55 protein-coding genes and 3 tRNA genes (2 of these 58 running past the window's edge) are annotated in these 56,459 nt (G+C 67.3%); 26 read left to right on the top strand and 32 right to left on the bottom strand.

Annotated elements, in window-relative coordinates; all coding sequences use genetic code 11:
• The 3 genes in view from LQZ85_RS09135 to LQZ85_RS09145 are tightly spaced (at most 5 nt apart) and all read right to left on the bottom strand, a layout consistent with a single transcriptional unit that may run on beyond the window.
• On the bottom strand, positions 1-66 hold the 5' portion of the coding sequence (locus LQZ85_RS09135) for an acyl-CoA dehydrogenase family protein (RefSeq protein ID WP_230100808.1). The gene continues 1,083 nt to the left of window position 1, outside the view; 66 of the gene's 1,149 nt are visible here — the first part of the coding sequence; its start codon is at positions 64-66; its stop codon lies beyond the left edge, outside the window.
• 2 nt (positions 67-68) lie between these two features.
• Complete coding sequence (locus tag LQZ85_RS09140; RefSeq protein ID WP_230100809.1) at positions 69-1,991, bottom strand: biotin carboxylase N-terminal domain-containing protein; 1,923 nt, start codon at positions 1,989-1,991, stop codon at positions 69-71.
• Between the two features lie 5 nt (positions 1,992-1,996).
• Entirely contained in the window at positions 1,997-3,550 is a 1,554-nt protein-coding gene (locus LQZ85_RS09145) for a carboxyl transferase domain-containing protein (RefSeq protein ID WP_230100810.1), read from the bottom strand.
• A 112-nt stretch (positions 3,551-3,662) separates the two neighbouring features.
• On the opposite strand from LQZ85_RS09145, the gene LQZ85_RS09150 reads away from it, so the two are divergent.
• Positions 3,663-4,256, top strand: coding sequence for a TetR/AcrR family transcriptional regulator (locus LQZ85_RS09150; protein ID WP_230100811.1), 594 nt, complete (start codon positions 3,663-3,665; stop codon positions 4,254-4,256).
• Here the strand turns inward: LQZ85_RS09150 and LQZ85_RS09155 are convergent.
• The 3 genes from LQZ85_RS09155 to pdhA are packed head-to-tail and all read right to left on the bottom strand — an operon-like array spanning position 4,249 to position 7,738.
• A complete protein-coding gene (locus tag LQZ85_RS09155) occupies positions 4,249-5,613 on the bottom strand; it encodes a dihydrolipoamide acetyltransferase family protein (protein WP_056278709.1) in 1,365 nt (454 codons plus the stop codon). The two genes, LQZ85_RS09150 and LQZ85_RS09155, sit on opposite strands and share 8 nt — an antisense overlap.
• Positions 5,610-6,620 carry an alpha-ketoacid dehydrogenase subunit beta gene (locus tag LQZ85_RS09160; RefSeq protein WP_056278708.1) on the bottom strand — a complete coding sequence of 337 codons (1,011 nt, stop codon included), beginning with the start codon at positions 6,618-6,620 and terminating at the stop codon, positions 5,610-5,612. The genes LQZ85_RS09155 and LQZ85_RS09160 overlap by 4 nt, the downstream gene beginning before the upstream one ends.
• Before the next feature lie 2 nt (positions 6,621-6,622).
• Positions 6,623-7,738, bottom strand: a complete 1,116-nt coding sequence (gene pdhA, locus LQZ85_RS09165; protein ID WP_230100812.1) for a pyruvate dehydrogenase (acetyl-transferring) E1 component subunit alpha — start codon at positions 7,736-7,738, stop codon at positions 6,623-6,625.
• Positions 7,739-7,906: 168 nt separating this feature from the next.
• On the opposite strand from pdhA, the gene LQZ85_RS09170 reads away from it, so the two are divergent.
• A complete protein-coding gene (locus tag LQZ85_RS09170; RefSeq protein ID WP_053096043.1) occupies positions 7,907-8,380 on the top strand; it encodes an Lrp/AsnC family transcriptional regulator in 474 nt (157 codons plus the stop codon).
• Here LQZ85_RS09170 and LQZ85_RS09175 read toward each other — a convergent pair.
• Positions 8,352-9,251 carry an alpha/beta hydrolase gene (locus LQZ85_RS09175; RefSeq protein ID WP_053096042.1) on the bottom strand — a complete coding sequence of 300 codons (900 nt, stop codon included), beginning with the start codon at positions 9,249-9,251 and terminating at the stop codon, positions 8,352-8,354. The two genes, LQZ85_RS09170 and LQZ85_RS09175, sit on opposite strands and share 29 nt — an antisense overlap.
• An 80-nt stretch (positions 9,252-9,331) precedes the next feature.
• Between LQZ85_RS09175 and LQZ85_RS09180 the strand changes: the two genes are divergently transcribed.
• From LQZ85_RS09180 to LQZ85_RS09205, 6 genes are all read left to right on the top strand, one after another.
• Entirely contained in the window at positions 9,332-10,084 is a 753-nt protein-coding gene (locus LQZ85_RS09180; RefSeq protein WP_230100813.1) for an exonuclease domain-containing protein, read from the top strand.
• Positions 10,065-11,003, top strand: coding sequence for an AraC family transcriptional regulator (locus tag LQZ85_RS09185; protein WP_230100814.1), 939 nt, complete (start codon positions 10,065-10,067; stop codon positions 11,001-11,003). Before LQZ85_RS09180 ends, LQZ85_RS09185 begins: the two co-directional genes overlap by 20 nt.
• Before the next feature lie 86 nt (positions 11,004-11,089).
• The gene (locus LQZ85_RS09190) at positions 11,090-11,422 is read left to right on the top strand and encodes a hypothetical protein (RefSeq protein WP_056278704.1); all 333 of its coding nucleotides are present in this window, start codon (positions 11,090-11,092) and stop codon (positions 11,420-11,422) included.
• 77 nt (positions 11,423-11,499) lie between these two features.
• A complete protein-coding gene (locus LQZ85_RS09195) occupies positions 11,500-12,330 on the top strand; it encodes a glycosyltransferase family 2 protein (protein WP_230100815.1) in 831 nt (276 codons plus the stop codon).
• Positions 12,327-13,160: an endonuclease/exonuclease/phosphatase family protein gene (locus tag LQZ85_RS09200; RefSeq protein WP_230100816.1), complete on the top strand. Its 834-nt coding sequence runs from the start codon at positions 12,327-12,329 to the stop codon at positions 13,158-13,160. Before LQZ85_RS09195 ends, LQZ85_RS09200 begins: the two co-directional genes overlap by 4 nt.
• On the top strand, positions 13,157-13,783 hold the full coding sequence (locus tag LQZ85_RS09205; RefSeq protein WP_230100817.1) for a hypothetical protein: 627 nt from the start codon (positions 13,157-13,159) through the stop codon (positions 13,781-13,783). The genes LQZ85_RS09200 and LQZ85_RS09205 overlap by 4 nt, the downstream gene beginning before the upstream one ends.
• Here LQZ85_RS09205 and LQZ85_RS09210 read toward each other — a convergent pair.
• Both LQZ85_RS09210 and LQZ85_RS09215 read right to left on the bottom strand, forming a co-directional pair.
• Positions 13,765-13,838 (bottom strand) — tRNA-Ile (locus tag LQZ85_RS09210). The two genes, LQZ85_RS09205 and LQZ85_RS09210, sit on opposite strands and share 19 nt — an antisense overlap.
• Positions 13,839-13,867: 29 nt before the next feature.
• Entirely contained in the window at positions 13,868-14,404 is a 537-nt protein-coding gene (locus tag LQZ85_RS09215; RefSeq protein WP_230100818.1) for a gamma carbonic anhydrase family protein, read from the bottom strand.
• Positions 14,405-14,544: 140 nt separating this feature from the next.
• Here LQZ85_RS09215 and LQZ85_RS09220 point away from each other — a divergent pair, with 140 nt between their 5' ends.
• Positions 14,545-15,030 carry a DNA starvation/stationary phase protection protein gene (locus LQZ85_RS09220; protein WP_053096038.1) on the top strand — a complete coding sequence of 162 codons (486 nt, stop codon included), beginning with the start codon at positions 14,545-14,547 and terminating at the stop codon, positions 15,028-15,030.
• Positions 15,031-15,087: 57 nt separating this feature from the next.
• Here LQZ85_RS09220 and LQZ85_RS09225 read toward each other — a convergent pair whose 3' ends face one another.
• The 5 genes from LQZ85_RS09225 to LQZ85_RS09245 are packed head-to-tail and all read right to left on the bottom strand — an operon-like array spanning position 15,088 to position 19,953.
• Positions 15,088-16,584, bottom strand: coding sequence for an amidohydrolase family protein (locus LQZ85_RS09225; protein ID WP_056278702.1), 1,497 nt, complete (start codon positions 16,582-16,584; stop codon positions 15,088-15,090).
• The gene (locus LQZ85_RS09230; RefSeq protein ID WP_053096036.1) at positions 16,581-17,222 is read right to left on the bottom strand and encodes an FMN-binding negative transcriptional regulator; all 642 of its coding nucleotides are present in this window, start codon (positions 17,220-17,222) and stop codon (positions 16,581-16,583) included. The genes LQZ85_RS09225 and LQZ85_RS09230 overlap by 4 nt, the downstream gene beginning before the upstream one ends.
• Before the next feature lie 23 nt (positions 17,223-17,245).
• The gene (locus LQZ85_RS09235; RefSeq protein ID WP_056278701.1) at positions 17,246-18,244 is read right to left on the bottom strand and encodes a DNA-formamidopyrimidine glycosylase family protein; all 999 of its coding nucleotides are present in this window, start codon (positions 18,242-18,244) and stop codon (positions 17,246-17,248) included.
• A 1-nt stretch (position 18,245) separates the two neighbouring features.
• On the bottom strand, positions 18,246-18,731 hold the full coding sequence (locus tag LQZ85_RS09240) for a ribose-5-phosphate isomerase (protein ID WP_053096034.1): 486 nt from the start codon (positions 18,729-18,731) through the stop codon (positions 18,246-18,248).
• 37 nt (positions 18,732-18,768) lie between these two features.
• The gene (locus LQZ85_RS09245) at positions 18,769-19,953 is read right to left on the bottom strand and encodes a ferrochelatase (RefSeq protein ID WP_056278700.1); all 1,185 of its coding nucleotides are present in this window, start codon (positions 19,951-19,953) and stop codon (positions 18,769-18,771) included.
• A 124-nt stretch (positions 19,954-20,077) separates the two neighbouring features.
• Here LQZ85_RS09245 and pepN point away from each other — a divergent pair, with 124 nt between their 5' ends.
• From pepN to LQZ85_RS09265, 4 genes are all read left to right on the top strand, one after another.
• A complete protein-coding gene (gene pepN, locus LQZ85_RS09250; protein ID WP_056278699.1) occupies positions 20,078-22,630 on the top strand; it encodes an aminopeptidase N in 2,553 nt (850 codons plus the stop codon).
• Positions 22,631-22,703: 73 nt separating this feature from the next.
• Positions 22,704-23,777 carry a mechanosensitive ion channel domain-containing protein gene (locus LQZ85_RS09255; RefSeq protein WP_056278698.1) on the top strand — a complete coding sequence of 358 codons (1,074 nt, stop codon included), beginning with the start codon at positions 22,704-22,706 and terminating at the stop codon, positions 23,775-23,777.
• Entirely contained in the window at positions 23,732-24,223 is a 492-nt protein-coding gene (locus LQZ85_RS09260) for a globin (RefSeq protein ID WP_222839269.1), read from the top strand. Before LQZ85_RS09255 ends, LQZ85_RS09260 begins: the two co-directional genes overlap by 46 nt.
• A complete protein-coding gene (locus LQZ85_RS09265; protein WP_056278697.1) occupies positions 24,220-25,878 on the top strand; it encodes an FAD-binding dehydrogenase in 1,659 nt (552 codons plus the stop codon). The genes LQZ85_RS09260 and LQZ85_RS09265 overlap by 4 nt, the downstream gene beginning before the upstream one ends.
• Before the next feature lie 12 nt (positions 25,879-25,890).
• On the opposite strand, the gene LQZ85_RS09270 is transcribed toward LQZ85_RS09265, so the two are convergent.
• Positions 25,891-26,556, bottom strand: coding sequence for a hypothetical protein (locus LQZ85_RS09270; RefSeq protein WP_056278696.1), 666 nt, complete (start codon positions 26,554-26,556; stop codon positions 25,891-25,893).
• A gap of 51 nt (positions 26,557-26,607) precedes the next feature.
• Between LQZ85_RS09270 and LQZ85_RS09275 the strand changes: the two genes are divergently transcribed.
• Positions 26,608-27,495 carry an acyl-CoA thioesterase II gene (locus LQZ85_RS09275; protein ID WP_056278695.1) on the top strand — a complete coding sequence of 296 codons (888 nt, stop codon included), beginning with the start codon at positions 26,608-26,610 and terminating at the stop codon, positions 27,493-27,495.
• A 29-nt stretch (positions 27,496-27,524) separates the two neighbouring features.
• Here the strand turns inward: LQZ85_RS09275 and LQZ85_RS09280 are convergent, their stop codons facing one another.
• From LQZ85_RS09280 to ssb, 4 genes are all read right to left on the bottom strand, one after another.
• On the bottom strand, positions 27,525-28,013 hold the full coding sequence (locus LQZ85_RS09280; protein ID WP_056278694.1) for a thioesterase family protein: 489 nt from the start codon (positions 28,011-28,013) through the stop codon (positions 27,525-27,527).
• 7 nt (positions 28,014-28,020) lie between these two features.
• Positions 28,021-29,700 (bottom strand): energy-dependent translational throttle protein EttA, encoded by a 1,680-nt coding sequence (ettA, locus tag LQZ85_RS09285; RefSeq protein WP_053096025.1) that lies wholly within the window; start codon positions 29,698-29,700, stop codon positions 28,021-28,023.
• Positions 29,701-29,783: 83 nt separating this feature from the next.
• Positions 29,784-30,287, bottom strand: a complete 504-nt coding sequence (locus tag LQZ85_RS09290; RefSeq protein ID WP_072591251.1) for a hypothetical protein — start codon at positions 30,285-30,287, stop codon at positions 29,784-29,786.
• Between the two features lie 81 nt (positions 30,288-30,368).
• Positions 30,369-30,914 carry a single-stranded DNA-binding protein gene (gene ssb / locus LQZ85_RS09295; RefSeq protein ID WP_053096024.1) on the bottom strand — a complete coding sequence of 182 codons (546 nt, stop codon included), beginning with the start codon at positions 30,912-30,914 and terminating at the stop codon, positions 30,369-30,371.
• Between the two features lie 202 nt (positions 30,915-31,116).
• On the opposite strand from ssb, the gene LQZ85_RS09300 reads away from it, so the two are divergent.
• On the top strand, positions 31,117-31,386 hold the full coding sequence (locus tag LQZ85_RS09300) for a hypothetical protein (RefSeq protein WP_053096023.1): 270 nt from the start codon (positions 31,117-31,119) through the stop codon (positions 31,384-31,386).
• A gap of 24 nt (positions 31,387-31,410) precedes the next feature.
• Here the strand turns inward: LQZ85_RS09300 and LQZ85_RS09305 are convergent.
• Positions 31,411-31,486: transfer RNA gene (locus LQZ85_RS09305), tRNA-Arg, on the bottom strand.
• A gap of 59 nt (positions 31,487-31,545) precedes the next feature.
• Between LQZ85_RS09305 and orn the strand changes: the two genes are divergently transcribed.
• From orn to LQZ85_RS09335, 6 genes are all read left to right on the top strand, one after another.
• A complete protein-coding gene (orn, locus tag LQZ85_RS09310) occupies positions 31,546-32,172 on the top strand; it encodes an oligoribonuclease (protein ID WP_053096022.1) in 627 nt (208 codons plus the stop codon).
• A gap of 36 nt (positions 32,173-32,208) precedes the next feature.
• Positions 32,209-32,284: transfer RNA gene (locus tag LQZ85_RS09315), tRNA-His, on the top strand.
• Positions 32,285-32,409: 125 nt separating this feature from the next.
• A complete protein-coding gene (locus LQZ85_RS09320; protein WP_056278693.1) occupies positions 32,410-33,039 on the top strand; it encodes a LysE family transporter in 630 nt (209 codons plus the stop codon).
• A gap of 36 nt (positions 33,040-33,075) precedes the next feature.
• Positions 33,076-33,423 carry a metallopeptidase family protein gene (locus LQZ85_RS09325; RefSeq protein ID WP_230100819.1) on the top strand — a complete coding sequence of 116 codons (348 nt, stop codon included), beginning with the start codon at positions 33,076-33,078 and terminating at the stop codon, positions 33,421-33,423.
• Positions 33,420-33,713, top strand: a complete 294-nt coding sequence (clpS, locus tag LQZ85_RS09330; RefSeq protein WP_053096019.1) for an ATP-dependent Clp protease adapter ClpS — start codon at positions 33,420-33,422, stop codon at positions 33,711-33,713. Before LQZ85_RS09325 ends, clpS begins: the two co-directional genes overlap by 4 nt.
• Positions 33,710-34,201 carry a DUF2017 family protein gene (locus LQZ85_RS09335; protein WP_056278691.1) on the top strand — a complete coding sequence of 164 codons (492 nt, stop codon included), beginning with the start codon at positions 33,710-33,712 and terminating at the stop codon, positions 34,199-34,201. Before clpS ends, LQZ85_RS09335 begins: the two co-directional genes overlap by 4 nt.
• A 1-nt stretch (position 34,202) precedes the next feature.
• Here LQZ85_RS09335 and LQZ85_RS09340 read toward each other — a convergent pair whose 3' ends face one another.
• Genes LQZ85_RS09340 through gatC form a run of 6 tightly spaced genes read right to left on the bottom strand, consistent with a single transcriptional unit; the run spans position 34,203 to position 39,754 of the window.
• Positions 34,203-34,784, bottom strand: coding sequence for a hypothetical protein (locus LQZ85_RS09340; RefSeq protein WP_157538167.1), 582 nt, complete (start codon positions 34,782-34,784; stop codon positions 34,203-34,205).
• Positions 34,768-35,085: a hypothetical protein gene (locus tag LQZ85_RS09345; protein WP_053096016.1), complete on the bottom strand. Its 318-nt coding sequence runs from the start codon at positions 35,083-35,085 to the stop codon at positions 34,768-34,770. The genes LQZ85_RS09340 and LQZ85_RS09345 overlap by 17 nt, the downstream gene beginning before the upstream one ends.
• Positions 35,086-35,122: 37 nt before the next feature.
• Positions 35,123-36,379 (bottom strand): DNA polymerase IV, encoded by a 1,257-nt coding sequence (dinB, locus tag LQZ85_RS09350; protein WP_056278689.1) that lies wholly within the window; start codon positions 36,377-36,379, stop codon positions 35,123-35,125.
• A gap of 47 nt (positions 36,380-36,426) precedes the next feature.
• Positions 36,427-37,941 carry an Asp-tRNA(Asn)/Glu-tRNA(Gln) amidotransferase subunit GatB gene (gene gatB / locus LQZ85_RS09355; protein ID WP_056278688.1) on the bottom strand — a complete coding sequence of 505 codons (1,515 nt, stop codon included), beginning with the start codon at positions 37,939-37,941 and terminating at the stop codon, positions 36,427-36,429.
• Entirely contained in the window at positions 37,941-39,458 is a 1,518-nt protein-coding gene (gene gatA, locus LQZ85_RS09360; protein WP_053096013.1) for an Asp-tRNA(Asn)/Glu-tRNA(Gln) amidotransferase subunit GatA, read from the bottom strand. The genes gatB and gatA overlap by 1 nt, the downstream gene beginning before the upstream one ends.
• A complete protein-coding gene (gatC, locus tag LQZ85_RS09365) occupies positions 39,455-39,754 on the bottom strand; it encodes an Asp-tRNA(Asn)/Glu-tRNA(Gln) amidotransferase subunit GatC (protein WP_056278687.1) in 300 nt (99 codons plus the stop codon). The genes gatA and gatC overlap by 4 nt, the downstream gene beginning before the upstream one ends.
• Before the next feature lie 67 nt (positions 39,755-39,821).
• Between gatC and LQZ85_RS09370 the strand changes: the two genes are divergently transcribed.
• Entirely contained in the window at positions 39,822-41,522 is a 1,701-nt protein-coding gene (locus LQZ85_RS09370; RefSeq protein ID WP_056278686.1) for a long-chain-fatty-acid--CoA ligase, read from the top strand.
• A gap of 47 nt (positions 41,523-41,569) precedes the next feature.
• Positions 41,570-43,414, top strand: a complete 1,845-nt coding sequence (locus LQZ85_RS09375) for a DEAD/DEAH box helicase (protein WP_056278685.1) — start codon at positions 41,570-41,572, stop codon at positions 43,412-43,414.
• A 103-nt stretch (positions 43,415-43,517) separates the two neighbouring features.
• Here LQZ85_RS09375 and LQZ85_RS09380 read toward each other — a convergent pair whose 3' ends face one another.
• Genes LQZ85_RS09380 through LQZ85_RS09395 form a run of 4 tightly spaced genes read right to left on the bottom strand, consistent with a single transcriptional unit; the run spans position 43,518 to position 48,631 of the window.
• A complete protein-coding gene (locus LQZ85_RS09380; RefSeq protein WP_056278684.1) occupies positions 43,518-43,994 on the bottom strand; it encodes a hypothetical protein in 477 nt (158 codons plus the stop codon).
• Positions 43,991-46,306, bottom strand: coding sequence for an NAD-dependent DNA ligase LigA (ligA, locus tag LQZ85_RS09385; protein WP_056278683.1), 2,316 nt, complete (start codon positions 46,304-46,306; stop codon positions 43,991-43,993). Before ligA ends, LQZ85_RS09380 begins: the two co-directional genes overlap by 4 nt.
• Before the next feature lie 42 nt (positions 46,307-46,348).
• The gene (gene mnmA, locus LQZ85_RS09390; protein WP_082297806.1) at positions 46,349-47,446 is read right to left on the bottom strand and encodes a tRNA 2-thiouridine(34) synthase MnmA; all 1,098 of its coding nucleotides are present in this window, start codon (positions 47,444-47,446) and stop codon (positions 46,349-46,351) included.
• Between the two features lie 9 nt (positions 47,447-47,455).
• The gene (locus LQZ85_RS09395; protein WP_056278682.1) at positions 47,456-48,631 is read right to left on the bottom strand and encodes a cysteine desulfurase family protein; all 1,176 of its coding nucleotides are present in this window, start codon (positions 48,629-48,631) and stop codon (positions 47,456-47,458) included.
• A 95-nt stretch (positions 48,632-48,726) separates the two neighbouring features.
• On the opposite strand from LQZ85_RS09395, the gene glgX reads away from it, so the two are divergent.
• From glgX to glgB, 3 genes are all read left to right on the top strand, one after another.
• Positions 48,727-50,799: a glycogen debranching protein GlgX gene (gene glgX / locus LQZ85_RS09400; RefSeq protein ID WP_053096005.1), complete on the top strand. Its 2,073-nt coding sequence runs from the start codon at positions 48,727-48,729 to the stop codon at positions 50,797-50,799.
• A 76-nt stretch (positions 50,800-50,875) separates the two neighbouring features.
• Entirely contained in the window at positions 50,876-52,939 is a 2,064-nt protein-coding gene (locus LQZ85_RS09405; protein ID WP_082586580.1) for an alpha-1,4-glucan--maltose-1-phosphate maltosyltransferase, read from the top strand.
• The gene (gene glgB / locus LQZ85_RS09410; protein ID WP_056278681.1) at positions 52,936-55,140 is read left to right on the top strand and encodes a 1,4-alpha-glucan branching protein GlgB; all 2,205 of its coding nucleotides are present in this window, start codon (positions 52,936-52,938) and stop codon (positions 55,138-55,140) included. The genes LQZ85_RS09405 and glgB overlap by 4 nt, the downstream gene beginning before the upstream one ends.
• A gap of 68 nt (positions 55,141-55,208) precedes the next feature.
• Here glgB and LQZ85_RS09415 read toward each other — a convergent pair whose 3' ends face one another.
• A complete protein-coding gene (locus tag LQZ85_RS09415) occupies positions 55,209-56,138 on the bottom strand; it encodes a tetratricopeptide repeat protein (protein WP_056278680.1) in 930 nt (309 codons plus the stop codon).
• A protein-coding gene (locus LQZ85_RS09420) for a hypothetical protein (protein ID WP_056278679.1) crosses the window boundary here: on the bottom strand, positions 56,135-56,459 show its 3' portion. It continues 1,694 nt past the right edge of the window; only the last 325 of its 2,019 coding nucleotides appear in the window; its start codon lies off the right edge, out of view; its stop codon occupies positions 56,135-56,137. The genes LQZ85_RS09415 and LQZ85_RS09420 overlap by 4 nt, the downstream gene beginning before the upstream one ends.

The following is a 56,459-nucleotide window of genomic DNA, read 5'->3' on the forward strand; positions in this document are numbered from 1 at the left end:
CACCGTCTCGGCGAACTCGCGCACCATCGCCGCGAGTTCGCGCTCTTCATCGGTCAGCTCATGCATCGTCACTTCTCCTCCGTCGTCATGTGCGCGACCGGCTGGTCGCGTCGAACCTGATCGCCGACGGCGACCATGAGGCGCACCGTCCCGTCCTGGGGCGCCAGCACCGGGTGCTCCATCTTCATCGCCTCGATCGAGACGAGCGGCGTGCCGGCGGTCACGACGTCGCCGTCGCGGACATGCACGGCCACCACGCTTCCCGGCATCGGGGCTCTCGCATCCGGACCGTTCGCGGACTCGCTCTGCTCCCTCTGCTGCAGACGGTGCAGCAACAGGGCTCGGCGATCGAGAGGCTCCAGGCGCACGGTGCGTCCGTCCTCGCTGACCCAGACCGCACCGTCGTCGTCCACCGCAGCGATGGCGCGCGACCGCGAGCCGCTGGATGCAGGCGCGGGGATGACCTCGCCGCGTTCGGTCCGGAAGGAGATCTCGCGCCGATCGTCCTGCGTGAGGTCCTGCCACACCGCGCCCGCTCGCTGACTCGCCCTGGTCGCGCCGACCGCGTCATCCGTGCCTGAGACGGTTCGCCGTGCGGCGGCCAGCATCGTCGGCGATGGCGGCTCCTCGACGAGCGGCAGAAGCGTCTCGATGAGTCCCGTGTCGAGGTCCCCGGCCGTGACCCGCTCATCGCGGCAGAGTGTGCGCAAGAACCCGATGTTCGTGTCCACACCCAGCACGACGGTCCTGCTCAGAGCCTCATCGAGCAGGCGGAGCGCGGTGGTCCGGTCGTCAGCGAACGCGATGATCTTCGCGATCATCGGGTCGTAGAATCCGGTCACGTCGTTGCCCGTCTCCACGGCCGCATCGACCCTCACGCCGCGCGGCGGATCGAACAGCAGCACGCGTCCGGTCGAGGGCAGGAATCCGCGCTCCGGCGATTCCGCGTACACGCGCGCCTCGACGGCGTGACCGTGCAGACCCGGCGCAGGGTCGAGACGTCCGCCTGCCGCGACGTGGATCTGCAGGGCGACGAGGTCGAGGCCGGTGACCTCCTCGGTGACGGGGTGCTCGACCTGCAGACGGGTGTTCATCTCGATGAAGAAGACCTGGTCCGGAAGATCGGCGTCGATGAGGAACTCCACGGTTCCGGCGCCGACGTACGAGACGCTCTGTGCGGCCTGCGTGGCGGCTTCGAGGAGTCGGTCCCTCGTCGACTCGGGGATCCCCGCAGAGGGAGCCTCCTCGATCACCTTCTGGTGACGTCGCTGCAGCGTGCACTCGCGCTCGCCGAGGGTGATCACCGTTCCGTGAGCGTCGCCGAACACCTGCACCTCGATGTGCCGGGGGCGTCGGATGAGCCGCTCCAGGATCAGGGAGTCGTCACCGAACGCCGAACGCGCCACCCGTCGAGCGGACGCCAGTGCGGCGCTGAGCCCGGATGCCGCCTCGACGACCTCCATACCCTTGCCGCCGCCGCCCGCACTCGGCTTGACGAGCAGCGGGTAGCCGACAGCGTCGGCCTCGTCAGCGATCTCCGCGTCCGACAGTCCTCTCGCATCGAAACCCGGCACCACCGGGACCCCGGATCGCACGACATGGTCGCGGGCCTTCGCCTTGTCTCCCATGATCTGGAGTGCGTCGACCGACGGACCGATGAAGACGATGCCGCTCTCCGCGCATGCCTCGGCCAGCCCGACGCTCTCCGAGAGGAATCCGTAGCCCGGATGGATGGCCTGCGCTCCGGTCGCGCGGGCTGCGGCGATGACGCCATCGATGTCGAGGTACGACTCGGCGACCGGCGCCGGGCCGATCCGCACGGCTTGATCGGCCTCGCGCACATGGGGGGCGTCGGCATCCGCATCGCTGTAGACGGCGACGCTGCGGATGCCCATCGCACTGAGAGTGCGGATGACCCGGCGTGCGATCTCGCCTCGATTGGCGACGAGGACGCTGTCGAAACGATGGGAGGTGGGGACACTGTTCGTCATTGCGGTCACATCCGGAAGAGGCCGAAACGCGGCTCGGGCAGAGGGCTTCGCGCGACCACATCGAGGGCGAGCCCCAGCAGGTCACGGGTCTGGGCGGGGTCGATGATGCCGTCGTCCCACAGGCGCGCGGTGGCGTAGTACGGCTCACCCTGGGTCTCGTACTGCTCCCGGATGGGCTGTTCGAACGCGAGCCTCTCGTCGGTACTCCACGCCTGTCCGCGAGCCGTCAGCTGGTCGTCCTTCACCGTCCCGAGAACGGAGGCCGCCTGGGCGCCGCCCATCACCGAGATACGGCTGGCCGGCCACGTCCACAGGAAGCGAGGCGAGTACGCACGTCCGCACATGGAGTAGTTGCCGGCCCCGAAGGATCCGCCGATGATGACGGTGAGCTTCGGCACGCGGGTGCTGGCGACAGCGGTGACCATCTTCGCTCCGTCCTTCGCGATGCCGCCCGCTTCGGCTTCCGATCCGACCATGAAGCCGGAGATGTTCTGCAGGAACACCAGAGGGATGCCGCGTTGGTCGCAGAGCTCGATGAAGTGCGCGCCCTTGAGGGCGGATTCGCTGAAGAGCACTCCGTTGTTCGCGACGATCCCGACCGGGTGCCCGTGCAGGTGCCCGAAGCCGGTGACGAGAGTCGTGCCGTACTCCTTCTTGAACTCGCGGAACGTGCCGCCGTCGATCAGCCGATCGATCACCTCGTGCACGTCGTACGGGGTGTTGACGTCGACCGGGACGACGTCATAGAGCGAGCCGGGTTCGGACGGCCGACGCGACTCGACCACGTCCCAGACCGGAGCGAGGGGCGACGGCAGGGTGGCGACGATGTCGCGCAGGATCTCGAGTGCGTGCTCGTCATCCTCGGCGAGATGGTCGACCACCCCGCTGCGCCGGGCGTGCAGTTCGCCGCCGCCGAGCTCCTCCGCCGACACGATCTCACCGATCGCCGCTTTCACGAGCGGAGGGCCGCCGAGGAAGATCGTCCCCTGGCCGCGCACGATGACGGTCTCGTCACTCATCGCGGGGACATAGGCTCCGCCCGCCGTGCACGAACCGAGCACGGCGGCGAGCTGCGGGATCCCCTCCGCGGACATCCTGGCCTGGTTGAAGAAGATGCGTCCGAAGTGCTCGCGGTCCGGGAACACCTCGTCCTGCTTGGGGAGGAAGGCGCCGCCGGAGTCGACGAGGTAGAGACACGGAAGTCGATTCTCGAGCGCTATCTCCTGTGCGCGCAGGTGCTTCTTGACCGTGAGCGGATAGTAGGTTCCGCCCTTGACTGTCGCGTCGTTGCACACGACCATCACGTGCCTGCCGTGGACGAGGCCGATCCCCGCGATGACTCCTGCGGCTGGCGCCTCTCCCCCGTACAGTCCGTCGGCCGCCAACGGGGCGATCTCGACGAAGGGGCTGCCCTCGTCGAGGAGTCTGGTCACGCGATCACGCGGGAGGAGCTTGCCGCGCGCGATGTGCCGTTCCCGGGACGCCTGCGGCCCCCCTTGAGCGGCGACGGCCAGTCGTTCGTGCAGCTCGGCAGCGAGAGACTGCTGGGTTGCGGGCATCGTGACGTCCTCCTCGACCACATCGCGCCGGCGTCATCGCCCTGGCGCATTCGATGCTTTCTCGGTTAGTGTTCACTAACCGATCGCATCAGGTTAGCGAGGATTAACTGAGATGACAAGCCCTCCCACTGCGCGAGACCGCGCCAAGGCGGAGCGGTCTGACGCCATCCTCCGAGAAGCCGCACGGCTCTTCGCCGAGAGCGGATACAACGGTGTGAGCCTCGAAGACATCGGCGCCGCCGTAGGCGTCTCCGGACCGGCGGTCTACCGCCACTTCGCCGGCAAGCAGGCGCTGCTCGGCGCCGTGCTCGTCCAGGTGAGCGATGACCTGGTCTCGGGCGGCACGAGTGTCGCGGCGGGCGGGTCCACACCCGAGGGGCGCATCCGCGCGCTCGTCGCCTTCCACGTGGAGTTCGCGCTGGGTCACGCGGATGTGATCCGAGTGCATGACCGGGACGTCGCGCATCTCGCCGCTCAGGATCATGCCGAGGTCCGCCGGCTGCAGCGCGCATACATCGAGCTCTGGATCGAGACCCTGAGCCCTCTGGTCGATGCCGACGCCGACGAGCTTCGTCTGCGGGTGCAAGCGTGCTTCGGGCTCATCAACTCGACACCGCACAGCACGCGCGCGGCGTCCCGGCAGCGCTCCGCCACCGCGACAGTGCTCGCCGCGATGGCGGAATCAGCGCTCCGAGCGACTACCTGAGCAGCATCGCCCTCCCAGGTTCCTCCAACACGTCCGCGACGTCCTTGAGGAACCTCGCTCCCTCCGCCCCGTCGACGATGCGGTGGTCGAACGACAGGCTGAGAGTCATCACCTGGCGAAGGGCGATCTCACCGCGGTACTCCCACGGAAGGCGCCGGACGGCGCCGACGGCGAGGATTCCCGACTGCCCCGGAGGCAGGATGGGGGTGCCCGAGTCGATGCCGAACACACCGATGTTCGAGATGGAGAAGGTGCCGCCCGCCAGCTCGACAGGAGACGTGCGTCCTTCCCGCGCGGTGACGGCGAGAGATGCCACCGCATCGGCGAGCTCCGTGAGTGTCAGAGACTCGGCGTCGCGGATGTGAGGCACGATGAGTCCCCGCTCGGTCGCTGCGGCGATCCCGAGGTCCACGTATCCGAACTGCACGATCTCGCCCGCGGACTCGTCCCATCGGGCATTGAGCCCGGGCGTGCGACTCAAGGCGAGACAGGCCGCTTTCGCCACCACCGCAAGCGGACCGATCCGATGCTCCGAGAGTGAGCGGTCGCCCCGCAGCGAGGCGATGAGGTCCATCGTCGCCGTGACATCCACCGTGTGGAAGACCGTGACGTGCGGTGCGGTGAACGCGCTCTCGACCATCGCCGCAGCCGTGTGCTTGCGAACTCCGCGGATGGGGATCCGCGTCTCCCGAGAGCCATCACGGAGGCTCGCGGCATCGTCCGGAACCCGCGGTCGGGGAGGCGCGGGATCGACCTGTTCTGCGGTCGTCGCCGTGCGAGACGCGTAGTCGTCGACATCCCCGCGGGTGATCACGCGATCCCCCACCGTCGCCGCCACCAGCACGAGATCGATCCCGAGACGCTTGGCATACGCACGCACGGGCGGAGTGGAGCGCGGCCGCTCGGCGACGACCTCGACGCTCACGGTCGGCGACGCGTCGTGCGGCGCCGCTTCGAGCACGGCCGTGTCGGTCGCCGCCCGTCCGCCGACCGCACGTCTGGCACGTCGGGCCGGTCGCCCGGATGCTGATGGCGCAGCTCCGTAGCCCACGAGGTTGGGTTGCGCCTTCTCCTCAGCACCTCCGCCATCCGAGGCGGCAGACGAAGCGTCGTCGGCTCCCTCGACATCGAACTCGATCAGCGGCGCGCCCACTGCGACGGTCTCCCCCGCCGCAGCATGCAGGGCTGTGACGACGCCTGCGTGCGGAGAAGGCAACTCGACGATCGCCTTGGCGGTCTCGACCTCGGCGAGAGTCTGATTGAGCGCGACGACATCGCCGGGAGCGACGAGCCACTGGACGACCTCCGCCTCTGTGAGTCCTTCTCCGAGGTCGGGCAGTCTGAACTCCGCGTTCACGCGTCTGCTCCCGTCAGGCTGTTCGGACGGTCGAGCACCCGGTCGACGGCGTCCAGCAGTCGGTCGAGATCCGGCAGATGGTATTTCTCGAGCTTCGCCGGCGGGTACGGGACGTCGTGTCCGGTCACGCGCAACGGCGCCGATTCGAGGTACTCGAAGCAGCGCTCCGTGACGCTCGCGATCACCTCAGCCGCCATACCGGCCTCTCGCGACGCCTCGTGCGCGACGACGACACGGCCGGTCTTGCGGACCGACGTCGCCACGGTGTCGTAGTCGACCGGCGACAGCGAACGCAGATCGATGACCTCGAGCGAGATGCCATCGTCTTCGGCGGCCTCGGCGGCCTGCAGCGCGGTCGTCACCATCGCCCCGTAGGTGATGAGCGTCGCATCATCGCCTGTGCGGACGACTCGCGCGAGTCCCATGGGGGCGGCATCCGCGAGCGGGGCGTCGAGATCGACATCGCCCTTGTGGTGGTAGAGCCGCTTCGGCTCGAAGAAGATCACCGGGTCGTCCGACGCGATCGCCTGGCGAAGACTCCGGTAGGCGTCTTCCGGATTGGAGACCGCGATCACACGGAGCCCTGCGGTGTGCACGAAGTACGCCTCAGGCGATTCCGAGTGATGCTCGGCAGCACCGATGCCTCCCGCCCAGGGGATGCGGATCGTTATCGGCATCTTCACTCGGCCCTGCGTCCGGTAGTGCAGCTTCGCCACCTGCGCGACGATCTGGTCGAAGGCCGGATAGACGAAACCGTCGAACTGGATCTCGACCACAGGCCGATAGCCGCGGAACGCCAACCCGACCGCCATGCCGACGATGCCGGATTCAGCGAGGGGCGTGTCGATGACACGCTGGGGCCCGAACTCGTCGAGGAGTCCATCCGTGATGCGGAAGACGCCTCCGAGCTTGCCGATGTCCTCGCCCAGCAGCACGACCTTGTCGTCGTCGCGCATCGCCCGTCGTAGACCTGCTCCGAGCGCCTTTCCGAGAGTGATCTGAGTCATGCTCACGCCTCGCCGTCGAACGACGCGAGGTACGCGGCGTACTCGTCGCGCTGCCGCTCGAGGCCGGAGTGCGGCTCTGCGTAGACGCCGTCGAACACCGCGAGCGGAGGACGCGTCACCATGCCCAGGCACTCGGCGCGCATGTCTCGAGCCGCGGCGTCCGCCGCTCTCTGCGTGTCCGCGAGCTGCTCGTCGTCGAGCTCGCCGATCGATCGCAGGTGTGCCTCCAGCCGGGCGATCGGGTCACGCTCACGCCACGCCTCGAGTTCGTCGTCGCTGCGGTAGCGGGTCGGGTCGTCGGCTGTCGTGTGCGGACCCATGCGATATGTGACGGCCTCGATGTAGGCGGGGCCCTGTCCGGACCGCGCGTGCGCGAGAGCCCAGCGCATCGCGGCCATGCAGGCCAGCACGTCGTTGCCGTCCACGCGCAGGCTCGGGATGCCGAAGCCGGGCGCGCGTCCGGCGATCGGATACTGCGATTGCACCGACACCGGCTCCGAGATGGCCCAGTGGTTGTTCTGGCAGACGAACACCACCGGAGCCTGATACGAGGACGCGAAGATCATCGCCTCGTTCACATCTCCCTGGCTCGTGGCACCGTCGCCGAAGTAGGTGACGGCGACCTCGTCCGCATCTTCGTGACGGATGCCGAGCGCATACCCGACCGCGTGGAGCGTCTGCGCTCCGATGATGATCTGCAACGGAGCGACGCGGAGTGCTGCGGGGTCGTGACCCGCGCCCTCTTCACCACGCCACATACGGACGAAGTCGCCCGGCTGCGCGCCCCGTGTATAGATGACACCCGTCTCGCGGTAGCTCGGGAAGACGTAGTCCTGCGGTGCGAGCGCCCTCGCGGTTCCGATCTGGGTCGCCTCCTGCCCCTGGCATGGCGCCCAGAGCCCCAGCTGGCCCTGGCGCTGGAGGGCCACCCCCTCCGCGTCGATGCGCCGGAGGATGACCATGTCGCGGTGGAGCGCGCGCAGTCCGGCACCGTCGACGTCGGCGACGAACCCGTCGAGACGAGTGTTCGGGACGCGCTCGCCGTCCGGCGCGAGGATGCGCTCCGCGAGTTCGAGATCCTGCGCCATGTCGGCGATCGGAGTGATCTGGGGTGACATCGTCGTCCTCCTCGTTCGTGGCCGTCGTCACGGGTTCTACGCGCGGCCCCGGCCTCAGCGCCGGTTCACTTGAGAGTACGTCCGCTCATCACCTCGCTCAAGCAATCGAGAGCGGCTTGAGCATGTTGCCAAATCTGGGGTACATCGTGCCTGCTATCGTTTGGCACTATGGCCGGACTTGACCGCATTGATCTGGAACTTCTCGCCGCACTCGCCGATGACCCTCGCGTGACGATCGTGGCGCTGGCAGAGAATCTCGGACTCTCCCGCAACACGATCCAGGCGCGCATGGCGCGACTCGAGCAGACAGGGATCTTCCAGTCGTACGAGCGGTCGTTCTCGACCGACGTGCTGGGGTTCCCCCTTCAGGCGTTCGTGAGCATCGGCGTGCGTCAGACCGAATTGCCGCGGATCATCAACGAACTGGCGCGCATTCCCGAGGTCGTGCAGGCGCACGGACTCAGCGGATCGATCGATCTGCTTGCACGCGTCGCGTGCAGGGACGCCCGCCACCTGTTCGACACCGATGCGCGCATCCTGTCGATCGACGGAGTCGAGCGGACTGAGACCTCCCTGGCCATGGGCGAGGTCATCCCCTTCCGGGTTGCCGGCCTCATCGGGCTCGCGAGACGGGAATCCTGAGGAATCGTCGTACGGCGCCTGCAGCCTCGGCAGGCGTCTCGTAATGGATCAGGTGTCCGACCTCGGCGATCTCCACGAGGGTCGCGTCATCGAATCTGGTGGCGAGCTCCCGCTCGACCTCGATCGGTGTGATGTCGTCGCGCTGAGCGGCGATGAGCAGAGTCGGCGTCGGGATCGAGCGGGCGAATTCGCTCACATCATGCGACACGCTCGTCACGAACGCGTCCCGCAGGACATCGCGGTCGGCGAAGCGCGAGAAGTAGGTGTCGTGCTGATCGTGGATGAAACGTCGCAGCTGCGGGTCCGACGTCTTCGCCATCGTGATGCTCATGACTCTGACGATCAGTCGATTCCGCAGCAGAGCAGTGCCCAGCCGCTCGGGCAGCCGCGCCCCGAGCGAGTAGTACAGCACGGCCAGCCGCGTCATGATGCCCTTGGGGCCCTCGAGGGCGGGTGCGCCGATCGGATTGATGAGGATCAGCCGCGGAGTCTCGAGCCCTGCCGCCACGGCCGCGGAGGCGACGATCGATCCGAAGGAGTGCCCGAGGATCACCGCCCCGGGGGCCACCGCAGCGGCGAACTCGGTCAGCCACGCGACATACTCATCGAGATCGTACGAGCGCCCGGCGACGGGCGCCGTCTCTCCGAAGCCGGGAAGGTCGGGAGAGATCACCCGGACCTCGGGAAGGAACGCGAGAACCGGCTCGAGACCGTGGTGCTCGCCTCGGAATCCATGCACGGCGACGACTGTCACATCTGCGTCGGAGGGACCGTACTCCCAGTACACGGTCGTCCCGCCTCTGACCTCGACCTCATGACGCACGACCGGCAGTCGGCTCAGACGGTCGGCATACGGAGAGGGCGCGGGCATGGATCAAGTCTAGGGTCGTCGCATGCGGGATCCCCGTGTGCCTCCGCCCCGATGTCGGAGCCCGGTTCTACGGTGAGATCATGCCCCCGGCACCCTCGCTCCCGCACTGGATCACTCGCGTAGGCGTGTTCGACCTCGAGACGACCGGTGTGGACGTGGAGCACGACCGCATCGTCAGCGCACACGTCGGGCTCCTCGACGCCGGCGGCCGCGAGATCGCCGCACGGGACTGGCTCGCGAATCCCGGCGTGCCGATTCCGGACGGCGCCACCGCCGTGCACGGGATCACGACCGAGCACGCGCGCCGCCACGGACGGCAGGGCGCCGAGGTGGTCCGAGAGGTCACGGCGGCCCTGCGATCCCTGCTTTCTCAGGGTGTGCCGATCGTGGCCTACAACGCCGCATACGATTTCTCCCTCCTGGCACACGAGGCGCACCGCCACGGCATCCCGCCGCTGGAGGACCCTTCACCGATCATCGACCCGCTCGTGATCGACAAGGCCTATGACCGCTATCGTCCAGGCAAGCGCACGCTCGAGGTGGTCGCAGCCCTGTATGCGGTGCGCCTCGAGGACGCCCACGAAGCGGCGGCGGATGCCGTGGCCGCAGGCCGGGTCGCGCAGGCTCTGGCCCGCCAGTTCGTGCTTCCGGATACGCTGGAAGAGCTGCACACACGCCAGATCGGGTGGGCCCGCTCTCAGGCGGCGAGCCTCACGGAGTACTTCATCCGGATGGGCCGCATCGAACCTGATGAGCGCCTCGACGGAACCTGGCCGGTCCGTGCACGTCGAACCGTTCAGGAGGTGCCCCGCGATGCGATTCCGTACCAGTGACGTCTCGCGTGTCGAGAGCACCTGGAAGCAGTTCGTCCCGTCCGCCGTACTGCACGACGTCGACCCGCAACGCTTCCGCTTCGACTGGCACTCTGCCGATCTCGGTGCCGTGAGTCTCGTGCGCTACGACCTCGCCGCCGAGGTGCGCTCGACAGCCGAACCACAGGACCAGGTGCTGGTCTGCCGTGTCGATGGGCCCGATGCCCGGGTGTACTCCGATCGAGGAGATCTCGATGCGAGTCTCCCCTGGATCTCCGATGGTCCGAGAGTGCGCGCCCGCTGGGATGCGGGAGCGAGGGTCACGGCACTCGTCTTCGAGCGGGACACCCTGACCCGCCTCGCGAAGAGGATCAGTGGCGACGACCGCGTATCCGTCCGCGTGGGCGATCTCGCTCCGCGCTCCGCGCACGCTGGGGCCGCCTGGGATCGCATGTTCGCGTATCTCGAGATGAGCGCCGCGGATCTCGTCGACGATACGGACGATGACGATCTCGTGCGCAGCGAACTGGCTCGCCATGCCGCGGCGACGACGCTCGCGGCCTTCGCGACGACGAGTCGCCTGCAACGGCATCGGCCGGCGCAGAGCATGCCGGCGCCGGCGACGGTGCGTCGCGCCCTCGCCTTCATCGCCGAGAATTCGCACCGGCCGATCACGGTCGACGACGTCGCCGCTGCCGTCCACATCTCGACGCGAGGCCTTCAATACGCCTTTCGGCGCGCACTCGACACGACGCCGGCGGAGTCGCTGAGGCAGGCGCGCCTCGATGGAGCGCACCGCGATCTGCGTTCGGGCTCACCGACGACGGTCGCCGCGGTGGCCCGACGGTGGGGTTTCTCGCATCCGTCTCGCTTCGCCGCGGCGTATCGCGAGAGCTTCGGCGTGCTTCCTTCTGTGACGGCGGCGAAGCACCGTCGATGACACTATGCGAACAGATTGTTCGCACGTGTCGCGCGCCGCGACCAGCACGCCGAGAGCGGCGCCGACTGAGACATATATTCCGAGATATGGGTTCTCTCTATTACGGCGGCTCGGAGCCGATCCATATCGAAGATCGGGCGCTCGCGCACCTCAAGGTCGTCGTCGCGACGAAGTTGCGTCGCAACGAGAGCTTCACACTCACGTGGAAGCATCCCGACGGGGACACCGAAGGCCGTTCGACGGTCTGGCTGCATCCGTCGATCCCGCTGCGGTTCGTCTTCGACGAGAGCGAGACGCCCGAGCTCAGCCGCCGATGGATCGAGGATCTCGCTCATTCGGCCAACTCGAGCGGGGGCATCACGCTCGTCGACGAGGTCATCGACCCCTCGCCCGACCTCGACGCCGCGGGCACTCGCTGACGTCCACAGGCATCGGCACGCACCCGCCGGTGTCAAGTCCCTCGCGCCCGACGTCGGGTGATGCCACGATCGAACCGATGACGGCACACACCGAGGGGCACACGATGGAGGCGGTCGATGGCCTTCCGTCGACGGCGAATCAGGGCACACGGCTCACCACGTCAGTGGTCATCCCGGTCAAGGACGATGCCGAGCTGCTGGCGCGCTGCCTGAGCGCTCTGCACGCCCAGGACCAGCCGGCCGACGAGATCATCGTCGTCGACAACGGCTCATCCGACTCGTCGGCCTCCGTCGCCCTCGCCTGGGGTGCGCGCGTGCTGACGTGTCTCGATCCCGGCATTCCCGCTGCAGCGTCGACCGGGTATGACGCGGCTCTCGGCGAACTGATCCTGCGCCTCGACGCGGACTGCGAACCGGATGCTCAGTGGATCACGGCCATCGTCTCGGCCTTCGACGACGACGAGCACCTCGGGGCGATCACTGGGCCCGCGCGCTTCACGGACGGGCCGGCAGCCCTGCGCACGCCACTCTCGCGGCTCTATCTCGGCGCCTATATGACCCTCTTGAGCGTCACTCTCGGACATCTGCCCCTCTTCGGATCCAATCTCGCGTTCCGCAGGGAGGCCTGGCAGGCCGTGCGGTCCGACGTGCACCGAGGAGACCCCGACATCCACGACGACCTCGACCTCGCCTTCCACCTCGGCGAGAACCACCGCATCGCCCGGCTCCCGCACACCACGATGGGGATGTCGATGAGGCCGCTCACCGCAGGACAGTTCGGTCGACGCGTGCACCGAGGCGTCCGTAGCGTGCTCGTGCACTGGCCCCGCGACTTCCCACCCCTGCGTTGGGGACGGCTCATCGTCCGCCGCCGCCTGTTCAGCACCGCGGGACGGAGCGCCCGGTGACGGTCGTGCCGCTGATCGGTCCCGTTGCTGCACCGGACCTGCACGTGATGTCGTTCAACATCCGTCGCGCGATGGAAGGCGCCCTGCGTCGGAAGCGTGACCGCTGGAGCCATCGCGAGCCTGCGGTCGCCGAGATGGTCCGCTCGGAGCGGCCGACCGTCCTCGGACTGCAGGAAGTGCTCCCCCGATCGCTGAAGGCCGTCACCGACGCCCTCGGGCGGGACCATCGGTTCGTCGGCAGAGGGAGGAACCGCGATGGCACGGGTGAGGGAACACCCATCCTCTACGACGCATCGCGGCTGGAACTGCGCGGGTGGGACCAACACGCTCTCTCGACACGGATCGACGAGCCGGGCAGCCTGTCATGGGGAGCGCTCTTTCCTCGCATCGTCGTCTCCGCGGAGTTCAGGGACAGGTCGACAGGGGTCGCGTTCCTGGTCGTCAACACCCATCTCGATCATCTCTCGCGTCGGTCTCGGCGACGTTCTGCCGAGGTCATCGCCGCACTGGTTCGCGCGCGCTCCCTTCCGACGGTCGTGATGGGAGACCTGAATGCGGGCCCCGGCTCCCAGGCCCTGCGCACACTCGTCTCGCGCACCGATCTGAGCGACTCCTGGGGCGCGGCAGATGATCGGCTGACGCCCCTGTGGAGCACCCTCAGCGGATATCGGCGTCCGAAGGTCGGCGGTCGACGCATCGATTGGCTGCTCGTCAGTCCGGATGTCCGAGTCCGTGCCGCTGCAGTGAACGCACACGTCTTCGACGGGATCGCGCCCTCGGATCATCGCCCGGTGCAGGCGCTCCTGCGCCTGACGGGGAGGACACCGTGAAAGAGGACTTCCTGCGACCGCCGCGCACCGTCACGGAGTGGTCGGCCGACGTCGTGCGGGCGGTGGGCATCATCGGGGTCGCCGTCGCGCTGATATGGCTCGCCCCGACCGACGCCGGCATCGCGGCGCTTGCGCTTCCCGCTCTGATGCTGCCGCGAGTTCTGGGCATGCGCGGGTGGTTCGACCTCACTGTATGCGCCACCGTGCTCGTGGCGGCGTGGAGCAATGTGCTCGACCTGTACCGGTCGATCCCCGGATGGGACCTGCTCCTGCACCTGATCTGCACGGGGGTTCTCACGGTCGTCGCCGCACTGATCCTCACCCGGGCAGATGTCGTGCCCCTGACTCGCGACTCGGGCGCCAGCCGACGCACCTCGCTGATCCTCGCGCCCGTCCTGGCGCTGGCGCTGAGCGCGGTGTGGGAGATGATCGAGTGGCTCGGCTGGGCCTACCTCAGTGACGAGATCTTCGTCACCTACCAGGACACGATCGGCGACATGGTCTTCGGCGCCTTGGGCGGGATCGCCGCCGGAACAGTCCTCGCGACGTCGTCCCTCGATCGACAGCGGTCGACCGATGACGTCGCTGCGAAGCGGAGCAGGAGTAGGGCGGGCGGGACTTGAACCCGCGATCGTTGGGTTATGAGCCCACTGCCTTAACCAGCTTGGCCACCGCCCCGTGAGGACCAGCCTATCGGTCGATTCCGATCAGATCGGTGTCGCCGCGGCGTGGGTCCGGACGTGCGCGAGGTAGACGTCGGCGTTCGCGATCAGGTCAGCACGCTCCTGGTCGCTGAGCGCTCGGCGCACCTTCGCGGGCACCCCGGCCACCAGTGATCCGTCTGGCACCTCTGTGCCTCCGAGCACGACGGCTCCACCGGCGATGAGACAGCCGGCGCCGATGACGGCCCCGCTGAGCACGACGGCTCCCATGCCGATGAGCGAACCGTCTCCGATCGTGCACCCATGGACGACCGCGTTGTGACCGATCGACACCTTCGCGCCGATGACGACCGGATGCGCCGCGTCGACATGGACCGAGACGTTGTCCTGGACGTTGCTGTCGCGTCCGACCGCGATGGAGGCAGAGTCGCCTCGAAGGACCGCGTTGTACCAGACACTCGCACCCTCGGCCAGCGACACGTCTCCCACGATGCGTGCGCCCTCGGCGATGAAAGCGTCGGCGGCGATCCGCGGGGACTTCCCCGGCAGGGCGAGGACGGAGGCTCCGGCAGCGATGCTCATAAGGTGAGACTATCCTCCCAAGCCCGGATTTCCGCGTGATTCCGGGCCACTAAGCCGAGCCTTCGCTTGCTTGCGGAATGATTTCAGACGAGTAGCGTTGTCCTCATCAGGCACGAAGAGACAACTCCGGAGGAGTCACAATGAGCAAGGTACAGACCGTTTCCACCACCGCCAGCGACCCGACCGTGGCCGCTGCAGCGTCTCAGTTCCTCTCCCCCGTCGTGCTCGGTCTCCAGGCGCTGACGATCGACGGCAAGCAGGCGCACTGGCATGTCCGCGGCGCCAACTTCGTCGGAGTTCATGAGCTTCTCGACACCATCGTCGCGCACGCCGGCGACTTCGCCGACACGGCCGCCGAGCGGATCGTCGCCCTCGGTCTCCCGATCGACGCGCGCATCAGCGCCGTCGCCGCCAAGGGCGGTGCGACGTCGGTTCCGGCTGGCTTCACCCAGTCCGATGAGCTCGTGCGCGCCGTCATCTCCGACATCGACGCGATCCTCGTCGACGTGAAGGCAGCGATCGACGGGCTCGACGAGGTCGACCTCACGAGCCAGGACGTCGCGATCGAGATCATGCGCGGGCTCGAGAAGGACCGCTGGTTCCTCGTGTCGCACATCGCAGCCTGAGCACCCACGCGACGAAGAAGGGCACCGGGCTTCCGGTGCCCTTCTTCGTTCTCGCGCTCATCCGCCGTAGGTCAGCCGCCCGGCGACCATCGTCGCCATGACCGGCATCCCTCGCAGATCCGCACCTGATGCGGAGAGCGGGTCGTAGCCGCACAGGGCGATGTCTGCGGCCTCCCCCGGACGCAGAGCCGTGCGGACGCTCGCCTGGATCGCCTGTTCCCTCGTCAGTCGCTCTTCGGGGTGCCAGGGGTCGCGATCATCGTCCGTGCGGGTGACCGCCGCGGCGATCGCCTGCCAGGGATCGAGGGGAGCCACGGGAGCGTCGGATCCGAAGCGGATCTCCACACCGGCGTCTCGGAGGGCACTGAGCGGATAGCCGATCGACGTCTGCCCGGCCCAGTGCCGGCCGACCAGATCCCTGTCATCGAGCGCGTGCTGCGGTTGCACACTCGCGATGACGCCGAGCCTGCCGAACCGCGCGAGGTCGGAGTGCCGCACCAGCTGAGCGTGCTCGATGGTTCCGACGGCACCCGACACCGTGAAGGCGTCCAGCGCCCCGGTGACGGCGCGATCACCGATCGCATGCACCGCGACCGAGAGCCCTGCGCCGGTGGCGGTCGTGAGCAGCTCGGCGAGCTCGGCGGTCGGTACATTGAGCACCCCGAAGTTCTCGGGATCGCCAGGATACGAATGCGAGCAGGCCGCGGTGCGCGTGCCCAGCGAGCCGTCGCTGATGATCTTCAGCGGCCCGATCCGGATCAGGCCGCGCCCGGCTTCCGGTGCGTCCGCCGCCTCGTGCAGCTCGCCCGACCGGAGCCCGGCGCGGATCGCACGTCCGAGGTCGAAAGGGTAGATGGCGAACTCGACACGATGGGCAGCGAACCCGGCACGGATACGCCGCGGCCAGGCATCGGCGTTCCAGGCCATGTCGAAGTCCACCAGGCCGGTGATGCCTCGAGAGGCGGCCCTCTCCCCCGCGTCGCGGACCGCTCTGTCGCCGCGTTCCGGGTCGACGGCGTTCAGGCGACGGGAGATCTCGAAGGCTTGCTCCTCTCTGAGCATCCCGTCCGGACTGTCGAAGCCCTCGAGCCGCAACGCCGCCGAGTTGAGCCACGTGCTGTGCACATCCGCGTTGATGAGATAGGTGGGCACTTCTCCCGTGGCGCTGTCGAGAAGTGCGAGCGAGGGCTGATCGGGCCACATCGCATCACGGAACCCGCTGCCGACCTTCCGCCCGTCCGGGAGGGGCGCCGCGGAGGACATGATCGCAGCCGCCTCCGACGCGGAGCCCGCGCCACCGAGAGCGACGCGTTCGGCGGCCAGAGCCCACTGCACCGTGTGCACGTGGTTGTCCCAGAGGCCCGGCACGGCCCACGCTCCGTTGCCGTCGAGGATGCGCCCCTGTGGCGGCAGCGCTCCGGCGGGGGCGATGTCGCTGATCCGGCCGTCTTCGATGAAGATGTCGACGGGCTCGTCGTCGATCAGGAACTCCTTGCCCGGTCCTGAGACCCGGACGCCCGACAGGGTGGCCACGCTGTCTGCGGCTCCGGTCACGAGCGGGCTCCGACGCGCGCCTGCTGGGCGCGACGCATCTCGGCGGCGAGGGCGGGCTGTGCGTACGGCCCATCGGCCTCGAGTTCGGCGATGATGGTCTCCACTGTCTCGGCCGGCTTGTTCTGACTCAGTTTGCGTTTGGCGACGACGCGTGTCGGGGTGAGCCTGAATCCCACCGTCCCTGCGGCCAGCCGTGTGATGAACGCGGGGTCGTTCGGCCGTTCCCACATCTGCCGTGGCTCCGGCATCCGCCCCTCGAAACGGTCGACGAGTCGATCGAGAACGGCGAGATTCTCTTCGTCGCTGAGTATCTCGGGAACTCCGGCAAGATGAACGGCCGTGTAGTTCCACGTCGGGACGGACGGGACATCGCCATACCAGCCCGGTGAGATGTAGCCGTGCGGCCCCTGGAACACGATGAGCAGTTCCCTCTCGCCCAGGCCGTGGATCAGGTCGTCGGGCCGGCCGACGTGACCGACGACCGTGAGATCATCGCGATCCTGGTCGAGCAGCACGACGTAGTGAGAGGAGACGAGGCCCTCCGGTCCGTCGCTCACTATGGTCGCCCACGGATCGGCATCGATGACCCGACGGATCTCGGCCACATCAGCGAGCGTGAAACTGGGGTTCTGACGCATCCTCTCAGCCTACGGCTGACCGGTCAGGCCTGGCAGCGCGGGCACCAGTACAGCTTGCGGGCGCCGATCTCCTCGAGGGCGATCTCGGTGCCGCAGATACGACACGGCAGACCGGCACGATGGTAGACCCAGTGGCGATCGTCGCGGCTCGCCATCGCCGCCCGATAGGCGTCGGGCGACAGATCATCCATGGTCATCATCTGGCCGGTCTCCACACCGACGGCCAGCAGCCGCACCCAGTCGCGCCACAGTGCTCGCACGACCTCCTCGGGCACCTCGCGGCCGGGCGTGTGGGGGTTCAGCCGCTGTCGAAACAGCATCTCCGCCCGATACACGTTTCCGATGCCGCTGACCACGGCCTGATCCATCAGCAGAAGTGCGATCACCGTCTGCTTCTTACGGACCGCCTGCACGAAGCGCTCCTCGTTCTGCGCGGGATCCCCCACGAGGGGATCCGGGCCGAGCTTGGCGACGCTTGCGAGCATCTCCTCCGGACTCTGGAGCACGCAGGCCGTGGGGCCGCGCAGATCGGCAGCCGTGATGTCGGTCATCAGACGCAGTCGAACCTGACCGACGACCGGCGGCGGCCATTCGAGTCCCTCGTCGGCGAGCCCCTTCGTCTGCTCCGACATGCGCACGTGCACCCGAGTCCGGCGAGGTGCGCCGATCGAGGCGAGCGAGTTCTCTCCGGCATCGTCGAGGATCTCCTCGTCGACCACAGTTCCGCGCTGGTTCGTCTGGCCCATGCGGCCGTTCGCAGAGGCGATCGTCGGGTCGACCAGGATGTCGCCGGCGAAGTCCCAAGCGCCGTACAGGCCGAGGTGCACCCGAAGCCACACATCGCCTTCGGCCTCGAGGAACATCTGCTTCCCCACCGCCTGCACGCTGATCGCCTCACGACCGTTCAGGACGGCCGCCCCCTCGGCGAATCGTCCCTGGGGGCTCGAGGCGAGCATCTGCTTGCCGACGAAGTTACGGTCGAACTGGCGCGCGATGCGGTGGACCGAATGTCCCTCGGGCATCTCAGGCTCTCGGATCCGGGAGCAGCGAGCCGTTGCGCTCGAAGTCCGCGATCTGACCGATTCGGCGGATGTGGCGCTCGTCCTCCGAGAACGGCGTCGCGATGAAGGTGTCGATGAACGAGGTGACCTCGTCGAAGGAATGCTGCCGCGCCCCGATCGAGATCACGTTCGCGTCATTGTGCTGGCGGGCCAGCTCGGCGGTCGACGTGTTCCACACCAGCGCGGCACGGACGCCCTCGACCTTGTTCGCGGCGATCTGCTCGCCGTTGCCGGAGCCGCCGAACACCACACCGAGCGTCTCGACACCGGCCGCCTGATCCGCGACGACGGCCTGCGCCGCACGGATGCAGAATGCGGGGTAATCGTCGAGCGCGTCGTACTCGATCGGCCCGTGGTCCACGACCTCGTGTCCCGCGCCGCGGAGGTGATCCTGTAGCTGCGTGGAGAAGTCGAGACCGGCGTGATCGGTGGCGATATGGATGCGCATGGCATCCATCCTAGAAGCGCCGCGGGTCAGCGGGTGCTCACGGGGCCACGCCGGCGGCGGCCGGCTTGAATCCGGCGCGGACGTTCTCGCAGCAGCCCGGACGGCACACGTCGAACGCACCCGGCAGCGACGTCACATGAGGGCGCTCCTCGTTGGGGCGGCCTTCCAGCCGCTCGACGATCAGGTCGACGATGCCGGTGACGAATGACGGCGCCACCCCGGGCGTGGGAGTGCGTGTGAAAGCCAGACCGGCCTCTTCCGCCGCTTCGGCCGCCTCGGTGTCGAGGTCCCAGAGGACCTCCATGTGGTCGCTCATGAAACCGACCGGCACGACCGCCACGGCTTTCCGACCGCGCTCGGGGAGTTCGCCGATGACGTCGCACACATCCGGCTCCAGCCACGGCTGCGAGGCGGGACCCGAACGGGACTGGTAGACGAGCTCCCACGACACGTCCGCCGCCTCGGGGATGCTCTCGCGGACTCGATCCATGACCCACGCGGCTACCGCGAGGTGCTGCGCCGCGTAGGCGCCGCCCTCGCCCCAGTCGATGTCCCGCGCACCGGAGCGCTCCGCGTCGGCCGTCGGGATGCTGTGGGTCGAGAACAGGATCTGGATGTCCACGGGGGCGATGCCCTGTCCGAGGAACGCCTCCACGGCCTCGCGGACGCCCGTCTCGAACGACTCGACGAATCCGGGGTGGTCGTAGAAGGGACGGATCTTGTCGATCGTCACCCTGTCGCCGAGCTTCGTCTCCTCGAGCACCCGTGCGAAGTCCTCGCGATACTGCCGGCAGCTCGAGAACGAGCTGTAGGCACTGGTGGCGAACGCGAGCAGGGTCGTCTTCCCGTCGGCGGCCGCCTCGGTCACGACCTCCTCGAGGTACGGACTCCAGTTGCGGTTGCCCCAGTACACCGGAAGATCGATGCCGCGGCGTGCGAGCTCGCCCTCCAGAGCCTCCTTGAGGATGCGGTTCTGACCGTTGATCGGGCTCACGCCACCGAAGTGACGGTAGTGATGCGCCACCTCTTCCAGTCGTTCATCGGGGATACCGCGACCGCGCGTGACGTTGCGGAGGAACGGGATGACGTCGTCCTGTCCCTCGGGCCCTCCGAATCCGGCGAGCAGGATGCCGTCGTACGCCGTCGGCGTCGATACGTAGGGCGCACCTTCGGCAGCGGCAGCAGAGGCAAAGAGGACGTGGTTCGGCTCGATCGCGGTCACCCCTCCATCCTTTCACCTTCCAGACGTGAGACAGGCCGCCGTGCTGGCGTAGGCTGTCATGGTTGCCGTGGGCGCCAACTGCGCTGGGTTGCGGCAGCATCCCCTCACCCCTGGGAGTACAGCTGTGCCTGGAGAGAACCTCACCCGCATCGAAGCGCAGGAGCGCCGCGACGTCATCGACACTCAGTCGTACGAAGTCTCGCTCGACCTGACGAAGGGTGCGGAGGTCTTCGGCTCCCGCAGCGTCGTCCGGTTCACCGCGACGCCGGAGAGCACCACCTTCATCGATCTGATCGCCCGCGACGTGCGCGAGATCTCGCTGAACGGCGAGCAGCTGGACCCCGACGAGGTCTTCGCCGACTCGCGCATCGCACTCGCCGGTCTGCAGGCCGAGAACGTTCTCGTGGTCGACGCGGACTGCCTCTACACGAACACCGGAGAGGGACTCCACCGGTTCGTCGATCCCGTGGACGGCGAGGTCTACCTCTACTCGCAGTTCGAGGTCCCCGACTCCCGACGCGTGTTCGCGGTGTTCGAGCAGCCCGACCTCAAGGCGACGTTCCAGTTCACGGTCACCGCACCGGCGTCGTGGAAGGTCGTCTCCAACTCCCCCACGCCCGAGCCCATCGTGCACGACGACCACTCGGTCGCCACCTGGGGCTTCGAGCCCACCCCGCGCATCTCCTCGTACATCACCGCGCTCGTCGCCGGGCCCTACGAAGCGACGTTCTCCGAGCTCACCAGCGCCTCGGGCCGGGTGATCCCGCTCGGCGTCTACGGACGCAAGAGCCTCTGGCAGCACCTCGACGCCGACTACATCTTCGACAAGACCCGCGAGGGATTCGCATACTTCGAGTCGAAGTTCGGCGTCCCCTACCCGTTCGCGAAGTACGACCAGCTCTTCGTCCCGGAGTTCAACGCCGGCGCCATGGAGAACGCGGGCGCGGTGACCTTCACCGAGACCTACGTCTTCCGCAGCAAGGTGACCGACGCCGTCAAGGAGCGTCGCGTCGTCACGATCCTGCATGAGCTCGCACACATGTGGTTCGGCGACCTCGTCACGATGAAGTGGTGGAACGACCTCTGGCTGAACGAATCGTTCGCCGAGTGGGCGTCGACGATCGCGACCGCCGAGGCCACCGAGTGGACCGAGGCATGGACCACGTTCAACGCGATGGAGAAGACCTGGGCCTACCGTCAGGATCAGCTTCCGTCCACCCACCCGATCGTGGCCGAGATCAACGATCTCGAAGACGTGCAGGTGAACTTCGACGGCATCACCTACGCGAAGGGCGGCTCGGTTCTCAAGCAGCTCGCCGCCTGGGTCGGCATCGAGGAGTTCTTCGCGGGTGTCTCGCAGTACTTCCAGAAGCACTCGTGGGGCAACACCGAGCTGAGCGATCTGCTCACTGAGCTCGAGGCCACCAGCGGTCGCGATCTGAGCACCTGGTCGAAGAAGTGGCTCGAGACCGCGGGCGTGAACACGCTCGAACCGGTGATCGCCGACGACGTCGACGGCACCATCACGCGGTTCGCCGTGACACAGACTGCTCCCGCGGACTACCCCACCATCCGCCCTCACCGCCTCGGCATCGGCTTCTACAACCTCCAGGACGGCGCACTCGTGCGGTCGCACTATGCCGAGGTCGACGTCGACGGAGACCGCACCGAAGTCCCCGAGCTGCACGGCCTCAAGCGCCCCGACCTGGTGCTGCTCAACGATGACGATCTCGCCTACGCGAAGATCCGCCTCGATGACCGTTCCCTCGCCACGGCGATCGAGCACCTCGCAGACATCAGTGATCCCCTCGCACGCTCGCTCGTGTGGGGAGCGGCGTGGGATCAGACCCGCGACGCCGAGACCGCCGCATCCGATTACATCGATCTGGTGCTGGGGAACATCGGCCGCGAGACGGAGTCGACCACGGTCCGTACGACCCTTGCGCAACTGCGCACGGCTGCGACGCTCTACGTCACGCCGGAGGACCGCCTGGCGGCCCGCCAGAAGGTCGCCGACGGTCTCTGGGCACTCGCAGAATCCGCCGAATCGGGCAGCGACAGCCAGCTCCAGTTCGTGACGGCGTTCGCGAACGCGCTCGTCACTCCCGAGCACGCCGGCATCGTGGGTCGACTGCGCTCCGGCGAGGAGACGCTTCCCGGTCTCGAGATCGACGCGGACCTCAGCTGGCAGCTCCTCGTGGGCCTCGCCACGATCGGCGCGACGGACGCAGCATCCATCGATGCCGCGCTGTCCTCGGACAACACCTCGAAGGGCGGCGAGTTCGCCGCGCAGGCCCGTGCCGCGCTGCCGGACTCCGCCTCGAAGAAGGCCGCGTGGGCCTCGCTGATCGATCGTGACGACGCTCCGAACACGATCGTGCGTTCGGCCGCACTCGGCTTCGTCCACCCGGCGGGCGCCGAATCGCTCCGCGAGTTCGTTCCCGCGTACTTCGACATGCTCGTGCCGATCTGGGAGTCCCGCAGCTACCAGATCGCGCAGTACCTCATCGTCGGCCTGTTCCCCACCGCCATCGCGGATGTCGAACTGCGCGACGCGACTCGGGCCTGGCTGTCCGCGAATCAGGACGCCGCACCGGCACTCCGTCGTCTCGTGCTCGAGAACCTCGCAGACGTCGAGCGGTCGCTCGCCGCGCAGTCTCGCGACGCAGAGGACTGACCCGTCTCTCCCGATCAGGCCTCTGTGCGGTGCATCCAGCCCGCGCAGAGGCCTGATCGCTACTCTGGAGGGGATGATGCAGCCATTCGATACGAACCCTGACCCTGCAGAGACCCCACTCCCCGACTGGTGGATGGATGCTGTCACCGTGCTCCGGGACGTGGGCCTCCAAGCTCTCGGGGTCGTCGCGATCATCGGCGGCTGCATCCTGATCGGTCTGGTCCTCCGAGTGGTCATCCGACGCGTCGTGCACCGGATCGTCGACAGTGCGAAGAGCAAGGCAGACGTCGACGACACCCAGGCCCTCGAGCGATCTCCGCTCGCCGACATGCGCCTCGTGCAGCGGACGCGAACTCTCGGGACGATCCTGCAGAACATCGTCAATGTGATGCTCGTGGTGATCGCGATCGTGCTGGTGGTCAACCATCTGTCCCCCACCCTGCTCGGTTCCCTCACCCTGCTCACTGCGGCGGTCGGCGCGGGCCTCGGCTTCGGCGCTCAGAACATCGTCAAGGACGTGCTGAACGGCATGTTCATCGTCGCGGAGGATCAGATCGGCATCGGCGACGTCGTCGATCTCGGTCTCGCGTCAGGCGTCGTCGAGTACGTGAGTGTGCGCATCACCCAGGTCCGTGATGTGAACGGCACCCTCTGGTACGTCCGGAACGGCGAGGTGCTCCGCATCGGCAACATGTCCCAGGGTTGGGCGCGCGCGATCATCGACGTCGGTGTGCCCGTCGACTCGGACTTCGACAAGGCCGAGCAGACCATGTTGGACACCGCGCTGGCGCTGGCCAAGGATCCGAAGTGGCGAACTCGCATCGTCGAGAAGCCGGAGCTGTGGGGTCTCGAGTCGATCGACGGCGACGCCCTGGTCATCCGTCTCGTGATCAAGGCTCGCGCGAACGCCAAGGACGACGTGGCGCAGGAACTGCGCAAGCGTCTGCGGTCGGCCCTGCTCGAGAACGAGATCGCGCTCCCGAGCATGACGACGGTCGTGCCCACCGGTCTCGACGGTGCACGCCGGGTTCGGGGTGCGAATCCGCCCAAGACCCGTCCGAACGCGGTCACCGGCGTGCCTGCGATCCCGGACAGGGGAATCTGGCGACGCAAGAAGACGAACGACGACGGGAGCCCCCAGAAGTGACTTTCTACGACGAGGTCGGCGGTCGCGACACCTTCGCGAAGATCGTGTCGGTCTTCTACCGCGAGGTCGCACTCGATCCTGTCCTGAAGCCGATGTATCCCGAAGAGGATCTCGGCCCCGCCGAGGAACGCCTGCTCCTGTTCCTCGAGCAGTACTGGGGCGGCCCCACGACGTACGGCGAGACTCGTGGCCACCCCCGCCTCAGGATGCGCCACATGCCGTTCCACGTCGACCCCGACGCGCGTGACCGGTGGCTCCGGCACATGCGAACGGCCGTGGACGAGGCGGAGTTGTCGCCACTCCACGAATCGACGCTCTGGGACTACCTGGAACGAGCCGCGTATGCCATGGTGAACACATTCGAGCCGTCCGGCATCGGCGCACCCTCCGCCGGGCGTCCCACGCTCGAGACGCGATCACGTCAGGAATCAACGGAGAGCACATGACGACCACGCCCCTGTCTGCAGACGTACTGGTCATCGGATGGGGGCTTGCCGGGCTCGTCGCGGCGAGTGAGGCGTTGGATGCCGGGCGTCGCGTGATCCTCGTCGACCAGGAGCCGCGCACGAATCTCGGCGGGCAGGCGTGGTGGTCGTTCGGCGGACTCTTCTTCATCGATTCGCCCGAGCAGCGACGGATGGGGATCCGGGATTCGCTCGCGCTGGCGACCCAGGACTGGTTCGGAACGGCCTCCTTCGACCGCCCGGAGGATCACTGGCCGCGCCGGTGGGCCGAGGCCTACCTCCAGTTCGCGGCCGGTGAGAAGCGCGCGTGGCTGCGCGAACGCGGCGTCACGTTCTTCCCCGTGGTCGGATGGGCCGAGCGAGGCGGATACGGTGCACTCGGTCCGGGCAACTCGGTTCCGCGATTCCACATCACCTGGGGCACCGGCCCCGGTGTCGTGGCTCCGTTCGCCGCAGCAGTCGAACAGGGTGAGCGCGAGGGCCGGATCACGATCCTGCCCCGCCACCGGGTGACCGAACTCGTCACCACCGACGGAGCCGTCACCGGCGTACGGGGAACGATCCTGGAGTCGAGCCCCGCGCTTCGCGGCGTCGAGTCGTCACGGTCCGCGATCGGCGACTTCGAGATCAGCGCCGGAGCGACGATCGTCTCCTCGGGCGGCATCGGCGGCAACCACGATCTCGTGCGTGCGGCATGGCCTGCGAGCCTCGGCGTGCCGCCCGAGCACATGCTGACGGGGGTGCCCGCGTACGTGGACGGATCGATGCACGCCGTCTCGGACGCGGCGGGGGCTCGCCTCGTGAACGGTGACCGGATGTGGCACTACGTCGAAGGCATCACGAACTGGGATCCGGTCTGGCCGTCCCACGGCATCCGCATCCTCCCCGGACCCTCGTCGCTGTGGCTCGATGCCACGGGGACGCGATTGCCTGTCCCCCTGTTTCCTGGCTTCGACACGCTGGGCACGCTCGCCCACCTCCGCCGCACCGGCTACGACCACTCGTGGTTCATCACCTCTCGTCAGATCGTCGAGAAGGAGTTCGCCCTCTCGGGAAGTGAGCAGAACCCCGACCTGACGGGCAAGGACGTCGGTCTGCTGGTGAAGTCCCGACTGGCGAAGGGACCGACCGGCCCGGTGCAGGCATTCCTCGACGAGGGTGCGGACTTCATCGTCGAGAACGATCTCGAGTCCCTGCTCGAGCAGATGAAGCGGCATCCCGGCGGCGAATCGCTCGACATCGACCACGTCCGACGGGAGGTCGTGGCGCGCGACCTGGAGATGGACAACGAGTTCTCGAAGGACGCCCAGATCGGCATGCTTCGCTCCATGCGCGGATATCGTGGCGACAGGCTGATCCGCACCGCCGCACCGCACCGGCTCCAGGATCCGGCAGCAGGTCCGCTCGTCGCTGTGAAACTGCACGTCCTCACGCGGAAATCACTCGGCGGAATCAATACCGATCTCGACGGCCGTGCTCTCGGAGCCGACGGCGAACCGATCCCCGGTCTGTATGCCGCGGGCGAGGCGAGCGGCTTCGGCGGCGGCGGGATGCACGGCTACCGCGCGCTCGAGGGCACGTTCCTCGGCGGATGTCTCTTCTCGGGTCGTCAGGCCGGGCGCGCTGCCGCGCGGTGAGCTCGTACGCGTCTACTGTGCGGAGCCCGTACCCCTGACGGCGGTCAGGCCCGACGCGACCGGGCCTCGGGAGAGAACGTGTCCGCGACGGAAGGCGAGCCGAGTCCATCGCCCCGATTGCATGACCGGAACGTCCTCCTCGCCGGAGATGAAGCCGAACGCGTCCGCCGCGAATGCCACTCCGCGCGGCAGACCGCCGAGATCGTCATCGGGCTCGCCCCAGATGGCCGCACGGAGGGCTCTGACCGCCTCCTCGCCCGCGCCCGGCGTCGCTCCACGAGCAACGGCGCTGATCCCCCACTGGGCGCGTCGGGCGATCACGGATGCCGTCAGAGTCGACGTCGCCTGCCAGTGGCCGCGCGGCGGGGCGACCCCGGCCCACGCGGGTGAGAGCCCGGTCTCCGGCAGTGTCAGGGCGCGCTCGTCGTCCGTCGCTGTGAGCGCGGCGACGACGACGTCGCACTCGAGCTCGGGGTCCGCCTGGACGACTCGCATCGCCAGCACGGTCGGAGTCTGATCGAACAGGCCGTGAGGAGAGAGCGCGGCGCCCGTCAGCGCGAGGACTCCCCTCGCTGCCTGCAGCCGAACCCCTTCATCGGAGATGCGGCTCGCTCGTCCGAGGAAGGTCAGAACGTCCTTCGCGGTCTCGGCGTCTGCGAGAAGAAGCTGGTGGGGCACACCCTCTAAACTAGCAACGCCAGAAGCATCCGCAGTCGCGGGAAGGAAGTCATGACCGCCGACGCCCACGCGATCCGCACCGTCGAACAACTCCTCGACGTGCTCGATCTCGACTCGACGCAGGCACGCACCACCGAGGACATCTTCACCGGTTCGTCGCATCCGATGCCGTCCGGACGGATCTACGGTGGCCAGGTGCTCGCGCAGAGCCTGCTCGCCGCGGAGCGCACGCTTCCGGAGGATCGGGCCGTCCACTCCATGCACGGCTACTTCCTGCGGCCGGGCGACGCGAGTCAGGGAATCACGATCGCCGTGGATCGCATCCACGACGGGCGATCCTTCTCGACTCGCCGATCACAGGCCTATCAGAACGGCGTACCGATCTTCTCGATGATCGCGTCCTTCCAGGACGAGGATCCGGGACTCGAGCATGCCGTCCCCATGCCCGCCGATGTCCCCGGTCCCGACTCCTTGCTCCCCGATGAGCAGCGCGTCGACGGTCTGCCGTCCGGCGTCGTGCGGATGCTCAGTGATCGCGCGGCCGACGTGCGCCATATCGACTCGCCTCTGTTTCTGCCGAGCGCAGACGACCGCGTCCCTCAACAGGGTGTGTGGATGCGCATGAAGGCGCCGCTTCCCGATGACCAGCGCATCCACAGGGCGGCTCTCGCATACCTGAGCGACATGACGATCCAGGAATCGATCCTCCGGGCCCATGGCGTCTATTGGGGCCTGCCCGGGCTCAAGGTGGCGAGCCTGGACCACGCGATGTGGTGGCACCGTCCCGCACGTGTCGACGAGTGGTTGCTCTATCTTCAGGAGTCTCCGAACGCGCGCGGCGGCCGTGGACTCGCCCAGGGACGCATCTACACGCAGTCGGGCGACCTCGTCGCCTCGGTCGCGCAGGAGATCATGGTCAGGGTGCCCGCACCGGCGTGATCCGGCCGGCGCCGACGAGTCAGCTCACCTCACCGGTGGGCGTACTCGATGGACGGTCCGACGTACGGTTCCCAGGCCTCGCGCATCTCCTGCGTGAGCCGCGTGGGTCGTCCGGTCTTCGCATCGACGAGCACGATGATGGCGGTGGAGCGCGCATAGATCGTGCGAGGTTCCGCCGTGGGGTCGTTGTGCACCTCGTAGCAGACCTCGACGCTGGAGCCGCCGAGCTTGCCGAACCACATCTGCACTTCGAGCGGGCGCCGTTGATACGGCACCGGTGCGAGATACTCGATCTCCTGACGAGCGATGAGCGTCAGCGTTCCCTCGTCGATGCCTGAGTCGAGCACAGCGGTGGATGGCGCCTGCTCACCGGGACCCGCACGCCAGAACGCGCGTACGCGCGCCTCCTCGAGGAGCTTCAGCATCGAGGTGTTGTTGACGTGATTGAAGGCGTCCAGATCCCCCCAGCGGAGGTGGATCGGGATGTGCAGCCGGGATCCCGGTGTCAGGTCGGACATCGGGCGGTCAGTCGCGCGTGAGCTTGCGGTGCGTCGAGCGGTGCGGCTTCGCCGCGTCTGCACCGAGGCGCTGGATCTTGTTCTCCTCGTACGCCTCGAAGTTGCCCTCGAACCAGTACCACTGGTCGGGCTTCTCGTCGGTACCCTCGTACGCGAGGATGTGCGTCGCGATGCGGTCGAGGAACCACCGGTCGTGGGTGATCACGACTGCACAGCCGGGGAACTCGAGCAGCGCGTTCTCGAGGGAGCTCAGCGTCTCGACGTCCAGGTCGTTGGTGGGCTCGTCGAGCAGCAGCAGGTTGCCGCCCTCTTTCAGGGTGAGGGCCAGGTTCAGTCGGTTGCGCTCACCACCGGAGAGCACACCGGCCTTCTTCTGCTGGTCCGGTCCCTTGAAGCCGAACTTCGAGACGTACGCGCGCGAGGGGATCTCCGTCTTGCCCACGGTGATGAAGTCGAGCCCGTCGGAGACGACCTCCCACAGCGTCTTGTCCGGGTCGATGTTCGACCGGGACTGGTCGACGTAGCTGATCTTGACCGTCTCACCGATCTTGAGATCGCCCGCGTCGAGCGGCTCGAGGCCGACGATCGTCTTGAACAGCGTCGTCTTACCCACACCGTTCGGGCCGATCACGCCGACGATGCCGTTCGGCGGAAGGCTGAAGCTGAGGCCGTCGATGAGCGAACGCCCGTCGAACCCCTTCTTCAGGTTCTTCGCGTCGATGACGACACTCCCGAGTCGGGGACCCGCCGGGATCGTGATCTCCTCGAAGTCCAGCTTCCTGGTCCGCTCTGCCTCGGTCGCCATCTCCTCGTACCGCGCGAGACGTGCCTTGGACTTGGTCTGACGGCCCTTCGCGCTCGACCGCACCCACTCGAGCTCCTCCTTGAGGCGCTTGGCGAGCTTGGCGTCCTTCTTGCCCTGGATCTCGAGGCGTTCGCCCTTCTTCTCCAGATAGGTCGAGTAGTTGCCCTCGTACCCGATGAGCCGACCACGGTCGACCTCGGCGATCCACTCGGCGACGTGGTCGAGGAAGTACCGGTCGTGGGTGATCGCGATCACCGCGCCCTTGTACGCCTGCAGGTGCTGTTCGAGCCAGAGCACGCTCTCGGCGTCCAGGTGGTTGGTGGGCTCGTCGAGCAGCAGAAGATCGGGCTTCTGGAGCAGGAGCTTCGCCAGCGCGACTCGGCGCTTCTCTCCACCGGAGAGAGGCGCGATGGCGGCATCGGCCGGCGGCGTGCGGAGGGCGTCCATCGCCTGCTCGAGCTGCGAGTCGAGGTCCCAGCCATCGGCTGCATCGATCTCTTCCTGCAGTGTGCCCATCTCGGCCAAAAGCGAGTCGAAGTCCGCATCCGGGTCGGCCATCAGCATCGAGATCTCGTTGAAGCGGTCGACCTTCGCCTTGATGGCGATGCCGTCCTGGATGTTCTCGATGACGGTCTTGCTCTCGTCGAGCTCGGGCTCCTGCATCAGGATCCCGACGGAGAAGCCGGGAGACAGCTTCGCCTCGCCGTTGGACGGCGTGTCCATGCCGGCCATGATCTTGAGGATCGTCGACTTGCCGGCGCCGTTCGGACCCACCATGCCGATCTTGGCACCGGGGAGGAATGCCATGGTGACGTCATCGAGGATGAGCTTGTCGCCCACCGCCTTGCGCGCACGAACCATCGAGTAGATGTACTCAGCCACCGAAAACCGCTCCTTCTGTTGGCGTCGAAGATCGACACTCCAGCCTACCGGCGATCGCAGGGCTCGCTACCGGAGCCGCCGTATCACCAGTCGATTGCCCGCGTCGCACCGACGAGACAGCGCCCCTCTGCGAGCTGGGGCATCACGACGGCGACGGGCTCGCCGGTCGACGGTCCCACCTGACCGACGAGGCACTCCGCGTCGCCCCAACGCACCGCGAACTGCAGGCTCTCGACCGGGTTTCCGACCGTCGTGACGTCTGCGGTCACCTGCATGGCGGCCTTGTCGAAGCCGGCCGCCGTCAGGGCATCGATATACGCGCGGCCGGAAACCCTCTGCTCGGATGCCCATACGCCGTCGGTCACGGCTGCGAAGAGCGGGAGGTTGTCCTCCGCACTGCCGTCCGCCACGAACACGGGACCTGCCGGAGATGCCGACGGCCCCGGCGACGCAGCGGCGTCGGTCGGACCCGGTGCCGGTGCGGGCGAGGCTGTCGGACCGCACGCCGTCAGCAGCAGCACCAGAGTCGTGCCGATGCCGACTGCGATCGCTGAACGCGGTGCGGAGGAGTCCGGTCGTCGAAGCACGAACCGAGTCTACGGGCGTCCTCCTCCGCACGCGTCCGGCTCACCACGATCGAGTGCGTCGGACGCAGTCCTCACCCGCCCTCAGGACGCACCGGACCCTGAGGGGAACGAACCCACGAGGTCGCTGCCTGATCCCGCAGGCTCGGCGTCGTTCGCGGCCCACGACGTGTCGATGTCCTTCATCTCATCGCTCGAGCCCAGGCTCCCCGCGTCGTCGCTGACCGCATCCGACGGCGCCGCGCCACCTCGCGGAGGCGCGTCGACGGTCGATCTGGAACTACGGCGATACGCGGTCGTGCCCCAGCGGAGGTCGTGGCCGATCGCATCCGCGTCGATGTCGACGCTGGTCCCCTGCTTGCCGTTGTTCTCCCAGGCGCGGATCTTCATCCTCCCGGTGACGATCACGCTGTCGCCCGCCCGCAGCGAGGCCTTGGCATGCTCTCCCAACTGGCGAAAAGCCGCGACCGAATACCAGTTCGTGACCACGTCGATCCAGGTCCGCGTCGATTCGTCGAACCGCCTGTGAGTGCTGGCGAGTCGGAAGTTCGTGACAGGGATCCCGCTGGTCGTGCGCCCCTGGGTGGGATCGGTCGCAACGTTTCCCACGATCGTCACTGTGTCGTACATGTTCGCTCCTCTGTGCCCGGAACGTGCGTCCGGCTCGCTACAGAGTGCGCTCCGGCGGTGCTTCCTGCGCACGCGGAACACCAGATCCTGAACAACCAGAATCGACGTCCGCATGTGCAGAAGAACTGCGCTTGCCGCCGCCTCACGCCACCCGCGCAATGTCGGTGGTCGGTCATACGTTCGAATCAGGAAAGGAGATTCGATGTCCGCCACCCTGATCACGTCCGTCCCCGAGGTTCCCCACGCGACGCCGCGGCTGTCGGCGAAGAAGGAGCACCTTGTGCGCGCCTCAGCCCATCTCTGGCGGGTGCAGGACGCGAAGGACCGGGTCCTCGGGCATCTGCGCCTCGTCCCGGATCCCCTCGGGGTCAGGTATCGGGCGGAACGCCTCCACCTCGCCACGTCGTCTTTCCGACTCGTCGGAGACTTCTGGAGCGCAGACGATGCGGTGGCCGCGCTGCGGAACGGATGAGCCTCCGCACACGTGCCCAGGCGATGGTGCCCCCGGCAGGATTCGAACCTGCGACCAAGAGATTAGAAGGCTCCTGCTCTATCCCCTGAGCTACGGAGGCGCACAGAACTACCGTACCGCGCCCGACTCGGATGTCGGAGCCGTCGATAGGATGGCGACATGGTATCTGCCTCAGAGAACGACCGCCTCGTCTGGATCGACTGTGAGATGACCGGTCTCGATCTCTCCGTCGACGAGCTCGTCGAGATCGCCGTCGTCATCACTGATTTCGAACTGCGTCCGGTCGATCCCGGCTTCCAGATCGTGATCCGCCCGAGCGACGCAGCACTCGAGAACATGAACGACTTCGTGACGAAGATGCACGAGTCCTCCGGGCTGATCACAGAGATCCCGCATGGCGTCTCGCTGGCCGAGGCCGAGGAGCAGACCCTCGCCTACATCAAGCGGTTCGTCCCCCTCGAACGCAAGGCTCCGCTCGCAGGCAACACCATCGGCACCGACCGCATGTTCCTGGCGAAGTACATGAGCCAGGTGGACCAGTGGCTGCACTACCGCAACGTCGACGTCTCCAGCATCAAGGAGTTGTCGCGGCGGTGGTACCCGCGGGTGTTCTTCCAGGCGCCGGCGAAGGACGGCGGACACCGCGCCCTCGCGGACATCCTCGAGTCGATCCGCGAGCTGCGGTACTACCGTGAGGCGGTCTTCGTCGACGAGCCCGGACCGTCGAGTGACGACGCTCGCGACATCGCCACTCGCACCGTGTCAGAGTTCACCCCGAACATGTAATAGACTCGTCTGGTTGCCAATCGCGATTGGCACATGGTGGGTATAGCTCAGCTGGTAGAGCGCTGGCTTGTGGTGCCGGATGTCGCGGGTTCGAGTCCCGTTACTCACCCCACTCAGAAGAAGGTCCGAGTCGAGAGACTCGGACCTTCTTCTGTTCTCCTCGTCGGATGACGCCGCGGTCCTGAAGCCCAGGCGGCGGTGATCGAGAGCACGCTGAGCTGCCCCTAGGATTGCGGGGTGTCGCTCGCCGTGTGGTTCTCGCTTCTGACCGCCTGCGTGGTGATCAGCTTCACGCCGGGCGCCGGTGCCATCAACACGATGTCGAACGCTCTGAGTCAGGGCTGGCGCCGATCGATCTGGGGCATCCTCGGGCAGCAGCTGGCTCTCGTCCTCCATGTCGTGATCGTCGCCGCGGGCCTGGGGCTTCTCGTCTCGCAGTCCGAAGTCCTCTTCAACGTGATCAGGTATGCCGGCGCGGCGTACCTGGTCTTCCTCGGAATCCGACTGATCCTCACGAGGCCTCGACGTGCCGCCGATGACGACGGGACGGTCGTCGACCTGCACGAGGGCCACTGGTCGATGATCAGACGCGGATTCTGGGTCAACCTACTCAATCCCAAGGCGATCGTCTTCTTCCTCGCCTTCATCCCGCAGTTCATCCGACTGGACGAGCCCCAACTCCCCCAGTACCTCACTCTCATCGGCACCGTCATCATCGTCGACATCGTGGTGATGTGGGGATTCTTCGCCACAGCGGCCGGGCCGTTCCGCAGGCTCACGAGATCCTCGCGAGGGCAGCGGACGCTCAACAGTGTCTTCGGCGTCCTCTTCATCGCCGTCGCGGGCCTCCTCGTCTTCCTCCACTGACGCGCAGCTCCCCCAGCCGGCAATAGGCTGGAGCTGATGGAGATGGATGCAGCGGACTTCGAAGAGCTCGTGATCGACGAGCTCGATCGCCTGCCCGACGAGATGGTCGACGGGCTGGAGAACGTGGTGTTCGTCGTCGAGGATCGTCCGGAGGATGGAAGCCTCGACCTGCTCGGACTCTATGACGGCTTGGCCCTGACGGAGCGCACGCAATACGGCTCCGGGGAGCTCCCGGATCGGATCGTCGTCTATCGCGAGTCTCATCTGGCCGCCTGCGACACCGATGACGAGCTTCGCGACGAGATCCATACGACCCTCGTGCACGAGATCGCGCACTTCTACGGCATCGACGACGAGCAGCTCCACACGCTGGGCTCGGCATGAGTCCCCTCGCTACACCTGACATCGACGAACAGCTCGATCTCTCGGCCGCCCCGCTCGAGCCCTGGGAGGTCGTCGTGTGGAACGACCCGGTGAATCTGATGAGCTACGTCGTGCGGGTCTTCCGCACCTATTTCGGATATTCGCTCGAGCGAGCCACGATGCTGATGCGACAGGTGCACCACGACGGTCAGGCCATCGTCGCTACGGGCCCGCGCGAGACGATGGAGGTGCACGCGCAGGCGATGCACGACTACGGCCTCTGGGCGACCGTCCGAAAGGCTTCGAGGTGACCGACCTGACCGTACGGGTGCGGATGGCCCGCGTCGAGGGTGCGCAGCTGGTGCACCTGGTCGACGACTTCCGTGAACTCGTGGGAGCGAACCGCGACGTCGAGGATCCCGCGATCGGTCGCCTGATTCCAGACCCCTATCCCGAAGACGAAGACTCGTCGCGCGCGTTCCGTGACGCGACCCGAGACGATCTCTTGGATCGACGCGCTCTGGACGCGGACATCGTCCGTACCGCACTCGCCGGGATGCGCGGGGACCTCGGCGACATGCCCCGGGACGAAGCCTTCGCAGAGCACGATCTCGACATCCCCCTGTCTGATGTCGACGCGTGGATGCGCACGCTCACCGCCCTCCGACTCGTCATCGCCGAGCGTCTCGGGATCCAGAACGATGACGATCATGATCCCGACGACCCGAGGTACGGTGTCTACGACTGGCTCGGATATCGTCTCGAGCTGACTGTCGAAGCGGCGGACCGCCTCCTCTGAGCTACGGCACTTCGACGACCCTGGTCGCCAGGGAGCGGGGATCATCGCGCGCGATGTGATCGCTTTCCTGCCGCGCCCACTGCTCCCAATGAGGCCGGTACGTCTCCCCATCCCGCGCCAGAGCCCGCGCCTTGCGGCCGGTTTCGGCGGACTCGATCCAGACGCGCACGTCCGCGATCGCCGCGGTGGCCGGGGTCAGTATCCCGCTCCCCTCGATGAGCACGCCCAGCGAGGGGTCTACCGCGTGAGTCTCAGCCTCGGCGCCCTTCGCCCAGTCCCAGCGTCGCCACTCCCCGAGGTACCCGCGACCATGCGGACGCAGAATACCGTTCAGTGCTCGCTCCACTCCGTCGCTGAGGCCGTCCCAACCGGGGTAGATGGAGTCGAGAGCGACGAGCTGCACCCGTCCGGCGATCGGCCAGCGCTGGACGAGCATCCGGGCGAGAGTCGTCTTACCGGCACCGCTGCGACCGTCGATGAGGACGACCGGATTGGCCGCAGACAGCATCCGGATGTCCTCGACGATCTGGGTCGCTGCGCGCTCGAGCGCGACAGCGACCGGGTCGTCACTTCTTGAGTGCACGGATGATGCGAGAGAGCGCGCGCCCGGTGACCCAGATGAACGGCACGGCGACGACGAGCAGCGTCACGATGTTGGGCTCGAATCGGAGTCCCTCCTCGCGGCGGACGTAGACGCCGACCGGCACGGAGACACCTCCGCCACCACCGCCTTCGGCGCCGTCACCGCTGCCTCCGCCGAAGCCGGAGTAGGTGAAAGCGACAGGAGTGATGCTCACTCCATCGACATCCTGCTGTTCGCCGTACGCGCTCTTCACGCCGAACGCGGCGGCCTGCTTTCCGAGTTCCAGTGCAATGTTGGGCATGGCTCCACGCTAGTCCAGGAATCGTCCGCGACAAGCGTCAATCCAGTCCATGGGCCTTGGGATGCTGGGCAGCGCCGCGGCCGTCACCGCGCCCTATGTGGCGCGCTCGACTGATCGTGGCGCTCCCGAACCGTGCCACGGCGTCGTCGACCGCGCCCTCGACGCGTCGCCAGTCCTCATCGTCGTCCCACAGGCCGAACCCGCCACCGCCGGCGGGGCGCAGCTTCTCTGCGCGCACCCCGACGAGCCGCACAGGATCGCGTCGCTCGATCTGATCGAAGAGCGTCTGAGCCGCTTCGCCGATGCGCTGCCCCACCGCGGTGGGTTCCGGGAGCGTCTGTGAACGGCTGATGGTGCGGAAGTCGTCGAACCTGATCTTGATGGCGACGGTCGAGGTCTCCCACTCTGCTTTCCGCAGACGCGCCGCGACGCGGTCCGCGAGGCGCAGCAGCTCAGCCCTGAGGAACGATCGGTCCATGATGTCCGTGTCGAACGTCTCCTCGTGCCCGATGCTCTTCTCCACCCGCTCGGTCTCGACTGCACGGGGGTCCTCCCCGCGGGCGAGTTCCGAGAGCCGAGCGCTCAGAGCCGGTCCGACGGCACGGTCGAGAATCGCCTGCGACGAGGTGCGGATGTCCCGCACTGTGCGAATTCCTCGTCCCTCCAGCGCTTCGGCGGCTTTCGGGCCCACACCCCACATCGCACGCACTGGGCGCGGATCGAGGAAGTCCTGGGTTTCCGATGCGGCGATGACCAGCATCCCGTCAGGTTTCGAGATCGTCGAGGCCATCTTCGCCACATGCTTGGTCGCAGCGACGCCGACGCTGCAGGTGATCCCGACCTCTTCTCTGACTCGCTCGCGAACGAGGTACGCGATTCTCGCAGGGCTCCCCCACAGACGTCGGACGCCCCGCACATCGAGAAACGCCTCGTCGACAGAGAGCGGCTCGACGAGAGGCGTGAACGACTCGAAGATCGCCATGACCTGTCGCGAGACGGCGTGGTATCGATGGAAATGCGGAGGGACGATGCGCGCAGAAGGACACAGGCGCAGAGCCTGAGAGACCGGCATAGCTGCGCGAACGCCGTAGCGACGAGCCTCGTACGAGGCGCTCGACACCACCGAGCGACCGTCAGGCGCTCCGATGATCAACGGCAGTCCTCGCAGGCTCGGATCATCGAGCACCTCGACGGCCGCGTAGAACGCATCCATATCGACGTGCAGGATGCTCGTGCCGGTGTCGTCGGCATCCGCGGACGACACGATGCGCCCTCTGCCGTCACCGTGACCCATGACACCATTCTCCCCCGGGCCTCGGACATGAGGCCCGGGGGAACCGGTTACTGCGCAGCGCGCTCGAGGACGAGTTCGCGGACACGGGCGGCGTCCGCCTGGCCCTTCATCGCCTTCATCACAGCGCCGATAACGGCCCCGGCGGCCTGGACCTTTCCGTCCTTGATCTTGGCCAGCACATCGGGCTGCGCTGCGAGTGCGTCGTCGATCGCTGCGATCAGCGCACCGTCATCCGAGACGACCGCGAGTCCGCGGCCGTCGACGACCTCCTGAGGCGTGCCCTCGCCCGCAATGACGCCCTCGAGCACCTGACGCGCGAGCTTGTCTGTGAGCGTTCCGGCGTCGACGAGTTTCTGCAGGGCCGCGACGTTCTTGGGCGAGACCAGCTCGGTGACGTCCTTCTCCTGTGAGTTGGCGAGGCGCGTGATCTCGCCCGTCCACCACTTCCGGGCCGTCGCCGGAGTCGCGCCGGCGGCGATCGTCGCTTCGACGACCTCCAGCAGCCCTCCATTGCGCACGTCCTGGAACTCCAGGTCCGTGAAGCCCCACTCGGCCATCAGACGGCGTCGACGGGCGACGGGCTGTTCCGGGAGCTCGGCACGCAGGGCATCGATCAGCTCTGCTGCAGGCTCCACCGGCAGGAGATCGGGCTCAGGGAAGTAGCGATAGTCGTCCGCATCCGACTTCGGACGACCGGGCGAGGTCGTCCCGGTGTCCTCGTGCCAGTGTCGCGTCTCCTGAGTGATGGTCCCGCCATCGGCGAGGATCTGCGCCTGACGCTGGATCTCGTACCGGACGGCACGCTCGACCGAGCGCATCGAGTTGACGTTCTTCGTCTCGGTGCGGGTGCCCAGCTTCTCCTGTCCGCGGGGACGCAGCGACACGTTCGCGTCGCAGCGCAGGTTGCCTCGTTCCAGACGCGCCTCGGAGATCCCGAGGCTGCGCACGATGTCACGGATCGTCGCGACGTATGCCTTGGCGACCTCGGGGGCGCGGTGCTCGGCGCCGAAGATCGTCTTCGTCACGATCTCGACGAGCGGCACACCGGCGCGGTTGTAGTCGACGAGCGAGTATTCGGCTCCCTGGATGCGTCCGGTCGCGCCACCCATGTGGGTGAGCTTGCCGGCGTCCTCCTCCATGTGGGCGCGCTCGATGGGGATCTGCACGATCGTGCCGTCCTCGAGCTCCACCTCGACGGAACCCTCGAACGCGATCGGCTCGTCGTACTGGGAGATCTGGTAGTTCTTGCCGAGATCCGGGTAGAAGTAGTTCTTCCGGGCGAAGCGGCTCGACGGTGCGATCGAGCATCCGAGAGCGAGACCGAGACTGATCGACGAACGGATCGCCGTCTCGTTCACGACCGGGAGCGATCCGGGCAGGCCCAGATCCACCGGCGCGATCAGCGTGTTGGGCTCGGCGGCGTGGTAGAGCTCGTTCGCCGGGTTCGGCGCGTCCGAGAACATCTTGGTGTGCGTGTTGAGCTCGACGTGGACCTCGAACCCGAGCACGGGCTCGTACAGTTCGAGCGCCTTGTCGAAGTCCATGAGCTTGGCGGTGGCCATCAGCGGGTCCCTCCCACGAGCTGGGGTGCACGCGTGAGAAGCGGCGCTCCCCACGAATCGACGAGCAGCGTCTCGACGGCGGCGCCCACCTTGTAGAGTCGCGCATCCTCCCGCGCCGGTGCGATGAACTGGATGCCGACGGGCAATCCGTCTTCCGACGCGAGTCCGCTGGGGACCGAGATGCCGGGAACGCCCGCGAGGTTGACGGGAATGGTCGTGATGTCGTTCAGATACATCTGCAGCGGATCGTCGATCTTCTCGCCGATCTTGAACGCAGTGGTCGGAGCCGAGGGCGTCGCGATGACGTCGACCTCCGCGAAGGCGTTCGCGAAGTCCTGCTGAATGAGCGTGCGCACCTTCTGAGCACTGCCGTAGTACGCGTCGTAGTAGCCGGCCGACAGCGCGTAGGTGCCGAGGATGATGCGTCGCTTCACCTCGTCGCCGAACCCGGCGTCACGCGTGGCGGACATGACGTCCTCGACGGTGGGGGTGCCGTGGGGCGTGACGCGCAGGCCGAAGCGCACCGAGTCGAACTTCGCGAGGTTGCTCGACGCCTCTGCAGGCAGGATCAGGTAGTAGGCCGCGACGCCGTACTCGAAGTGCGGAGCGCCGATCTCGACGATCTCCGCGCCCTGCGCCTCCATCATCGCGAGCGCGCTGCGGAACGATTCCGCGACACCGGGCTGGAACCCGCTGTCCGGCAGCTCTCGGATGACACCGACCTTGAGCCCCTTGAGCACGTCACCGCGCGCGCCCTCACGGGCCGCGTCAGCGAATGAGGGCCACACGTCACGCAAAGACGTGGAGTCCTTCGGGTCGTGCCCGCCGATCGCATCGTGCAGGAGACCCGCGTCGAGCACTGTACGCGTGACGGGTCCGACCTGGTCGAGGCTGGAGGCGAGTGCGATGGCCCCGTAGCGGCTGACGCCGCCGTAGGTCGGCTTGACGCCCACCGTGCCGGTGACATGAGCAGGCTGACGGATCGAGCCGCCGGTGTCGGAGCCGAGTGCCAGCGGAGCCTCGAAAGCGGCGACTGCTGCCGCCGATCCGCCGCCGGAACCGCCCGGGATCCGGTCGAGGTCCCACGGGTTGCGGGTGGGACCGTAGGCGGAGTGCTCTGTCGAGGACCCCATGGCGAACTCGTCCATGTTGGTCTTGCCGAGCGGGATCAGCCCCGCCGCGCGCGAGCGGGCGACGACCGTGGCGTCGTACGGCGAGCGGTAGCCCTCGAGGATCCGCGAGCCGCTCGTCGTCGGCTGGTCGGTCGTCACGAGGACGTCCTTGATCGCGAGCGGCACGCCGGCGATCGGGCCGAGCTGCTCACCCGCCGCACGCTGGGCATCGACAGCGGCGGCCGCCTCGAGCGCACCCTCGTTGATGTGCAGGAAGGCATGAACGTCGCCGTCGACGGCTGCGATGCGGTCGAGGTGAGCGCGAGTGGCCTCGACGCTCGAGATCTCGCGGCTGGCGAGCTTGTCGGCAAGCTCCGCCGCAGTCATGCGGATGATGTCGCTCACAGCTCTTCTCCCAGGATCGCGGTGACGCGGAATCGGCCGTCGGCCTGATCCGGCGCGTTCTGGAGCACCTGCTCGTGTGTGAGGGTCTCGCCCACCACATCGGGACGGTAGACGTTGCTCAGCGGAATCGGATGACTCGTCGCTGCGATGTCGGGGCCTGCGACCTCCGACACCTTCGCGATGTTGTCGACGATGGCATCGAGCTGGCCCGTGAGTCGGGACACCTCGTCGTCGTTGAGCTGGATGCGCGCGAGCACGCCGAGATGACGCACAAGATCAGGGGTGATTTCAGACACGGCCCCAGTCTAGTTGCCGTGCTCACCGGGTCCCTGCAGTCCGGCGAAGCCGCCCTATGCTGGGCGGGTGAGCTCGTACCAGCCTCCTCGCCCATGGATCGCCAGCTATGCCGCAGGCGTCCCGGAAGACCTCTCCCCCGTGTCCGGATCGCTGGTCGACATCGTCGCCGCGTCCGCCCGCGACTACCCGGATGCCCCCGCCCTGCAGTTCTTCGGTCGTGAGACGTCGTACTCAGAACTGCAGAATGCGATCGACCGAGCAGCCGCAGGACTGCGCGACCTCGGCGTGCGGGCGGGCGATCCCGTGGCGATCGTGCTTCCGAACTGTCCGCAGCACATCGTGGCGTTCTACGCGGTGCTCCGTCTCGGCGCCGTCGTCGTCGAGCACAACCCGCTCTACACCCCGCGCGAGCTGCGGAAGCAGTTCGAGGACCATGGCGCGAAGCACGCGATCGTGTGGAACAAGGTCGTCGCCACGGTGCAGGAGTTCCCCGCCGACCTCGCCGTGACGAACCTCATCTCCGTCGATGTGACGCGCGCGATGCCCCTTCTCACTCGTGTGGCGCTGCGGCTGCCGGTGGCGAAGGCCCGTGAGTCTCGCGCCGCTCTGACCGAGAAGGTGCGAGGAACCGTCACCTGGGACTCGCTGGTGCAGTCCGCCCCGATCCCTGCCGCTCATCCGAAGCCCGCCACCGACGACCTCGCGATCATCCAGTACACGTCCGGCACCACGGGAACCCCCAAGGGCGCCGCCCTGACCCACGGCAACCTGCTCGCGAACGCCGCGCAATCGCAGGCATGGGTTCCGTCGATCCAGCGCGGCAAGGGCTGCGTCGTGTACGCGGTGCTGCCGATGTTCCACGCCTACGGTCTCACGCTCTGTCTGACATTCGCGATGTCCATGGGTGCGCGCCTGGTGCTCTTCCCGAAGTTCGATCCGGATCTCGTGCTCGACGTGATGAAGAAGCACCCCGCCACCTTCCTTCCCCTCGTGCCCCCGATCGCCGACCGCCTGCTGTCGGCGGCGAAGGCGAAGGATGTCTCGCTCGACGGCATCGAGGTCGCGATCTCCGGCGCCATGGCTTTGCCGCACGAACTCGTGGTGCCGTTCGAGGCGGCGACGCATGGCTTCCTCGTCGAGGGGTACGGACTCAGCGAGTGCTCCCCCGTGTTGATGGCGAACCCCGTCGCTGACAACCGCGTCCCCGGCACCGTGGGACTTCCTCTTCCGGGAACCGAATGCCGCGTCGTCGATCCCGAGAACCCGACCGTCGACGTTCCTGAGGGATCCGCGGGTGAGCTCCTGGTGCGCGGACCCCAGGTGTTCTCCGGCTACTACGGCAAGCCGGAGGAGACGGAGGCGGTCTTCGTCGACGGCTGGTTCCGCACCGGTGACATCGTGACGGTCGATGAGGCGGGTTTCATCCGGATCGTCGACCGCATCAAGGAGCTGATCATCACCGGCGGCTTCAACGTGGCCCCCACCGAGGTCGAGAGCGCTCTGCGTCAGCATCCTCAGGTCGTGGACGCTGCCGTGGTCGGTCTGCCGAGCGACCACTCCGGCGAGGAGGTCGTCGCCGCGATCGTCGTCGACGCGGGGGCAGACATCGACGTCGAAGCGATCCGCGAGTATGCGCGCAGCATCCTCACGCCGTACAAGGTTCCGCGGCGTCTGTTCATCGTCGACGAGCTGCCCAAATCGCTGATCGGCAAGGTGCTGCGTCGCCAGGTCAAGGAGAGACTGCTCACTCTGACTTCCGGCTCCTGAGGGCGCCCTCACAGGCGCGGAATCCCGCGAAGCGCTACCCTTGGTCAGTGACTCCTGAAGACGCTGTGCCCACCGACGCCCCCGAGACCCCTGGATTCGAGGAGCTCGGCATCACCGGCCCCGTCCTCAAGGCCATCAAGGACCTCGGCTACGAGACCCCCTCCCCCATCCAAGCCGCCACGATCCCGACCCTGCTCTCCGGTCGCGATGTCGTCGGTATGGCGCAGACCGGAACGGGAAAGACCGCGGCATTCGCGCTCCCCGTGCTCGAGCGCCTCGACGTGTCCCAGAAGACCCCGCAAGCTCTCGTGCTGGCTCCGACCCGCGAGCTCGCTCTGCAGGTGTGCGAGGCGTTCGAGTCGTACGCGTCGAAGATGAAGGGCGTCCACGTCCTCCCCGTCTACGGCGGACAGGGCTATGGCGTGCAGCTGTCGGCGCTGCGCCGCGGCGTGCACGTGATCGTCGGCACCCCCGGTCGCATCATGGACCACCTCGCCAAGGGCACCCTCGACCTGTCCCAGCTGCAGTACCTGGTGCTCGATGAAGCCGACGAGATGCTCAAGATGGGCTTCGCCGAAGACGTCGAGCAGATCCTCTCGCAGACGCCCGAGGAGAAGCAGGTAGCCCTCTTCTCAGCGACCATGCCCCCGCAGATCCGCCGACTCGCGCAGAAGTACCTGCGTGAGCCCGAAGAGATCAGCATCAAGTCGAAGACCGCCACCGGCACCAACATCACGCAGCGGTACCTCGTGGTGTCGTACGCGCAGAAGGTGGATGCGCTCACTCGCATCCTCGAGGTCGAGAACTTCGACGGCATGATCGTGTTCGTCCGCACGAAGAACGAGACCGAGACGCTGGCCGAGAAGCTGCGTGCCCGCGGATACTCCGCCGCCGCCATCAACGGCGACGTGCCGCAGGTCCAGCGTGAGCGCAGCGTCAACCAGCTCAAGGCGAGCAAGCTCGACATCCTCGTCGCGACCGACGTGGCCGCTCGCGGTCTCGACGTCGAGCGCATCAGCCACGTCATCAACTTCGACATCCCCACCGACACCGAGTCGTACGTGCACCGCATCGGCCGCACCGGCCGCGCGGGACGCACCGGAGACGCGATCAGCTTCATCACCCCGCGTGAGCGCTACCTGCTCAAGTCGATCGAGAAGGCCACGCGTCAGCAGCCCACTCAGATGCAGCTGCCCAGCCTCGACGACGTGAACACCACGCGCCTCGCCCGCTTCGACGACGCGATCACGACGGCGCTCAGCGATAGCACGCGCATCGAGAAGTTCCGCGACATCATCGACCACTACGTGCGCAACCACGATGTGCCCGAGGCCGATGTCGCAGCTGCGCTCGCTGTCGTCGCCCAGGGCGATACTCCTCTGCTGCTCGACCCGGCCGACGACGCCCTGTCGAAAGCGGTCGAGTACGACAACCGTCCGCCGCGCGAGAGCAACACTCGCGAGCGTCGCGAGACCCGCGAACCGCGCGAGCGCCGTGGGCGCGGCGACTACAAGCCGTACCGCATCGAGGTCGGACGCCGTCACCGCGTCGAGCCCCGTCAGATCGTCGGCGCACTCGCGAATGAGGGCGGCCTGGGTCGTGATGACTTCGGGGCGATCAACATCCGGCCGGACTTCACTGTCGTCGAGTTGCCGGCGAACCTCGACTCGTCCGTCCTGGAGAAGCTGAAGGACACCCGCATCTCGGGTCGGCTCATCGAGATCAAGCCCGACCGTGGGCCTGGAGCCCGTCGTAACGACGGCCCTCGTGACGGCGCCCGCGGTGGGTTCGAGCGCCGCGATGACCGTCCGCGCTACGACCGTGACGACCGTCCTGCTCGCACCGATGAGCGAGGCGAGAAGCCGTTCCGCAAGCCCCGACACAAGGGCTGATCAGCCGTAGAACGCATCGAGCGCGCCGTGCCCGGACGAAAGTCCGGGCACGGCGCGCTCGCGTGCACCGATGGGCAGCCATCCTGAAGGGCCAGCCTGCGCGTCAGGCTCCTGAAGGCCTGTGGCGAGCGAGACGCGCGGCCACGTCGATGAGCTGTTCAGGGCGCGCGAGCAACGCTCTCTGCTCCGGGTTGTCGATGAGATGCTGCAGCAGCCGGTGGGCCCCGTCCACCGTCGGTGTCCAGTACCCGCCGACGTGGTGACGGCTCAGCGGTGCGATCGACGTTTCCCCGTCTGCCAGGAGCTCGACCGCGCCATCCTCAGGGTCGAATCCGAGATCGGACACGGCGAGGAACGTCAGGGCGCCGAGGACGAGCGTGCTCAAGAGGCCGGGCAGACGGAACCGCGTGGTGGGCACGTCGAGGATCACTCGCTGCACCTGGGACCAGGGAATGATTCCCCGGTTCTCTGTGCCGTGGCGGATCAGGAGCGCATCAGGCGTCAGACGCAGGTGGTTGCGGCCCGGGTCTCCCACAGCCATCGCGCCGGAGACGGCGATCAGCGGTCCATATCGCCTCATCCCAGAGCGTCCGGCCCCTCCGTGACGAGGATGTGGAACTGAGCGGCATCGAGGATGCGGATGCCGAGCTCCTCCGCCTTCCCCAGCTTCGACCCCGCTCCGGGACCGGCCGCGACGAAGTCCGTCTTCTTGGAGACGCTCGACGCGGCCTTACCGCCCGCCTTGAGGATGGCCTCCTGCGCTCCATCTCGGGTGTACCCGTCGAGCGAACCGGTCGCGACGACCGTGATCCCGTCCAACACACCGCCCTGGACGACTGCCGCGCCCGGACCGGGATGACCGGGCGTGGCCCACTGGACGCCTGCCTCGGCCCAGCGACGAACGATGTCCTGGTGCCAGTCGACATCGAACCACGCGAGCAAGGAGTCGGCGATGATGCCGCCGACTCCTTCCACAGCGGCGAGCTCGTCGCGAGAGGCCGCGCGGATCGCGTCGAGCGAACCGAACCACTGCGCCAGCGCCCTCGCCGCGACCGGCCCGACGTGACGGATGTTCAGTGAGACGAGCAGCCGCCAAAGGTCCTTGGTCTTCGCCTTCTCGAGTTCCGCGAGCAGAGTCACAGCTTGAGAGGAGGGCTGGGGGCCCTCCAGCCCCGACTTCTTCTCTGTCGCGGTCGGGTTGCGTCGGAATGGCGCCCTCGTCTTCACGAGACCGTCTTCGTCCTCCTTGGGCAGCCCCGTCTCGGCATCGCGCACGACGAGCTCGATCGGCACGATCTCATCGAGCGTCAGCGCGAACAGTCCGGCTTCGGTCTCGAGAGGCGGTGTCGCCGGCGAGGTCGGCTGGGTGAGCGCGGCCGCCGTGACTTCTCCGAGCGCCTCGATGTCGAGGGCGCCCCGCGAACCGATGTGCTCGACACGACCGCGAACCTGGGCCGGACACGAGCGCGCGTTGGGGCAGCGCAGATCGATGTCGCCCTCCTTCATCGGACGCAGCGGCGTGCCGCACTCGGGGCATTCGATCGGCATCACGAACTCCCGCTCGGTACCGTCGCGTTTCTCGACGACCGGACCGAGGACCTCGGGGATCACGTCGCCCGCCTTGCGCAGGACGACGGTATCGCCGATCAGCACTCCCTTGGCCTTCACAACGTCCTTGTTGTGCAGCGTCGCCTGCCTGACGACGCTCCCCGCGACCTGGGCGGGAGCCATCACCGCGAACGGCGTCGCCCTGCCGGTTCGACCCACAGACACGACGATGTCGAGCAGCTTCGTCTGCACCTCTTCGGGCGGGTACTTGTACGCGATCGCCCAGCGAGGCGCCCGACTGGTGGCGCCGAGCTCGTCGTGGAGGGACAGCTCGTCGACCTTGACGACGATCCCGTCCAGCTCGTGCTCGATATCGTGCCGGTGCTCGCCGAAGTACTCGACGAACGCAACCACGTCGTCGATGCTCGTGCACACCCTGGTGTGCGGGCTGGTCGGCAGCCCCCAGTCCGACAGCTTGTCGTAGACCTGACTCTGTGCGGCGACCGGCGGATTCTCCCAGGCCCCGATGCCGTGCACGTACAGCGCGAGCGACTCGATGCGCAGCATCCCCGCCTCGAGTTCGAGCCCGTCCTTCTTGTCGATCTGCTGACGCAGGCCACCACTCGCCGCGTTGCGCGGATTCGCGAACGAGGGGAACCGCCGAGCCGCAGCAGTTCGCGCCTTCTCTTCGTCGAACGGCTTCTTCGCTCCGCTCCGAGCCTCCCAGCGGGCGAGAGCATCGGCGTAGGCCCGGTCGCGGAACTCCGCCTGTGCGGCATTCAGGCGCTCGAAGGCGGCCACGGGAATGAACACCTCGCCGCGCACCTCGACGATGGGAGGGTGACCTTCGCCGCTGAGCTCGAGGGGGATCTCGGGAAGGCGCAGCGCGTTCTCGGTGACGATCTCACCGACGCGCCCATCTCCCCGCGTCGCCGCCGACGTCAGCCGCCCGTTCTCGTAGCGGAGATTGATCGCGAGGCCGTCGATCTTGAGTTCGGTGAGCCAGTCGACAGCTCGCCCCGCAGAGGCGCGCGTCTTGGCGGCCCAATCCCTGAGCTCGTCGATCGAGAACACGTTGTCGAGACTCAGCATCCGCTCCGCGTGCTCGATGGTGGCGAGCCCGGTGGCCTCGGCCGCCCCCACCATCTGAGTGGGCGAGTCCTGACCCTGCAGCTCGGGATGCATCCGCTCCAGCTCTTCGAGCCTGTGCATCCACCCGTCGTAGGTGAAGTCGTCGACGAGTGAAGTGTCGCGCCCGTAGTACGCGTCCTTCGCTTCGAGGATTCGAGTGGTCAGCTCGTCCGCTTCGATACGGGCGTCTTCCAGCGAGATGTTCTCCGGCACCCCGCCAGTCTACGAGCGGGCGCCGACATCGAGAGGCAGGCGCTATGCGTCGACCGGCACTGCGGACACGGTGCGGTCGATCGTGAACTGGCCGAGCACGCGCGTTCCGACGTACAGCACGGCGGTCTGGCCCGGCGCGACCCCGTTGAGCGGCTGCTCGGGCACGACGCGCACGCCCTCGGGCGAGACGAATGCCCGGGCTGCTTCCGGCTCGGCGTGGGCACGGATCTGCACCTCGCAGTCGAACTCGGAGTCGACGGGCGCTGCGCCCGCCCAGCTGAATCGATCGCCCGAGATCTCACGCGTCGCGAGAGCCTCCTTCGGCCCCACGACCACCGTGTTGGACACCGGCCGCACCTCGAGCACGAAGCGGGGCTTGCCGTCGGCCGCCGGGACGCCGAGCTTCAGACCACGGCGCTGACCGACCGTGAAAGCGTGCGCGCCCTCGTGCGAGCCGACGACGGAACCCGTGCGGTCGACGATCTCACCGGTGGCGGTACCGACCTTCTCGGCCAGCCAACCTCGGGTGTCACCGTCGGGAATGAAGCAGATGTCGTGGCTGTCGGGCTTCTGCGCGACACTCAGCCCACGCTCCTCCGCCTCGGTACGCACGACCGCTTTGGACGGAGTCGTTCCGAGCGGGAAGTAGGTGTGCGCGAGCTGCTCGGCGGTGAGGACGCCGAGCACATAGGACTGATCCTTGGCGTTGTCCGCGGCTCTGTGCAGCTCGAGACCGGCGTCCGTGGGGATCAGTGTCGCGTAGTGCCCGGTGCACACTGCGTCGAAACCGAGCTCGATGGCGCGCTCGAGAAGGGCGGCGAACTTGATCTTCTCATTGCAGCGCATGCAGGGATTGGGGGTGCGTCCTGCCTGGTACTCCGAGACGAAATCGGCGATCACGTCGTCGCGGAAGCGCTCGGAGAAGTCCCAGACGTAGAACGGGATGCCCAGGAGATCGGCCGCACGACGCGCATCGAGCGCATCCTCGATCGTGCAGCATCCCCGGCTTCCGGTGCGCAACGTGCCGCCCGCCCGGGACAGCGCGAGATGCACGCCGACGACGTCGTGCCCCGCGTCCACAGCCCGTGCGGCCGCGACTGCGGAGTCCACTCCGCCACTCATGGCCGCAAGAATCCTCATGGGACCAGTCTACGAGCGTGCGGCTGAGCCGGAGCCGGAAGCCCGCAGGTAGGCCTCGCCGATGGATGCGAGGACGGCATCGACGTCGGCGTCCGTCGATGTGCGTCCCAGCGTGAATCGGAGGGCGCTGCGCGCGTCCTGCTCACTGCGCCCCATCGCCATCACGACATGCGATGGCTCCGCCACACCCGCCTGGCAGGCCGACCCGGTCGACGCGGCGATGCCTGCCATGTCGAGAAGGAAGAGCAGGCTCTCCCCCACCGCTCCGGGAAACAGTATGTGGGCGTTGCCGGGGAGCCGTCGCGAGCCGTCTCCCAGAAGCTCGGCCTGCGGCACCCGCGCCAGGATGCCGTCGATCAGCCGATCGCGCATCGTCGCCAGCCGCGCGGTCTCCGTCTCTCGCTCCGACTCGGCGAGCTCGAGCGCGGTGGCGAAGGCCGCGGCACCGGCCACGTCCTGCGTTCCGGCGCGGAGTCCGCGCTGCTGCGCGCCGCCGCGAAGGAGTGCGGAGAGCCGCGCGGTGCGAGCGACCACCAAGGCTCCGACGCCGACCGGCGCGCCGATCTTGTGTCCGGCCACGCTCATCGCGACAAGACCGACCGAGTCGGGCGCATCGCCTCTCAGCGCGCGGAACGATAGAGGCAGGTGGCCGAGGGCCGCGACCGCATCGAGATGGAGGGGAACGAGCGCCTGCGCGGTCGACGACGCCAGCATCGCGGCGTCGTTGATCGTCCCGGCCTCGTTGTTGGCGACGAGCGCGGTCGCCAGCGCCGCGCCCGGAAGCTGGGCAGTGAACTCGTCCACGTCGATGGCCGCCGAGCGATATACCGGAACAGCGCGTAGCACCGCCCCTGCCGCCACCAGGGCCTCGACGGTGTCCATCGTCGCGTGGTGCTCGGCATCCGGCATCACGATGGCATCCGACTCCGCCGGCCGCGCCTGCCACAACCCCTGAAGCGCGAGATTGATCGACTCCGTGCCCCCGGAGGTGAACACGACCTCGATGGGGTCGCAGTCGAGCACTGCGGCCGAGCGCTCGCGTGCCTCCTCGAGCAGGCGCCGCGCGTCCTGGCCGGCACCGTGCGTCGATGACGCATTCCCGACCATCTCGCTCGCTTCGAGCCACGCCTCCCGCGCCTCGGGACGCAGCGGCGTCGTCGCGGCGTGGTCGAGATAGTGCTGCATCCCTCCACTCTCCCCCATTTTCCGCGCAGTGGCGTGCACCTGGAACTGAGTGCATGCTGTCCTGAGACCCGAGCGCAGACCTCTATGGTGTACTCATGCCCGCGATCCGAGACATCACCGTGCCCGGCGGTACTGCACTCGACAACCTCGGTGTGCGCCTTCACGACGGCGTCGGAACCCTCCGCGTCTGGTCGCAGAACGCGTCCTCCATCGAACTCGTCGTCTTCGATGCCACCGACCTCGACTGGGTCATCGACCAGGTCGATCTCGCACGCCTTCCCGGCGGCATCTGGGAGGTGACGACAGAACTGCTCCAGCCCGGCACCCGGTATGCGATCCGCGTCGGAGGGCCACACGGGCCGGGGAACACGTTCAACCCCGAGACTCTGCTCCTCGACCCCTACGCTCGCGGTCTCGCGCAGGGCGACGGCTACGAGGAGTGGCGCTCCGTGGTGATCGTCGACGGGTTCGACTGGGGAGAGTCCGTCAAGCCACGGATACCGCTCGACCGCACCGTGATCTACGAAGGGCACCTGAAGGGGCTGACCAAGCGTCAGCCCGATGTGCCCCCGGCTCTGCACGGCACATACGCCGGACTCGCGCATCCCGCGATGATCGAGTACTTCCACTCGCTCGGGATCACCTCGATCGAGCTCCTGCCCGTCCAGGCGTTCGTTCCGGAGCCTCGCCTGCTCGAGCGCGGCCTCACGAACTACTGGGGCTACAACACCCTCAACTTCTTCACACCGCACAACGCCTACGCCACGGAGGACGCACGCAAGGGCGGCCCCGAGGCCGTTCTCGCCGAGTTCAAAGGCATGGTGCGACTGCTGCACGAAGCCGGACTCGAAGTCATCCTGGACGTCGTGTACAACCACACGTCGGAAGAGGGCCTCGGTGGACCTCGGTCCAGTCTGCGCGGCATCGACAACGCCAGCTACTACCGACAGGACGCATCAGGCGCGTACATCGATACGACCGGCTGCGGCAACACGCTCGACACCTCGACCGATGCCGGAGCGCGCCTCGTGCTCGACTCGCTGCGCTACTGGGCGCAGGAGATGCAGATCGACGGATTCCGCTTCGATCTCGCGGCCGCGATCGCGCGCGACGGCTCGCACACCTATACGCCCGAGCACCCGCTTCTCACCGCCATCGCGAACGATCCGATCCTCCGCGACACCAAGCTCATCGCCGAGCCGTGGGACGTCGGCATGGGCGGCTGGCAGACCGGCAACTTCCCGAACGGCTGGATGGAGTGGAACGACCGCTACCGCGACCGGGTCAGGAACTTCTGGCTGAGCGACATCGACTATGCGCGTCGTGCGTCCGCTCCGGTCGGCATCGGGGGCTTCGCGACGCGTCTCGCCGGCTCGTCGAACACTTTCGCCGATGTTCGGGGACCGCTGGCCAGCATCAACTTCGTCACCGCGCACGACGGCTTCACCATGCACGACCTCGTGTCGTACGACGTCAAGCACAATGAGGCGAACGGCGAACAGAATCGCGATGGTGCCGACATGAATCGGGCTTTCAATCACGGTATCGAGGGGCCAACCGACGACCCTGCGATCCTCGCTGCCCGGCGAAAGGCGATGCGCAACCTGCTCGGCACCCTGCTGCTGTCCGCCGGGATCCCCATGCTCACGGCCGGCGATGAGGTCGGTCGGACGCAACGCGGAAACAACAATGCCTACGCCCAGGATTCGTCGATGACGTGGCTCGGCTGGGACGCGGAACCGTGGCAGGAGGACCTGCGCGCACACGTCGCTCGACTCATCCAGCTCCGTTCCGAGAATCCCGCCCTGCGTCCGAGCCGGTACGCCCGACTCGGTGAGCACATCCCCAACGCCTCTGTCATGGACTGGTTCGACCAGAACGGCGAGACGATGGAGAGCCAGCAGTGGACGGACCCTGGTAACCGCACTCTGCAGTATGTGGCGGCCTCGACCCCCGATCGCGAATCGGCCAATCGGATCCTCCTCATCGTGCACGGGACGGAGTCGCCCATCGACGTGCGTCTGCCCGACGACCTCGAGGAGGCGACGCGTTTCGTCTCGCTGTGGTCGAGCGCCGACGACCGCCCGCAAGACGGCGGCGAGGTGTTCGCCCCCGGCGACGTCCTTCCCATCCCCGGCACCTCCATGCGACTCTTCCGCGTGGAATGAAGGGCGGCGCGCCGGGGCCCTCCGCGAGCTACCCGCTTCACGCCGCGAGCGGTACATTCGGGGGGTGGCCGCACGTATGAGCAGCATCAGTCCGAAGGCTCTCCGAAGCCCCGCGCAGATCCCGTCGCGCCCGCTGGGCGCCGTCTCGGACGGCGACGGACTCGTCGCGACGCGAATTCCTCTGGTGGGCGGCGCACCGTCCGTCCCCGGAGGCTTCGCGCCCAAGGCGTTCGTCGGCGAGGTGGTGCCGTTCAGCGTCGTCGCCTTCCGTGAAGGGCACGACCTGATCGGGGTGCAGCTCCGGTTGACAGCCCCGAACGGCGAGGAGTCCCTGCACCGATTGACGCCCTTGCTCGATGGGAGCGATCGCTGGGCAGCGGAGGTCGCTGTGGACATGCAGGGCCCGTGGGCGTTTCGCTTCGAGGCGTTCTCCGACGACTTCGCGACCTGGGCGCACGCCGCCGAGGTGAAGGTCGCCGCGGGCGTCGATGTGCCGGTCATGGCAGCCCTCGGCGCCGAACTTCTCGCGCGCGCAGCGAAAGAGAAGGATCGCCCTGCGGTTCAGCGCAGACGCATCAGCGAACTCGCCACCGCACTGGCGGGGGGCGATGCAGAGACCACCACCGCGGTCTCGACCGACGCCGAGCTGGGCGGTCTCTTCCATGAGCGGCCTCTCATGACGCTGCGTTCAGCATCTGCCACGCACACTCTGCTCGTGGAGCGGACCGCCGCAGGCGTCGGTGCCTGGTACGAGTTCTTTCCCCGCTCGGAGGGCGCGAAACGCCTGAAGGACGGCACTGTCAAGAGCGGTACGTTCAGGACAGCCGCCAAACGTCTTCCCGCTGTCGCCGCCATGGGCTTCGACGTCATCTACCTGGTGCCGATCCATCCGATCGGAACGACCAACCGCAAGGGACGCAACAACACTCTGACGACGGAGCCAGGCGATCCGGGCTCACCGTATGCCATCGGCTCCGTTGACGGCGGCCACGATGCGATCCACCCGGAACTCGGCAAGCCGGCCGACTTCCGCGCATTCGTCAGGGCGGCGAAGAACGAAGGGCTGGAGGTCGCTCTCGATCTCGCACTGCAGGCCTCTCCGGACCACCCGTGGGTCGATGAGCACCCCGAGTGGTTCACCACTCTCCCGGATGGCACCATCGCCTACGCAGAGAACCCGCCCAAGAAGTACCAGGACATCTACCCGCTGAACTTCGACAACGATCCCGCCGGTATCTACCAGGAGATGCTCCGCATCGTGCAGCACTGGGTTCGCGAAGGCGTGAAGATCTTCCGCGTCGACAACCCGCACACGAAGCCGCTGCAGTTCTGGGAATGGCTCATCGCGACCGTGAACGCCCAGGACCCGGACGTGATCTTCCTGGCCGAGGCGTTCACTCGACCCGCCGTGATGCGTGCGCTCGCGGCCGTGGGGTTCCAACAGAGCTACAGCTATTTCACCTGGCGCAACACCAAGGCGGAGCTCGAGGAGTTCCTCACCAGCGTCTCGCACGAGACGAGCGACTACATGCGGCCGAATCTCTTCGTGAACACGCACGACATCCTCACGGAGTACCTGCAGTTCGGCGGCCGCGCCGCCTATCGGATCCGCGCCTGCATCGCCGCCACCGCCGCCCCTGTGTACGGCGTGTACGCCGGGTACGAGCTCTTCGAGAACGTGGCGAGGCCCGGTTCCGAGGAGAACATCGACAACGAGAAATACGAGTTCAAGTTCCGGGACTGGGAGGGCGCGGAGGCATCGGGTGACTCGCTTGCGCCTCTCCTGCGCCGACTGAACGAGATCCGCCGTGAGCACCCGGCTCTTCGACAGCTCCGCAATCTCTCCGTGCACTGGAGCGACGACGACTCGGTGCTCGTCTACAGCAAGCACCTCGATGCCGCGTTCACCGGCACGGGCCACTCCGATACGATCCTCGTCGTCGCCAACGTCGATCCGCACTCCGTGCGTGAGACCACCGTGCACCTCGACACCACGATCTGGGGCGTACCACCTGGCGAGCCGTTCGAGGTGGAGGACCTCCTGACCGGTGCCGTGTGGACGTGGGCCGATCACAACTACGTGCGCCTCAACGCCTTCGCCGAGCCGGTGCACATTCTGAAGGTGAGGAGACGAGCATGAGCTACGTCGAAGATGCCACTACATCACCGGACTGGGCGGCTGTCGCAGCCGGCGCCCATCACGACCCGCACGCAGTGCTCGGCTCCCACCCGTTCACGGATGCGAGTGACCGGACCGTCACGGTGATCCGCGCTCGCCGACCTCTCGCGTCCTCGGTCGCAGCCGTCTTCGAGGACGGGAGCCGATTGGAGCTCGATCACGTCGCACACGGCATCTGGGAGGCCCAGCACGACGGTGCCCCGGTGGCGTATCGCATCGCCACCGCGTACGGCGACGACGACGAGACGATCACCGGCGACCCGTACCGGCACCTCCCGACTCTGGGCGACGTCGATCTCCATCTGATCGCCGAAGGGCGGCACGAGCGGCTGTGGCAGGTGCTGGGTGCGCACGCGACGGTCGCAGACGCCGAAGACGGCGTCGCATTCGCCGTCTGGGCCCCGAACGCCACAGCCGTGCGAGTCGTCGGAGATCACAACGGGTGGAACGGCGAAGCGCACGCGATGCGCTCGATGGGTGTGAGTGGCGTCTGGGAGCTGTTCATCCCCGATCTCGCCGTCGGAACGACATACAAGTATCAGATCCGCACCCGCGGCGGCTCCTGGATCTTCAAGGCCGACCCGATGGCGCAGGCCGCGCAGGTGCCGCCCGAGACCGCATCGGTGGTCACGCGGTCGGACTACGCATGGTCAGACGGCGCGTGGATGACCCGCCGGGCAGCGACTCACGCGGTCGCTCAGCCGCTGTCGGTCTACGAGGTGCACCTCGGCTCCTGGCGCGGAGGCCTGAGCTACCGCGATGCCGCAGAACCGCTGATCGCACACGTCACCGAGGCCGGTTTCACGCACATCGAGTTCATGCCGCTCGCCGAGCATCCGTTCGGCGGCTCCTGGGGCTATCAGGTGAGCGGGTACTACGCGGCGACCAGTCGCTTCGGCAGCCCGGATGACCTGCGATACCTCATCGACCAGCTGCATCAGGCCGGAATCGGCGTGATCATGGACTGGGTGCCCGGGCACTTCCCCAAAGACGCGTTCGCCCTCGCGAGGTTCGACGGACAGCCGCTGTACGAGCACCCCGACCCTCGTCGCGGTGAGCATCAGGACTGGGGAACGCTCATCTTCGACTACGGTCGCCCTGAGGTGCGCGGATTCCTGGTCGCGAACGCGCTGTTCTGGCTGAGCGAGTTCCATGTCGACGGCCTGCGAGTGGATGCCGTGGCGTCGATGCTGTACCTCGACTACTCGCGTAACGAAGGCGAGTGGGAGCCGAACATCCACGGGGGCCGGGAGAACCTCGAAGCGATCCGCTTCCTCCAGGAGGTCAACGCGACCGCCTACCGCCTGCACCCCGGCGCGCTGATGATCGCTGAGGAATCGACGAGCTTCCCCGGTGTGACCGCACCCACCGACCACGCGGGTCTCGGCTTCGGGTTCAAGTGGAACATGGGCTGGATGAACGACTCCCTCCAGTACATCGAACGAGACCCGATGTATCGCGCGCACCACGAAGGTGAGATGACGTTCTCGTTCGTCTACGCGTTCGGGGAGAATTATCTGCTGCCGATCAGCCACGATGAGGTCGTGCATGGAAAAGGCAGCCTCGTCTCGAAGATGCCCGGTGACCACTGGCACAAGCTCGCCAATGTCCGCGCATACCTCGGATACATGTGGGGTCACCCCGGAAAGAAGCTCCTCTTCATGGGGCAGGAGTTCGGCCAGCTCGCCGAATGGTCGGAATCCCGCCAGCTCGACTGGTGGCTCCTCGACCAGCCGTCGCACGCGCAGCTGCAGGGTTTCGTCGGACAGCTCAACCGCACCTATCGCGCTCAGGCCCCGCTCTGGGAGCGGGACAATGACGGATCCTCGTTCTCACGCCTCGGCGCCCCGAGCTGGGATCCCAATGTCATCGCCTTCGAACGCCGCGACGCACATGGCGGCCGTCTCGTGGTGATCAGCAACTTCGCCGGCGTCGAGCGCAGCGGTTACAGCCTCGCGCTGCCGATCCCCGGCGTGTGGCAGGAGATCCTCAACACGGACGCCGCAGAATACGGCGGTCGCGGATCCGGCAATCTCGGCATGGTCGTCGCGCACTCGGAGGACGACGGACCGGCCATGGCGACGATCACGGTTCCCGCACTGTCGACCATCTGGCTGCGCCACGAGAGCGACCCGCACGTACCCACGATCAGCCGCGGCTGACGACCTCTGCCGATCAGCGAGACGGCCCCGGCCCGACAGAGCCTGGGCCGTCTCGCTGCACTCTCAGCTCAGAACAGCAGGGAAGACAGTCTGTTGCGCGCGGTGATGACGCGTGGATCTGCGACGCCGATCAGGCCGAACAGCTCGAGAAGGCGTTCCCGCACGGGCGTTCGCTCATCCGAGGGCAGCTGGGCGAACAGGTCGAGAAGCCTTCCGAACGCATCTTCGACATGGCCTCCCGCGAGGTCGAGGTCGGCGACATCGAACTGGGCCTGGATGTCCAGGGGTCCGGCTGCGGCCGCGGCCCGAGCTTCCTGGAGATCGAGTTTCTGGACGCGGTCGAGCAGACGGACCTGGCCCAGGCCTGCGATCGCATCCTCATCGCGCGGATTCTCCGCGAGAGCCTTCTCGTATGCCACGACCGCCGCGGCGTAGTCGCCGTTCTCGATCGCGGCGAAAGCCTCCGCGTGCAGCGGCGGCATCGGCGGCTCCTCCGGCGTCTGCTCGCCCTCGGGCGCCTCTCCGACGTTCAAGGTGCCCGTCACTCCGTTCTGAGCAGCGAGCTGAAGCAGCTGCGCGAAGACCTCTCTGACCTGTTGCTCGGGCACTGCACCGGTGAACATCGGAACCGGCTGACCGGCGATGAGTGCCACGACCATCGGGATCGACTGCGCGCGGAATCCCTGGGCGAGCTGCGGGTTGGCGTCGACATCGACCTTCGCGAGAAGCACCCTGCCGCCGAGTTCACGCGTCACCTTCTCGATGATGGGGCTCAGCTGCTTGCACGGCCCGCACCATTCGGCCCAGAGGTCGACGACCACCGGCACTGTCCGGGAGAGCTCGAGGATCTGACCGAACGACTCGTCGGTCGCATCGACCACGATGTCCACGGCCCCGGGAGCAGGGCTCTGCGCTCCGGCGGCAGCAGCCGCGGGCCGGTTTCGCAGAGAGGAGAGGTCGACGGCTCCACGGAGCGCGGCGGGAGAGATATCGGTCATTTGATCACCTCGACGGAGAGTAGGTCCTGTCGGACCGCCATGAGTCGGATCTGCTCCGTCGAGCCCTGCGCGGGAACGGAGAAGAACAGCTGGAATTCGTACTTGGTCGTGAAGCCCTTCGCGGACTCCGTGACACCCGTCAGCGCCTTCGCCTGCGGATTCGCGTCTTCCAGTCGGATGACGGCGTCCGGTGACGTCGGGGTGACCGATTCGGTGTCGATGAGCGAGACGGCCACGATCGCACCGCTGTCCAGCGTGGTCATCGAGACCGGCTCGGAATCGGCCGGGAGGATGTCGAAGGCGGTCTGAGAAGTCTCCGCC

This window comes from Microbacterium sp. Bi98, from assembly GCF_918698045.1.
In the GTDB taxonomy this organism is placed as follows: Bacteria; Actinomycetota; Actinomycetes; order Actinomycetales; family Microbacteriaceae; genus Microbacterium.

Excerpts from the sequence above, each read along its gene's own strand:
- ssb (WP_053096024.1), bottom strand. The coding sequence starts at position 30,914 with ATGTACGACACAGTGACGATCGTGGGAAACGTTGCGACCGATCCCACC.
- glgX (WP_053096005.1), top strand. The coding sequence starts at position 48,727 with ATGCCCGCGATCCGAGACATCACCGTGCCCGGCGGTACTGCACTCGAC.
- LQZ85_RS09235 (WP_056278701.1), bottom strand. The coding sequence starts at position 18,244 with ATGCCCGAGGGACATTCGGTCCACCGCATCGCGCGCCAGTTCGACCGT.
- LQZ85_RS09220 (WP_053096038.1), top strand. The coding sequence starts at position 14,545 with ATGAGCAAGGTACAGACCGTTTCCACCACCGCCAGCGACCCGACCGTG.
- dinB (WP_056278689.1), bottom strand. The coding sequence starts at position 36,379 with ATGGGTCACGGTGACGGCAGAGGGCGCATCGTGTCGTCCGCGGATGCC.
- LQZ85_RS09140 (WP_230100809.1), bottom strand. The coding sequence starts at position 1,991 with ATGACGAACAGTGTCCCCACCTCCCATCGTTTCGACAGCGTCCTCGTC.
- LQZ85_RS09175 (WP_053096042.1), bottom strand. The coding sequence starts at position 9,251 with ATGCCCGCGCCCTCTCCGTATGCCGACCGTCTGAGCCGACTGCCGGTC.
- LQZ85_RS09265 (WP_056278697.1), top strand. The coding sequence starts at position 24,220 with ATGACGACCACGCCCCTGTCTGCAGACGTACTGGTCATCGGATGGGGG.
- mnmA (WP_082297806.1), bottom strand. The coding sequence starts at position 47,446 with ATGAGGATTCTTGCGGCCATGAGTGGCGGAGTGGACTCCGCAGTCGCG.
- LQZ85_RS09240 (WP_053096034.1), bottom strand. The coding sequence starts at position 18,731 with ATGCGCATCCATATCGCCACCGATCACGCCGGTCTCGACTTCTCCACG.
- LQZ85_RS09275 (WP_056278695.1), top strand. The coding sequence starts at position 26,608 with ATGACCGCCGACGCCCACGCGATCCGCACCGTCGAACAACTCCTCGAC.
- LQZ85_RS09395 (WP_056278682.1), bottom strand. The coding sequence starts at position 48,631 with ATGCAGCACTATCTCGACCACGCCGCGACGACGCCGCTGCGTCCCGAG.
- LQZ85_RS09150 (WP_230100811.1), top strand. The coding sequence starts at position 3,663 with ATGACAAGCCCTCCCACTGCGCGAGACCGCGCCAAGGCGGAGCGGTCT.
- LQZ85_RS09170 (WP_053096043.1), top strand. The coding sequence starts at position 7,907 with ATGGCCGGACTTGACCGCATTGATCTGGAACTTCTCGCCGCACTCGCC.
- LQZ85_RS09160 (WP_056278708.1), bottom strand. The coding sequence starts at position 6,620 with ATGACTCAGATCACTCTCGGAAAGGCGCTCGGAGCAGGTCTACGACGG.
- LQZ85_RS09255 (WP_056278698.1), top strand. The coding sequence starts at position 22,704 with ATGATGCAGCCATTCGATACGAACCCTGACCCTGCAGAGACCCCACTC.
- LQZ85_RS09230 (WP_053096036.1), bottom strand. The coding sequence starts at position 17,222 with ATGCGTCAGAACCCCAGTTTCACGCTCGCTGATGTGGCCGAGATCCGT.
- LQZ85_RS09190 (WP_056278704.1), top strand. The coding sequence starts at position 11,090 with ATGGGTTCTCTCTATTACGGCGGCTCGGAGCCGATCCATATCGAAGAT.
- LQZ85_RS09195 (WP_230100815.1), top strand. The coding sequence starts at position 11,500 with ATGACGGCACACACCGAGGGGCACACGATGGAGGCGGTCGATGGCCTT.
- glgB (WP_056278681.1), top strand. The coding sequence starts at position 52,936 with ATGAGCTACGTCGAAGATGCCACTACATCACCGGACTGGGCGGCTGTC.
- LQZ85_RS09185 (WP_230100814.1), top strand. The coding sequence starts at position 10,065 with ATGCGATTCCGTACCAGTGACGTCTCGCGTGTCGAGAGCACCTGGAAG.
- LQZ85_RS09180 (WP_230100813.1), top strand. The coding sequence starts at position 9,332 with ATGCCCCCGGCACCCTCGCTCCCGCACTGGATCACTCGCGTAGGCGTG.
- LQZ85_RS09380 (WP_056278684.1), bottom strand. The coding sequence starts at position 43,994 with ATGAGGCGATATGGACCGCTGATCGCCGTCTCCGGCGCGATGGCTGTG.
- clpS (WP_053096019.1), top strand. The coding sequence starts at position 33,420 with ATGAGTCCCCTCGCTACACCTGACATCGACGAACAGCTCGATCTCTCG.
- pdhA (WP_230100812.1), bottom strand. The coding sequence starts at position 7,738 with ATGTCACCCCAGATCACTCCGATCGCCGACATGGCGCAGGATCTCGAA.
- LQZ85_RS09300 (WP_053096023.1), top strand. The coding sequence starts at position 31,117 with ATGTCCGCCACCCTGATCACGTCCGTCCCCGAGGTTCCCCACGCGACG.
- orn (WP_053096022.1), top strand. The coding sequence starts at position 31,546 with ATGGTATCTGCCTCAGAGAACGACCGCCTCGTCTGGATCGACTGTGAG.
- LQZ85_RS09415 (WP_056278680.1), bottom strand. The coding sequence starts at position 56,138 with ATGACCGATATCTCTCCCGCCGCGCTCCGTGGAGCCGTCGACCTCTCC.
- LQZ85_RS09325 (WP_230100819.1), top strand. The coding sequence starts at position 33,076 with ATGGAGATGGATGCAGCGGACTTCGAAGAGCTCGTGATCGACGAGCTC.
- LQZ85_RS09145 (WP_230100810.1), bottom strand. The coding sequence starts at position 3,550 with ATGCCCGCAACCCAGCAGTCTCTCGCTGCCGAGCTGCACGAACGACTG.
- LQZ85_RS09345 (WP_053096016.1), bottom strand. The coding sequence starts at position 35,085 with ATGCCCAACATTGCACTGGAACTCGGAAAGCAGGCCGCCGCGTTCGGC.
- LQZ85_RS09280 (WP_056278694.1), bottom strand. The coding sequence starts at position 28,013 with ATGTCCGACCTGACACCGGGATCCCGGCTGCACATCCCGATCCACCTC.
- gatB (WP_056278688.1), bottom strand. The coding sequence starts at position 37,941 with ATGGCCACCGCCAAGCTCATGGACTTCGACAAGGCGCTCGAACTGTAC.
- LQZ85_RS09405 (WP_082586580.1), top strand. The coding sequence starts at position 50,876 with ATGAGCAGCATCAGTCCGAAGGCTCTCCGAAGCCCCGCGCAGATCCCG.
- LQZ85_RS09215 (WP_230100818.1), bottom strand. The coding sequence starts at position 14,404 with ATGAGCATCGCTGCCGGAGCCTCCGTCCTCGCCCTGCCGGGGAAGTCC.